48 protein-coding genes (1 of these 48 running past the window's edge) are annotated in these 57,671 nt (G+C 38.9%); 10 read left to right on the plus strand and 38 right to left on the minus strand.

From position 1 onward, the window contains the following. Positions 1–515 (plus strand): hypothetical protein (locus tag KIM67_RS00005; protein ID WP_213829329.1); only part of this gene is annotated, 515 nt, incomplete at its 5' end. Positions 516–785: 270 nt separating this feature from the next. Then, on the plus strand, positions 786–1,580 hold the full coding sequence (locus tag KIM67_RS00010) for a hypothetical protein (protein ID WP_213829330.1): 795 nt from the start codon (positions 786–788) through the stop codon (positions 1,578–1,580). A 41-nt stretch (positions 1,581–1,621) separates the two neighbouring features. Here KIM67_RS00010 and KIM67_RS00015 read toward each other — a convergent pair whose 3' ends face one another. Beyond that, positions 1,622–2,674, minus strand: a complete 1,053-nt coding sequence (locus KIM67_RS00015) for a carboxylesterase (RefSeq protein WP_213829331.1) — start codon at positions 2,672–2,674, stop codon at positions 1,622–1,624. A gap of 92 nt (positions 2,675–2,766) precedes the next feature. Here KIM67_RS00015 and KIM67_RS00020 point away from each other — a divergent pair, with 92 nt between their 5' ends. Continuing rightward, entirely contained in the window at positions 2,767–4,020 is a 1,254-nt protein-coding gene (locus KIM67_RS00020) for an NRAMP family divalent metal transporter (RefSeq protein WP_213829332.1), read from the plus strand. On the opposite strand, the gene KIM67_RS00025 is transcribed toward KIM67_RS00020, so the two are convergent. From KIM67_RS00025 to KIM67_RS00055, 7 genes are all read right to left on the minus strand, one after another. Further along, complete coding sequence (locus KIM67_RS00025) at positions 4,017–5,957, minus strand: OmpA family protein (protein WP_213829333.1); 1,941 nt, start codon at positions 5,955–5,957, stop codon at positions 4,017–4,019. The two genes, KIM67_RS00020 and KIM67_RS00025, sit on opposite strands and share 4 nt — an antisense overlap. A gap of 1 nt (position 5,958) precedes the next feature. Next, a complete protein-coding gene (locus tag KIM67_RS00030; protein WP_213829334.1) occupies positions 5,959–6,948 on the minus strand; it encodes a type IX secretion system membrane protein PorP/SprF in 990 nt (329 codons plus the stop codon). Between the two features lie 8 nt (positions 6,949–6,956). Beyond that, entirely contained in the window at positions 6,957–9,950 is a 2,994-nt protein-coding gene (locus tag KIM67_RS00035; RefSeq protein ID WP_213829335.1) for a gliding motility-associated C-terminal domain-containing protein, read from the minus strand. A gap of 157 nt (positions 9,951–10,107) precedes the next feature. Next, a complete protein-coding gene (gene fabD, locus KIM67_RS00040; RefSeq protein WP_213829336.1) occupies positions 10,108–10,989 on the minus strand; it encodes an ACP S-malonyltransferase in 882 nt (293 codons plus the stop codon). Positions 10,990–11,273: 284 nt separating this feature from the next. Then, positions 11,274–11,786: a gamma carbonic anhydrase family protein gene (locus tag KIM67_RS00045; protein ID WP_213829337.1), complete on the minus strand. Its 513-nt coding sequence runs from the start codon at positions 11,784–11,786 to the stop codon at positions 11,274–11,276. 29 nt (positions 11,787–11,815) lie between these two features. After that, positions 11,816–12,547 (minus strand): LytTR family DNA-binding domain-containing protein, encoded by a 732-nt coding sequence (locus KIM67_RS00050; protein ID WP_213829338.1) that lies wholly within the window; start codon positions 12,545–12,547, stop codon positions 11,816–11,818. Further along, on the minus strand, positions 12,547–14,754 hold the full coding sequence (locus KIM67_RS00055; RefSeq protein ID WP_213829339.1) for a histidine kinase: 2,208 nt from the start codon (positions 14,752–14,754) through the stop codon (positions 12,547–12,549). Before KIM67_RS00055 ends, KIM67_RS00050 begins: the two co-directional genes overlap by 1 nt. 207 nt (positions 14,755–14,961) lie before the next feature. Between KIM67_RS00055 and KIM67_RS00060 the strand changes: the two genes are divergently transcribed. Next, positions 14,962–15,813 carry a DUF4349 domain-containing protein gene (locus KIM67_RS00060; protein WP_213829340.1) on the plus strand — a complete coding sequence of 284 codons (852 nt, stop codon included), beginning with the start codon at positions 14,962–14,964 and terminating at the stop codon, positions 15,811–15,813. 15 nt (positions 15,814–15,828) lie between these two features. Further along, entirely contained in the window at positions 15,829–17,016 is a 1,188-nt protein-coding gene (locus KIM67_RS00065; RefSeq protein ID WP_213829341.1) for a VWA domain-containing protein, read from the plus strand. 151 nt (positions 17,017–17,167) lie between these two features. Here KIM67_RS00065 and KIM67_RS00070 read toward each other — a convergent pair whose 3' ends face one another. Continuing rightward, entirely contained in the window at positions 17,168–18,166 is a 999-nt protein-coding gene (locus KIM67_RS00070) for a type IX secretion system membrane protein PorP/SprF (RefSeq protein WP_213829342.1), read from the minus strand. 124 nt (positions 18,167–18,290) lie between these two features. Between KIM67_RS00070 and KIM67_RS00075 the strand changes: the two genes are divergently transcribed. The 4 genes from KIM67_RS00075 to KIM67_RS00090 all read left to right on the plus strand — a co-directional run bounded on the left by KIM67_RS00075 (position 18,291) and on the right by KIM67_RS00090 (position 22,528). Continuing rightward, positions 18,291–19,187, plus strand: coding sequence for a NifU family protein (locus tag KIM67_RS00075; RefSeq protein WP_213829343.1), 897 nt, complete (start codon positions 18,291–18,293; stop codon positions 19,185–19,187). A gap of 70 nt (positions 19,188–19,257) precedes the next feature. Beyond that, complete coding sequence (locus KIM67_RS00080) at positions 19,258–19,458, plus strand: dodecin family protein (protein ID WP_213829344.1); 201 nt, start codon at positions 19,258–19,260, stop codon at positions 19,456–19,458. A gap of 66 nt (positions 19,459–19,524) precedes the next feature. Further along, positions 19,525–21,633: a thioredoxin domain-containing protein gene (locus tag KIM67_RS00085; protein ID WP_213829345.1), complete on the plus strand. Its 2,109-nt coding sequence runs from the start codon at positions 19,525–19,527 to the stop codon at positions 21,631–21,633. A 73-nt stretch (positions 21,634–21,706) separates the two neighbouring features. Beyond that, positions 21,707–22,528 (plus strand): mechanosensitive ion channel family protein, encoded by an 822-nt coding sequence (locus KIM67_RS00090; RefSeq protein WP_213829346.1) that lies wholly within the window; start codon positions 21,707–21,709, stop codon positions 22,526–22,528. On the opposite strand, the gene tsaB is transcribed toward KIM67_RS00090, so the two are convergent. The 29 genes from tsaB to KIM67_RS00235 form a co-directional block, all read right to left on the minus strand. Beyond that, entirely contained in the window at positions 22,525–23,202 is a 678-nt protein-coding gene (tsaB, locus tag KIM67_RS00095; RefSeq protein ID WP_213829347.1) for a tRNA (adenosine(37)-N6)-threonylcarbamoyltransferase complex dimerization subunit type 1 TsaB, read from the minus strand. The two genes, KIM67_RS00090 and tsaB, sit on opposite strands and share 4 nt — an antisense overlap. Before the next feature lie 16 nt (positions 23,203–23,218). Continuing rightward, entirely contained in the window at positions 23,219–24,556 is a 1,338-nt protein-coding gene (locus KIM67_RS00100) for a TolC family protein (RefSeq protein ID WP_213829348.1), read from the minus strand. Positions 24,557–24,593: 37 nt separating this feature from the next. Next, positions 24,594–25,709 (minus strand): efflux RND transporter periplasmic adaptor subunit, encoded by a 1,116-nt coding sequence (locus tag KIM67_RS00105; protein ID WP_213829349.1) that lies wholly within the window; start codon positions 25,707–25,709, stop codon positions 24,594–24,596. Positions 25,710–25,750: 41 nt separating this feature from the next. Further along, positions 25,751–27,007 carry an ABC transporter permease gene (locus KIM67_RS00110; protein WP_213829350.1) on the minus strand — a complete coding sequence of 419 codons (1,257 nt, stop codon included), beginning with the start codon at positions 27,005–27,007 and terminating at the stop codon, positions 25,751–25,753. A 2-nt stretch (positions 27,008–27,009) separates the two neighbouring features. Further along, entirely contained in the window at positions 27,010–28,239 is a 1,230-nt protein-coding gene (locus KIM67_RS00115) for an ABC transporter permease (protein ID WP_213829351.1), read from the minus strand. Further along, on the minus strand, positions 28,232–28,933 hold the full coding sequence (locus KIM67_RS00120; RefSeq protein ID WP_213829352.1) for an ABC transporter ATP-binding protein: 702 nt from the start codon (positions 28,931–28,933) through the stop codon (positions 28,232–28,234). The genes KIM67_RS00115 and KIM67_RS00120 overlap by 8 nt, the downstream gene beginning before the upstream one ends. 98 nt (positions 28,934–29,031) lie before the next feature. Next, the gene (locus KIM67_RS00125) at positions 29,032–30,144 is read right to left on the minus strand and encodes an efflux RND transporter periplasmic adaptor subunit (RefSeq protein WP_213829353.1); all 1,113 of its coding nucleotides are present in this window, start codon (positions 30,142–30,144) and stop codon (positions 29,032–29,034) included. Positions 30,145–30,180: 36 nt separating this feature from the next. After that, complete coding sequence (locus KIM67_RS00130; RefSeq protein ID WP_213829354.1) at positions 30,181–31,440, minus strand: ABC transporter permease; 1,260 nt, start codon at positions 31,438–31,440, stop codon at positions 30,181–30,183. 23 nt (positions 31,441–31,463) lie between these two features. Then, positions 31,464–32,708 (minus strand): ABC transporter permease, encoded by a 1,245-nt coding sequence (locus KIM67_RS00135; protein ID WP_213829355.1) that lies wholly within the window; start codon positions 32,706–32,708, stop codon positions 31,464–31,466. Positions 32,709–32,819: 111 nt separating this feature from the next. Beyond that, positions 32,820–33,035: a hypothetical protein gene (locus KIM67_RS00140; RefSeq protein ID WP_213829626.1), complete on the minus strand. Its 216-nt coding sequence runs from the start codon at positions 33,033–33,035 to the stop codon at positions 32,820–32,822. Between the two features lie 55 nt (positions 33,036–33,090). Continuing rightward, on the minus strand, positions 33,091–33,627 hold the full coding sequence (locus KIM67_RS00145) for a DUF420 domain-containing protein (RefSeq protein WP_213829356.1): 537 nt from the start codon (positions 33,625–33,627) through the stop codon (positions 33,091–33,093). Then, positions 33,624–34,370: an SCO family protein gene (locus tag KIM67_RS00150; protein ID WP_213829357.1), complete on the minus strand. Its 747-nt coding sequence runs from the start codon at positions 34,368–34,370 to the stop codon at positions 33,624–33,626. The genes KIM67_RS00145 and KIM67_RS00150 overlap by 4 nt, the downstream gene beginning before the upstream one ends. After that, the gene (locus KIM67_RS00155; protein WP_213829358.1) at positions 34,351–34,971 is read right to left on the minus strand and encodes a hypothetical protein; all 621 of its coding nucleotides are present in this window, start codon (positions 34,969–34,971) and stop codon (positions 34,351–34,353) included. Before KIM67_RS00155 ends, KIM67_RS00150 begins: the two co-directional genes overlap by 20 nt. Positions 34,972–35,039: 68 nt before the next feature. Beyond that, the gene (locus KIM67_RS00160; protein ID WP_213829359.1) at positions 35,040–35,423 is read right to left on the minus strand and encodes a cytochrome C oxidase subunit IV family protein; all 384 of its coding nucleotides are present in this window, start codon (positions 35,421–35,423) and stop codon (positions 35,040–35,042) included. 47 nt (positions 35,424–35,470) lie between these two features. After that, complete coding sequence (locus KIM67_RS00165) at positions 35,471–36,445, minus strand: cytochrome c oxidase subunit 3 (RefSeq protein WP_213829360.1); 975 nt, start codon at positions 36,443–36,445, stop codon at positions 35,471–35,473. Between the two features lie 91 nt (positions 36,446–36,536). Further along, the gene (locus KIM67_RS00170) at positions 36,537–37,118 is read right to left on the minus strand and encodes a cytochrome c oxidase subunit 3 (protein ID WP_213829361.1); all 582 of its coding nucleotides are present in this window, start codon (positions 37,116–37,118) and stop codon (positions 36,537–36,539) included. Between the two features lie 104 nt (positions 37,119–37,222). Beyond that, positions 37,223–38,134, minus strand: a complete 912-nt coding sequence (cyoE, locus tag KIM67_RS00175; RefSeq protein WP_213829362.1) for a heme o synthase — start codon at positions 38,132–38,134, stop codon at positions 37,223–37,225. Positions 38,135–38,343: 209 nt separating this feature from the next. Continuing rightward, complete coding sequence (locus KIM67_RS00180; RefSeq protein WP_213829363.1) at positions 38,344–39,048, minus strand: energy transducer TonB; 705 nt, start codon at positions 39,046–39,048, stop codon at positions 38,344–38,346. Between the two features lie 52 nt (positions 39,049–39,100). Next, the gene (locus KIM67_RS00185) at positions 39,101–39,502 is read right to left on the minus strand and encodes a VanZ family protein (protein WP_213829364.1); all 402 of its coding nucleotides are present in this window, start codon (positions 39,500–39,502) and stop codon (positions 39,101–39,103) included. Next, positions 39,495–39,875, minus strand: a complete 381-nt coding sequence (gcvH, locus tag KIM67_RS00190; protein ID WP_213829365.1) for a glycine cleavage system protein GcvH — start codon at positions 39,873–39,875, stop codon at positions 39,495–39,497. The genes KIM67_RS00185 and gcvH overlap by 8 nt, the downstream gene beginning before the upstream one ends. A 106-nt stretch (positions 39,876–39,981) precedes the next feature. After that, complete coding sequence (gene sprA / locus KIM67_RS00195) at positions 39,982–47,130, minus strand: cell surface protein SprA (protein ID WP_213829366.1); 7,149 nt, start codon at positions 47,128–47,130, stop codon at positions 39,982–39,984. A gap of 5 nt (positions 47,131–47,135) precedes the next feature. Continuing rightward, positions 47,136–47,717: a Holliday junction branch migration protein RuvA gene (ruvA, locus tag KIM67_RS00200; RefSeq protein WP_213829367.1), complete on the minus strand. Its 582-nt coding sequence runs from the start codon at positions 47,715–47,717 to the stop codon at positions 47,136–47,138. Positions 47,718–47,867: 150 nt separating this feature from the next. Further along, the gene (locus KIM67_RS00205; protein ID WP_213829368.1) at positions 47,868–50,162 is read right to left on the minus strand and encodes an NADP-dependent malic enzyme; all 2,295 of its coding nucleotides are present in this window, start codon (positions 50,160–50,162) and stop codon (positions 47,868–47,870) included. A gap of 118 nt (positions 50,163–50,280) precedes the next feature. After that, the gene (locus KIM67_RS00210; RefSeq protein WP_213829369.1) at positions 50,281–51,999 is read right to left on the minus strand and encodes a sodium:solute symporter; all 1,719 of its coding nucleotides are present in this window, start codon (positions 51,997–51,999) and stop codon (positions 50,281–50,283) included. Between the two features lie 214 nt (positions 52,000–52,213). Beyond that, positions 52,214–53,134 carry a tRNA epoxyqueuosine(34) reductase QueG gene (queG, locus tag KIM67_RS00215; RefSeq protein WP_213829370.1) on the minus strand — a complete coding sequence of 307 codons (921 nt, stop codon included), beginning with the start codon at positions 53,132–53,134 and terminating at the stop codon, positions 52,214–52,216. Positions 53,135–53,136: 2 nt separating this feature from the next. Further along, the gene (locus KIM67_RS00220; RefSeq protein ID WP_213829371.1) at positions 53,137–54,459 is read right to left on the minus strand and encodes a cytochrome P450; all 1,323 of its coding nucleotides are present in this window, start codon (positions 54,457–54,459) and stop codon (positions 53,137–53,139) included. Continuing rightward, complete coding sequence (gene ruvB / locus KIM67_RS00225) at positions 54,459–55,481, minus strand: Holliday junction branch migration DNA helicase RuvB (RefSeq protein ID WP_163416510.1); 1,023 nt, start codon at positions 55,479–55,481, stop codon at positions 54,459–54,461. The genes KIM67_RS00220 and ruvB overlap by 1 nt, the downstream gene beginning before the upstream one ends. Before the next feature lie 150 nt (positions 55,482–55,631). Continuing rightward, positions 55,632–55,931, minus strand: a complete 300-nt coding sequence (locus KIM67_RS00230; protein WP_213829372.1) for a type II toxin-antitoxin system RelE/ParE family toxin — start codon at positions 55,929–55,931, stop codon at positions 55,632–55,634. Beyond that, a complete protein-coding gene (locus tag KIM67_RS00235; RefSeq protein WP_213829373.1) occupies positions 55,919–56,101 on the minus strand; it encodes a hypothetical protein in 183 nt (60 codons plus the stop codon). The genes KIM67_RS00230 and KIM67_RS00235 overlap by 13 nt, the downstream gene beginning before the upstream one ends. Positions 56,102–56,246: 145 nt before the next feature. Between KIM67_RS00235 and KIM67_RS00240 the strand changes: the two genes are divergently transcribed. Beyond that, positions 56,247–57,671, plus strand: partial view of an acyl-CoA dehydrogenase gene (locus tag KIM67_RS00240; RefSeq protein WP_213829374.1) — the 5' portion only. Its footprint extends 843 nt past the window's final position; only the first 1,425 of its 2,268 coding nucleotides appear in the window; it begins with the start codon at positions 56,247–56,249; the stop codon falls past the right edge of the window.

Genomic DNA, 57,671 nt, shown 5'->3' on the forward strand with positions numbered 1-57,671 from the left:
AGTTGACACAATACGGCAACGTGACCATGGCCCTCAAAGGCACAAGACCGGACGGTGTTCCCTTTGAGGACAGCGCGGACTTTAAGTTTACGCCCGTTACCCTCCAAAATGAAAACGGTTTTTACAATACATTGACGATAACTGAATTCGATAATGACCAAGAGTACAAGTTTAGTTTATTGCGTTTTTTAAGTGCCCCTGATGATGTATATCAAGAAACAGCTTTGGTTTTTTTCATCGTAATCAATAATTTGGGTGATCCTGAGGAAGAGATTGTTCAAGTCAATTTTGGGATAAATAACTATGCCGTGATCGGTGATGATAACAAGTACTTTATTTTGAATGCCTCAAATGCTTCCGCAGCGGAGCTTTCCAACATTGCTTTTGATCCGGTGACCAACAACCTTACCTTTTCATACGATTTTAAGTTTGACGGAGATTTCAATGATACTGGTTTTCCCCTTGAGGTTTCGGGCGAGGCGAATGTTTTTGTAGTAGAGGAGGTCGAGGATTGATGCCATGCCAATTTTTAGCATTCAAAAAGCTTATTTTGTATTAGAGAGGAGAGGGCATCGCAAAAAAGATGTCCTTTTCTCTTTTGGAGAGGTAATCCTAAAGTTTCTTCATCCGTCAATTCATATGCCCTATCCGTCAATTTTACCTCCTTTTAAAAATTGGACTTAACTATATTATGCCGTGAAGTGGCATAGACTTCTTCTAAAAAGAAACTATTTGTTTTTATGAGACCAAGGAACATACTCTTACCCTGCCTTTTAATTTTGACCATGTGTTCAACATCCTGCGATGGCGAGGACGGACTGGACGGTGTTAAAGGGGACCCGGGCACTATTGGGGAGACCGGGGCCACTGGTATCAATTGTTGGGACAGCAATGGCAATGGCACAAATGATGCTGAGGAAGATAGTAACCAAGATGGCGAGTTCAATGCGCTTGACTGCCAGGGAGCGGACGGCACCGACGGCACCAATGGAGAAGATGGGGAAAATGGTACCAATGGAGAAAACGGTACCGATGGTGTTGGTCTTGAAGACATGCTCAAATATGGCTCCATAACGGTAAACCTCCAAGGCACACGGCCAGATGGCATGGCCTTTACGGATGCTGAAGTTTTTAGGTATACGCCAGTTGATGGCGATGATATCGACACCTATAACAGTGTAGTTCCTACCGCAGTTGGCCCCGATGTTGAATATCAATTTGAGATACGCCGTTTTCTAAGTACTCCAGATGAAGTATATCAAGTTGCCTATGTAGACATTTCAATATCCATTACCAATCCTGGAGAGCCTTCCGAAGTCTTTAATCAAGCAACGGTACAGCTGAACAACTATGCGGTCATTGGAAATGATAACAAATATTTTGTCTTGGATGATGATCCTTACGATAATGATGGCCCGGGCATTAGCGGCTTTATGATCATGGATGTTGCATTTGATACAACAACGAACAATCTCGCGTTCAATTATTCCTTTACCGTAGCTGCTGCCAACAACGATTCAGAAAACGACCTTGATGTTTCAGGAAGTGTGGATGTATTTGTTTTGGAGCAGATCAATTAAAGGTTGGTTTTCAGTACTAATAGTTTCATTTTTTGTATTTTTCATTTTTTGGGGCCAAGATTTGAATCTTGGCCTTTTTTTGTTGCAGTCGATACTGGAGCCATATTTAAAACTTCATCAAAAAATAAATGGGTCTCTTTTTGAACAGAACTCAAATCTTTTGAGGTAACAAAAGATGTCATTACATGTTCGCCAACTTCCGGGAACGCAATCTTGCGCTTAAGATCTTCAGGAGTACCAAGTTGGTCGTACATCTGCAACATTGCCGGTACGGAGACCACCTTATCCTGTATGGAATCGTTTTTATAAAAGTATCCTAGAAAAACGGGCTGATCTACCTTTTCAAAAGTTTCTGGTACCATCGTGTTATCCACTAAAGTTTGTAAATGTGTCAAAGCCTCTACCCTATATTTTGGGGTCCAGTATTTCTTTTCCTCCTCGGTGGATTCGGGTTCATGGTAATTGCCCTGTTTTACCAATTTTGCTAATTGCAGTCCCCAAGGACCTCCCAATAGTTTTGCATTTGGGTCATAAATTTCTATGTTGGGCGAATACAGAAGTAGTCCAACAACATCGGCATCACCTCCAGCTAAGTGGAGTGCCAAGGTACCTCCGGTAGATGTGGCCATAATAATCACCTTATCCCCCAATTGTTTTGCAATGGCAATGGCTTCCTTTGCAGAAGCCACCAAAGCATCTGCCGTTAAGTCCAACATCGCCTCTTTTTCAACCAGGCCGTGCCCTGCCAAACGAGGCAAGTATAGGTTGCAGCCATAACGCTTTGCCGTTTCAATATGTAACGGATGCCCTTCCATACGGCTGGCGGACCAACCGTGCAAATACACGATACTGTATTCGGTCTTTTTTGGTATACTATCAAACCAAATAATTTGGGCGTCATTATTTGGTTTTAAGTTTTCTACGGAAGCTTCCCTTTTAGTTATCCATTCCTCCAACTCCACTAAATCTGAAGTCACTTTGGGCAACGTTTTATCCATATCTGGAACAGCTACCTTGGGTCCAAAGAAATAAACCAATCCTAGAATGACAATTAACAACAGTACGCCTTTTACAATTTTAAAGAACAGTTTCATCTTAAATCGTTTTGGTTTATCAGTATACTTATAAAAGCTTTTTACGGAATACTATAAATATACTATTTTAGACCACTGTACATTAACTATTTATGTCAAAACTGAAAACGCTGTTAAAAAACCTGGGGCCGGGATTGCTCTTTGCCAGTATGGCCATTGGAACATCCCACTTGGTACTTTCAACAAAGGCAGGGGCACAGTATGGTTGGGTAATGGTCATCCCCATAGTATTGGCAAACTTATTTAAATATCCATTTTTTGAGTTTGGGATACGCTATACCTCGGTCACGGGAAAAAGTTTGGTAGAAGGTTATCTAAACCTTGGAAAAAAGTATTTATGGGTCTATGCCTTTGTGACCCTTGTATCCACCTTTACAATTTTAGCTGCGCTCTATGTAGTTACGGCAGGGCTCTTTATTAACCTGTTCAATATTGCATCTATTGGTGTTAACAGTATTGCTTTAGCACTGTTTATCTTTATTAGTGCGGTACTGATCATTGGAAAATACCGATTTTTGGAAAATTCCTTAAAAGCCGTTATTTCTATTCTGTTCGTTGCATTGATAATTACTACTGTTTTGGTTTTGCACAAAGGACAGGTGCCCGGTGCAGAAACATACCAAAGACCTGCCATCTTTAATGAAGCCGGTATTCTTTTTTTAATTGGATTGATGGGTTGGATGCCTACCGCCGTGGAAGCTTCTGGCTGGGTAAGCCTTTGGAGCATAGAGAATATAAAGACCATGAAAGAAAAGCCTTCTTTGAAGATGGCACTACAAGAGTTTAATGTGGGTTACTTTTTAACGGCACTCCTAGCTATCTTCTTCTTGGTTATTGGTTGGATGACCCTTTACGGTACAGGAACAGAATTGAGCGGAAGCGCCGTAGTCTTCGCAAACCAAGTAGTGAGCCTTTTTACAGTACATATTGGGAATTGGGCCTACTTTTTAATTGCCATAGCTGCGTTTGCCACCATGTTCAGTACTTGTATGACGGCACATGATGCGGTTTCGCGGGTAAGTATAGATGTTTTACAAAAACTCTTTCCTCAAAAAGACCATTTATTGAAAAAGAATGTTTTCACCATTACGGTACTACTTATGGCATTGATCAATTGGATGGTAATCGTCTTGTTCGGTGGCAATATGGGAAATCTGGTGGCCTTGGCCACTTTTGTATCTTTTATAATGGCGCCCTTGATTGGATGGATGAACCTTAAAACCGTAATTGGAAACGATATTCCAAAGGTAAATAAACCAAAAGCAGGACTTCGGATTTTAACCTATCTGGGCATCTTTTTCCTTTCCTTTTTTGCGCTCTACTATTTTTGGATGGTTATCCGTTAATCGAAAATAAGATTATCGTTCAAGACCACTATCAAAGACCGTTGGTTCTGCTGATGTAGCATTTCCAAACAAAAAACGCCATTGGTGCAGTTGTTCAAGATTTTATTTTCTCCGTACCCTACAGAATATAAAATATTGGACTCGGAAACTCCGTTCTTGAGCAAATAGTTTTTGATGGCATCCGACCTGTTTTGCGTCAACCTAAAGTTGGTGCTACTTCCTCCCCTACTATCTGTATAGGTTTCTACCCTCAACTGTGCACTGGGGAAGCTTTTAATAAACGACACTACTTTATCAAGTTCGGTTTCAATTTCGGCCGTAAGCTGGGTTGAATTTCTACCAAAAAAGAATTTTTTAAGTTTTACTACGGTTTGGTTTTCCTTCTTTTCCACCAAATCGTCATATTCGGCAATTTCAATAGTATGGTTGGAATTTTTCATTGCTTCCAGCACTTCTTCAGAAAATTGCCTGCTGTAAGTAGCGTAACGTTCCTTAGTAGATTCCAGCTTCACCTCTTTCTCCCATGGAATTTCAAGTCTGTAGTTCCCTTCTGTATCAGAAAATGTTTCTGCCAATAATGCACCCTGCAAGTCCAATAGCCTTACTACAGCATTTTCGACCATGACAGCTCTGTTACCGGGTTCCTTCACCACTCCTTTGAATACCAATGTTCTAAGACCAGGTCTTTCGGCCACCTTGAATCCATACAAGTCATCCTTGCCTTTTCCACCAGTTCTATTCGATGAGAAATATCCTAAAAGTCCATCTCCATCGTTCCTCATGATAAAACCAAAATCATCTTCGGCAGAATTGATGCCCTCTCCCAAGTTTACAGGAATACTGAAGCTATCATCTTCCATGTTGGATTTGTACACATCCATCCCGCCCAGGCCATAAAAAACGTCTGAAGAAAAATAAAAGCTATCTTCAAAAACGAATGGGGCAATTTCATTTCCTGGGGAATTGATCCTTGGTCCCAAATTTATAGGTGCAGACATAATCTGCCCTCTATTGGTATACACATAGTAAATATCCGTGCCTCCATAACTGTCCTCAAAATTTGCCGAAAAATAGAGCCGTTCACTAATTTCATCATAAAAAGGATAATAGAAAGAAGTGCTCAAATCTTTCAGCAATAAACGAAAAGTACCGTCTAAAGGTTGCATCCCAATGGCCAATGCATTTTTTCCATTCTTATCAAAAGACAATTTTCCGTTTTCGGTATTGGACAATACATATAGAATGGCATTGAGTCCTTTTGAGTAATACGGTGTGGCCCTGTGATATTTTGATTCTGGAATTTCCGTTAAAGGTTTTGACCAAGCAGAAATTTGACCATCCGGTCTTGCCTCAGCGCTAAAAATATTCAAGTAGCTCTCATAATCGGTTTTTGAATCTTGTGGCCTTCCGCTCGAAAACAATAATTGATCACCATAAAAAGAAGGTGAAAAATCGGAATAGGAACTGTTGGTCTTTAAATTGAATATCTTAAAGTCCAGCGCTATATCCGCCTTGCTATCCTTAGCAAGTATTTGGGTATTAAATTCCAGATTTTCTAAAAACTCAGCATCAAAATTAGGTGAAATCTTTGCGAGAAAATCGTTTGTTTTAGTCTTATCCTCAATTTTGGAAAGACTACGCATCAATTTATTTAGTTGATGGTTTCCAATCAATGTATCTTTCTCATAAAGCTTAAGATAAGCCTCTGAAGCTTTTTCAAAATTGTCTGTTTTAAAATAAGCATCTGCTAGATTCAAGTATTGTTGCTCATCTAGCGTTCCTTTTAATAAATCTTGTTCATAGGCCTGTATAGCTTCCTTATAATTATATTGAAAAAAGTAACCATCTCCCTTGGATTTCGTTGATTGAGCAAAGCCAATGGTCATCCCAAAAATGGAGAACAGTAGTAGAACGAATATTTTTCTTGTTTGTACCATGTTAGAAAAATCTTGGAGAATCTATCTGTTTTGGTTTTCCTTTTAGTTTTTTATCCCTTTTTCCTTTGGAATTTCCACTGCCAAAACCACCCCTGCCAATATAAAATTTTAATATCGCTTCATGGGAACCACCACTAAATTCGCCAAGTGCATTAGTATTGTAATCATAAGAATATCCTATAAACAACCCATTGGATATTTGAAAACCGGCCAACCCACTGACAGCATTGTCAAAACGGTAAGCAGCACCTATAGTGAGCGCGTCAATAAACTGAAAATTTGCCGATATGTTAATATTCAACGGGGAATTTTGCAAGTAATTTAGTAAAAATGCAGGCTTGAACTTTGTTCTATCCGATAGTTGAAAAACATAACCCCCTATCAAATTAAACTGTAGATTATCCTCAACTATGGTCGCTACCTCATCATTATATAGCCCATTGGTTAAAAAATTGGGAACTGAAATCCCTGTATACCAATCCTCTTCGTATAGAAAAAGTCCAGCGCCAACAGTAGGATAAAAATTGCTTACATTTTCATTGCCAAGAATTGGATCTAGTGGGTTGTTTATACTCCCTTCCGAATAATCAAGATTGAGCAAAGAACCTCCTGCAGCCATTCCAAAAGAAAGTTTCGTAATATCGGATATATTGATTTGGTAGGAATAGGACACATCTATAAAGGTTTGATCCGATGGCCCGAGCTGGTCGTTGACCACATTAAAACCCAGTCCCATTTTTTCGTTACCAAAAGGTATGTTAGCTCCAAAGCGCATGGTAGTCGGCGCGCCGGGAATATCTACCCATTGTGCGCGGTACAGACCCGCAATTTCAGGAGATTCCACTGTACCTACATAGGCAGGATTAAAACTACCGATGTTGTACATATACTGAGTATACTGCGGTTCTTTTTGAGCATGACCAACTGTAATGACTCCGAAAACCACCAGCAGAAAATGTATATATACGATAAGACCAATATTCTTTGGCATATTTTAATTTATCTTACAATTTGAATCCAACCTTTTGTTATTTCCGGACTATCACCAAGATTAAGTATATAAAAATAAGTTCCCTTTGGCAGCTCTCCGTTATCTCCTGTTCCGTCCCATGAACTATCGTATCCATTCATCTGAAATACACTATTACCGTAACGGTCAAAGACTTCTAAAAAGCTATTCGGAAAAAGTTCATGATCTACCAATCTCAATGTGTCATTAAAACCATCCCCGTTGGGCGAGAATATGTTACATAGCGTACCCGGTGTTTGGCAGGGGCTGGGAACTACCTCGATTGAAGCGCTTGCTTCGTTATTCGATTCATCAAAATCCAAAGGAAATGTTGATACAATTAATGTTGTATTGGTTAAAACACCCAAAGCATTGAGCGTTACGGTTATTTCTAAAGTGACAATCTCTTCTGAGGTCAACTCATCTATTGACCATTCCCCGGTATTTGGATCATACAATCCCTTGGACTCAGTATGGGATACATATTCGAATCCTTCACCCAGTACATCGTTCACTACAATATCAATGACCCTGTCCATTGTGGTATTTTCGAGCGTAATTGTAAATGTAATGGGGCTTCCCAACAAAATTCTTCCATCGCTCAATCCCCTAGCATTTTCATCTATTTGCTTGGTGATTGCCAAATCAATAGGGTCTGGGTTACAAGCAGGTGTCAAAAAGGGGTCGCAACTATCCAATGGATCAGAAGCCCTTTCAGGAACCAAAGGTGTACTGGGATCGTCTATAACCAAAACCTCTTCACCATCGGTAAGTCCGTCACCATCCGTATCAGGATTGCCCGGGTCTGTGCCCAAATCATTTTCTTCACTATCTGTAAGGCCATCTTTGTCCGTATCAAAGACACAATTGGTCACAAAAATCGTTACTTGAACACTAGTATTTGCACACGGTGCCTGCGCGCCATTGGTAGTATATTCAAAAACATAATCCCCAATGGACAAGTTCTCGAAGTTTACGATGTTTTCGGCACCTATGGACAAACTGCCGGATGGGTCGGTTACAATACTCCATAAACCAGCATCTTCTCCCGTTAGCGTATCGTCCAAATCTATGACAGCGGGGTCGTCATTGCCCAAGGTATTACAGGCAATGGTATTGGTAGGGGTGCCAACAAATGGCAAAGGGTTTACCGTGGCCACTACCTCAACTCTTTCAGAAGAACAGCTATTTGCAGTTGCTTCCACAAAAAACGATGTGGTTTCGGAAATAAACGGTGTCTCGAATGATGTTCCCGTACCAAGTATACTTCCTCCTGTTGAACTACTGTACCAATTTAAAAAGCTACTGGCACTTGCGGAAGCTTGCAAAAGCAATGTTCCAGGTCCACACCTTGTATCTTCTGTTGTACCGGTGACATTGGGTATTGTGTTAAGGCTTAAGGTAACCGTGAGAACGGGGCTTGCACAATTGTTTGCAGCATCATAGAAAAATCCAAAATACGAAGCTGCTCCTGTAACTATACTACTTCTATGTGCAGCTGTAACTAAAGGGTCAGGGTTTGTACTCCAAGTAAGTACGCTTCCCGCTGGTGCGACAGTGCTTGTTACATAATCATTTAAATCAGCATTAATCGTATCACAAAATTCTGTTGATTCAGAAGTATTTAAAACTGGAGCAATCGTACCTACATTACAAGTTACAGTGCAATCAATCACCGTAACGACCAAATCCGTAAACCGATTGCCACAAGGAAATATAGCTCCAGAGGTAGCATATCTAAACCTGTATTCTCCCAATGCCAGTCCACTAAAATTCACAACATTTCCTGCGCCAATAACTGCACCGTCAAGAGAAGTCCAACTACCTGGGTCTGCACCTGTTAATTGATCATCTAAATCTACACTACTTGGACCCCCACCACCGGTACAGGCAGAAATATTGTTGGCAATTCCGGGAGAAGGTGTCGTATTGGCTATGAGCGTAACATTAAACGTGGGACTTGCACAATTGTTCAACTGATCATAGAAAAAACCAAAGTAGGTTCCGGGCGCGGACGCAAAACTAGTTTGGAGATAATCATCCATAACCGTTACATCTGGATTTGTACTCCATCGCAAATCGGAACCCGGTGGAATAGCACTATTGGTATAGTCATCGAGGTTTTGGACAAAGGTGTCACAAAAAATAGTATCCACAGAACCATCCAATACCGGTGCCGTGTTACCTGCAACGCAACTATCATCGTTGATTATGGTAACCGTAGCCGTATCGGATATATCAACTGTCAACACTGTATTCCCCAAATTCTCCATGGAAACAATCAAGGTTTCATCGGGTTCTTCTTTTGTATCAGGAATTGGAGTGACCGTAAAATTCACGGTTTCACCTGCAGTACCGTTAAAATTTAAGGTTCGGCCCGCTATGCCAATATAGTCGTTATCGCCTAGCGTAGCTGTACCATCGGCTGTGGATATCTGCACGGTAAAACCTCCTTCGACGGTATTGTCCAAGCTGGCTGTTAAAGCAATAGGTCCTGCATCCTCTGTACCATTTGCATCTGAAATGGTGAGCGATGCAGTATCATCACTAATTATGGTTATGGTATTGCTGCTAGGAGCCCCAACGGTATAGCCCGTACCTTCGGCCAACGTTATGGAGACCGTTTCGTTCGCTTCGAGCAGGGAATCGTCCACTGGAATTACCTCTATCGTCGCCGTTTGTGCTGTTGCAGGAATATCCACACTTCCGCTAAGTTCCAGAAAATCGGAACCTGAAGTCGCCGTACCACTTACCGTATAATTTACGGTAATTGTAGCACCACTATTGTTTGGCGCGTCTAGACTTACGGTGAAAGATGCCGACGTAGGGCCACTTTCTGTAGCGGTGTCGTCAGTTGCGACGATAATGGCTACTTGACCAAGTCCAATATTGAAACCAAACAGTGTAAAAATAAGTAAAGATAGTATCCCTTTACCATGGGTAGAGATAACAAAAGATGAGGTCTTTTTTAATACGGGCAACATTACCTATTTAATGGTTTTCAGTTTCGTTCTTATCTCATTCTTTGGCAGGCTGTTTGGGAGGTGCCAATATTACTAAAATTCGGAGGAACGCCACAACTTTACAGCTAAAATCTAAGTTTCTTGGGTGAAATGCGCTTAGCCTGTTGAAAATTCAGTTTTATAGCGATGCAGATGTAGTTTCTACTCCAGAATCTATCTTTCTCACCAAACCTTGAAGCACTTTTCCCGGACCGACTTCCGTAAAGGATTTTCCACCATCTTTTACCATTTGCTGCACACTTTGTGTCCATTTTACCGGAGCGGTCAGTTGTGAGATCAAGTTTGTTTTTATTTCGTCTGAATTTGTGACTGCTGTAGTTGTTACATTTTGATAAATGGGACAACTGGGAACATCAAATTTTGTTGCTTCGATAGCGGCTGCCAATTCTTCCCTTGCAGGTTCCATTAACGGTGAGTGAAAAGCCCCACCAACAGGCAACAACAAAGCTCTTCGCGCTCCAGCATCCTTCAACTTTTCACATGCCGCATTGACCGCTTCAATTTCTCCCGAAATCACCAATTGACCAGGACAATTGTAATTTGCAGGAACTACTATTCCAGATGTGTCCTCACATATTTTTTCTACAACCTCATCATCCAAGCCTAAAACTGCTGCCATGGTACTTTGCTGAATCTCACAAGCTTTTTGCATGGCCAAAGCTCGTTTTGAAACTAACGTTAGCCCATCTTCAAAAGTTAGGGTTCCATTGGCTACCAAAGCCGAAAATTCTCCTAAAGAGTGTCCTGCGACCATATCTGGCTTAAAGCTATCACCTAGTACTTTGCTCAAAATCACTGAATGCAAAAAAATAGCAGGCTGGGTAACCTTTGTTTGCTTTAGGTCTTCCGGAGTGCCTTCGAACATAATGTCCGTAATTGAAAAATCTAAAATGGCGTTCGCTTGTTCAAAAAGTTCTTGTGCTTGATTATGATTTTCATAAAGGTCCAATCCCATCCCTACGAATTGGGCCCCTTGTCCTGGAAAAATATATGCGTTCATTAGTTGAGTTTTTAAGCGATGCTAAAATAGGGATATTTTGGACATTTGATTGTCGGACATATGGATTATTGGATGTTTCGATTCTTGGTATGTTGGATGGCTGGATTATTGGCATATTCGATAGTTTGATGATCGGTTTTTCAACTAGATATATTTAAATACTGAAGCTTTGGAAATCAGAACTCTGAACTCTGAACTCTGAACTCTGAACTCTGAACTCTGAACTCATAAAAGATAAACCTACAATTCAATACTTTAAACCAAAATCATACAAACAAAAACCCTTACTTCTTAAACCAACCCGAATAGGTTACATAATTATTAGCTATACGGTCAATTTCACCAGAACTTAGCTCTGGACTTATATCCTTTATTTTCTTAGCGGGCATTCCTGCGTAAATACTCCCTGCTTCAACATGGGTCCCTTTGGTAAGTACTGCACCTGCAGCAATTATAGAGTTGCTTTCCACAACGCAATCATCCATGATAATACTTCCCATCCCAATCAAGACATTATCTTTCACGGTACAACCGTGTACCAATGCATTGTGCCCTATGGAAACATTATTGCCAATGGTAGTCGGGGATTTTTGATAGGTACAATGTATCACGGCACCATCCTGAACGTTTACCTTATTGCCCATTTTGATGAAATGGACATCGCCCCTAATAACAGCATTGAACCAAACACTGCATTGCTCTCCCATTGAAACTTCACCGACAATGGTCGCATTTTCTGCAATAAAACAATCCTTACCAATCTCTGGGGATTTGCCCCTAACGCTCTTGATTAACATATTTTATGATATTTCTTTATTTCTATTGTTCACTGAAAATAAGATAACAATGTTGCCTTTTTTGATGCGGAAACCGAAAGTTCTTTTCCATTGGACAAAACTACGCTTCCCCCTTTTCCCCTTTTATATTTTACCACTTCACCCACGTTTACTAAATAGGATTTATGAATACGGGCAAAAGCATATTCGGTCAGGGCATCTTCAAAATATTTGAGTGTTTTGCTGACCACGATTTTCTTATGCTCCAAATAAATTTCGGTATAATTATCATCTGCTTTGCAAAAGTAAATATCTCCAACATCCAAAACCTGAAATCCATCTTGTTGCGGCAATGTTATTTTCCCTTCTGTTTTTATCGACTTGGCTTTTAACACCTGTCCTTCCAGCGCATTTTCTTTCTCTTTGATTTCCTTGACATAATCAACAGCTTTTATCAATTCATCAATATTTATGGGCTTCATGAGATAGTAGGCCGCATGGTTGTTCAAGGCATCCATGGCATACTGGTTATAGGCGGTAACAAAAACTGTTTCAAAAGTTCTATCGGGTACTTTATCCAATAGGTCAAAGGCATTTCCAAAAGGCATTTCGACATCCAAAAACACTAAATCCAGTTCGTGTTTTCGTATCAGTTCCAATCCTTCCGTAATGTTCGAAGCTTCCCCCAATAGTTGAACTCCATCGCAATACTTGGCAATATAGTTCCGAAGTATCTCCCTACTGTTCGCCTCATCCTCTACTATGATCGTCTTCAATTTCATTAATCCTTTTTAAGCTTTAGCGATACTTTTGTTCCCGTTCCATCTTCCAATAAATCTGAAATGGAGACATCAACTTTGTTTTTGTACATATCATTTAGTATCTGAATCCGTTTTTTAATGTTCCCCATTCCTTTTGATTTTTGCTTCTTCTGATTCGACGTCTTTAAGGCTGCGGATTTTTTTCTTCCAATACCATTATCAGTTATCCTAATCTCTAAAATCTCGTTGGTGATTTGGTCAACTTCAATTTTTAGAAAGCCTTTCTCCTCTTTGTAACGCAGACCATGCCAAATTGCATTTTCAATGTAAGGCTGAAGCAACATCGGTGGAATTTCAAAGGCGTCTATATCTATCTTTTTATCGATATTGATTTCGAAGTCAAACTTATCCGAAAAACGGGAATGTTCCAGTTTAACATACAACTCCAATAGATTCAGCTCCTTTGAGAGCGGAATAAAATCCTCTTCAGAGTTTTCCAGAACGCTACGCATTAAAACCGAAAAATCGCTTAGGAATCTATTTGCACTTCGCTCATCGCTCTTGGCAATGTAATTGTTTACCGAATTGAGCGCATTGAAAATAAAATGTGGGTTCATTTGGGTGCGAAGCGATTTTAATGCCAAAAGATTATTCGCCAACTTTTGTTGTTTGTTGCTCCTATAAAAGAGAAATGCAGTGAGCGCCATCAATACCATTCCAAAAATCAAAGAATAAATGAGCCATTTTTGTCTTTTGCTCATCTCTTGAAAGAGTTGCTGTTCCGTTACCGCTAAACTATACTTGCTTTGGGAAAGTTCACGCTCCTGTTCCAGACTGGAAATACGGTTTTGTTTTGTGGCTATTTCCCTATTGAATCTTGCTGCCCTAGAAATCTCTTGCTCCTTTCGTATGTAAAGACTGTCCACTACGGCAACATAGTCTTGGTACGATTCCAATGCTTTTGAAAAATCCCCTTTATAACGGTATACCTCTGACAGTTTTCTGGTGGCATCTTTCTGCACCACCAGGTCATCTTCGCTATCGGCTTCTACAATACTGCGTTCCAGATAGGGAATGGCTTCATCCAGTTTGTCCTGTGCAATGTATGCGTTGGCAATTTTATAATTTATTTGCTGTGAGGTTATGGAATCTGAATTCTCCAGTCCCTTATTTTCCTTAGCTACGGTCTGCGTTGGCAATTGCAGCAACTGGCTCAAACTCTTTTTACGCAATTGTATTTCATCATCAAAACGGCTCTCTACGTTATAAAAGTCCGCTACTTTTTCATTTTCCTCAATCAACCTTTCGGGAGCAACTTTTTTGGATAGGTTTAGGGAATTGTTGTAAAATCCTTCTGCTTCGACGAATTTGTCATCACTTGCATAAGCATCTGCAATCTTGGAGTTTAAATCGATTATTTTAGGAGAAACCTGATTCTTTTGTGCTATCCGAAGACCTTCTTGGTAAAAATCGACAGCTTTCTTTACTTGCGACAGCCCTTTATTGGCATCACCCAATCCTTCGTAAAGCTCAATGCGTTGATAAGGAATCATGTTTTTCAATTCGGACAAAGGGGAAAGCGTAGATTCCGCTTTTGTAAATTCCCCATTTAAAATATATGCTCTTCCGAGCAACAATGCAGCTTTTATTGTTTTTTTCGCAGCCAGAGCGTCCTTAAAATTTGTAATGGCAAGGTCGTATTGTTTGTGGTACAGATAGATCTCGCCAAGCGTGATAAACGACTGGGACAGTTCACTTTTATTGCCTCTTCGCTCCAATTGCGCTATGGATTGTGCAATAAAATCTATGCTCTTTTCTAAATCCTTGTTCTTATAAAAATTAGCGGAATCCAAAGAGCGTTGGTGGTTGAGTGCACTACTTGAACCCACTCTGCTCTTGCTCTTTGGTTTATTTGAGACAGTATACCCTTCAACCAGTACATCAACATCCTCATCTGACCTTATCCGATGTTGAACAGTTTCAAATTCAAAACTTTCAAAAATCAGTATATCGCCAATAGCGGCCCTAATGGTAAACTCCCCAAAATTATTTGTCGTAGTAAAACTGCCTGCGTTCGTGGACACCTGTACATCTGGAATTGGAACAAAATTCTCTTTTCCTTTTACGGAACCTTTAATCTGCAAAAGCGAACGTTCATTGCTTACCTGCGCAAAACCTGAATAAAAAATAATCAGGAATAGAAAAAGTATGTGTTTTGTTTTAGTCATCTGTTCCTTAATACCAAGGTAAACTTAGTGCATCTAAAGCGTATTAAAAAATTAGCTTTTCATGAAAAACCACTGAAAACTCCCTTATTTAACCACTTTACAAAGTCATTTGTTGTGCACACTCATTATAAGCCACAGTTCCCTCATTCCCGATTTTTATTGAAAAAAGTCAGCAATACTTTTAAACCATCAAAATTCATAAAACACATGAAAAAAGTTAAACGAAATAGGTTTTGGAAATTCACAATTGGTTTGACCATAGGTTTTTTGATCCTTCTCATTTTCAGGATAATCTATGGATATACGAATGATGGAACGCCACAAGAAGTTCACCATCCTATTATTCTCGCGGATAAGTCGTTTGAGTTTGATGGAAGGAAAAACTATGCCTCAATAAAGTATACAGCATCCAACCAGTCACCATCTTCAAATTTGGACCAGAAGTATGAAAAAATTGCTACTGCAAGGGCCATTTCACATGAGTTTGACCAAGAGGAGAATCAAATCCGAAAACAAATCAAAAAACTTAATGGCTTAATTCAATTTGAGAACAAGAGCGGGAATGAGGGCTTTAGACGATTGGACCTATCCATAGGTGTTCCACCTGAAAACTTTGACCAGCTATTTCAAAATCTTATTAAGATTGGAAAAATACAGGCAAAAGAAATCACTAAAAAAGACAAGACAAACGAATATAGGGAACTCAACGCCAGAAAATCATCGCTAGAGAAAATAAGGGCATCGTTGGTAGAACTAAAATCTAAAGGTGGAAAAATAAATGAATACATGCTTTTGGAAAACAGAATTCTGGAAATTGAACAACAGCTCCAAGAACTTGGGGTAAGCCTTGGGAATTTTGACGATGAGAATGAATTCTGCACTATCAAATTTACCTTAAGTGAAAGCCCTGTAATAAAAATTGGGTTCCTAAAACATATTACCAATGCGCTAAAATGGACAATAGAGACCTATTTAATGACAATGGCAGCTTTCGCCTTTATGTCCCTGTTCGCCTACTTGGCATTATTGATCATAGAAAAATTGAAAATCAAAGAATAATTAAAACGCTGAATTATGAAACATTTTAAACACCTAATGGGAATAACACTATTTACGATTGCAGTAGGAACTGCGTATAGTTGTAATCTAAAATCAAAAGAGAATATAGACAATAGCAATAAGGGAGAAACCGCACTACTTACTACAACGGTCTCTGAAAAACCGTCAAAACAATTTGTAAAAGTTGCTTTGTTATTGGATACCAGCAATAGTATGGACGGTCTTATCAATCAAGCCAAAGCACAACTTTGGGATATCGTAAATGAATTCACTTATGCCAAATGTGGAAATGAGACAAGACCATCGCTAGAGATAGCGCTGTATGAATACGGCAACGATAATCTGGCTTCCAACGAAGGGTATATTAGGCAGGTTATTGGTTTTAGCAGTGATTTGGATGAAATCTCCGAAAAATTATTTTCGCTTACTACCAACGGTGGCGAGGAATTCTGTGGACAGGTCATTCATACTTCCTTGAAACAGTTGGACTGGGGAAAAAATGCAGATGATCTGAAAATGATTTTTATTGCCGGTAACGAGCCGTTTACGCAAGGTAAGTTGAACTACAAGGATGCTACATCACAAGCAAAGGAAAAAGATGTCATCGTCAACACTATTTTCTGTGGCAACTATGAACAAGGCATCTCTACAAAATGGAAAAATGGTGCCACGCTTACTGGTGGCGAGTACATGGCCATTGACCATAACAAACAAGTGGTGCACATAGATACGCCCTATGACGATGTTATCATAAAACTGAATTCAAAATTGAATACAACCTACATTTCGTACGGTGCTTTGGGCAGTGCCAAAAAAGAACAGCAATCTATGCAAGATTCCAACGCCGCCGAAATGGAGGAAGCAGTGGTTGTAAAACGTGCCGTAAGCAAAAGCTCCAGACTTTACAAAAATTCCTCTTGGGATTTGGTAGATGCCATTGAAGATGAAGAATTTGAACTAGCAGAATTAAATGATAAGGATTTACCAGAAGAATTAAAAGGAAAGTCCGAAAAGGAAATAACCTCATATTTGGAAGGCAAAAAAGCAGAGCGCACAAAAATCCAGAGGCAGATTCAGGATTTGAACAGAAAACGTGATGCGTATATTATCGAAAACCAGAAAGAAGAAGCTGGAGAACTGGAAAATGCACTCTTGTCAGCAATTAAAAACCAAGCTGCAAAGAAAAACTACAAGTGGGATTAATGCCTCTCCCAAAACTGTCTCCTTGAACGGTTCTGACCTTTTCAGAAGAGCGGCAAATAAGGTGGCGATAATATATTAACCACGATAAAAAACACGTTGTTTTAAGTATTGGTGTTGGGTTGAAGTGGGCCATTAGAAATAATGGTCCATTTTAATTATTTGCCGCAGGGCAGTAGCAATCATAACGTTTACCTTGGTCACTTTGGCCAAAGTCGTATCCCAGCGTTATTTGATGAAACCCGCCATTATCAAAACGAATATCTCCAGATTGATAGGAATAGTTGTAAGAGAACATAAATTTATTAAGGTTAACACCTACTATTGGCGTAAACAATTGTAACCGTTGCTCTCCAAAACCCCCGTCCGTTTGAAATTGTGCACCATCAAAACTTCTGCGGTAGGACAAGCCTGCCCAGACCGTTCCAAAACTAACATCCCTATACACTTTTGCATTAATATCCACAGTTGTTTCTTTGGTGAAATCCGTCATTTGCAACAAAACTGAGGGTTCTATCCTAGTTTTATTTCCAAAAACATATCCCACGGAAAATAGATATCTCCTTAAATTATCGAATTCTGCCAAGGTATATAAATCGCGACCACTTCCAAGAATATTCAAGATGGCGGCATGCGCATAAAACTCAAAAATATTGTAGGAAACCCCTAAATCAACATTAAAATAGCTCACGGTATTTTTTACACCACTAACTGCTGGGTCTGGTATTACCGATACAAATTCGGTTTCATCCAAACTGCTCAATATTATTCCTGTACTAAGACCAAAAGAGAGTTGATTCAATGTTCTAAAATCACCTGCAAGCTGCAAATGGTGTGCATAGGTTGCTTTAAAACCTGTTTGGGAGTGATACCCGTTGGAATCGTTAAATAGAATACCTCCAATACCACTGCGTTCTCCAACCCTAAAATTAGCATTCAATGTCTGTAAACTTGGTGCTTCATCAACATTAAACCATTGCTTTCTTGCAGTTAAACGAACTTTTCCCCCTTCACTTATTCCTGCCATGGATGGGTAGACCAGATAGTAATTGTCCGCTAAATAGTCAAAGTAAACCGGTATTCCTTCTTGTGCCTTGGTTGTTAGCCCAAAAAATAATAGGATGATAATCAGTGGGGTTAGATAGCTTCTCATGAAATGATCAGGGCTAAAGTTGGGGTTTATTTAGGTAATCAACATTTTAATAACGGTTGAAGCGATACATTATTATATATTCCACCTCTCCTATTTACTTTGTATTTTTGTACAAACTTCAGCTATGAACGATTATAACATCACCGTTGTTGCCACCAACAACCCCAAAATACTAAAATTTGAGGCAAATCATTTTCTTGCAAAGAACAATCATGAGTTCAAAAATATAGATGATGCCAAAAACTCACCGTTAGCGCAACAACTGTTCTACCTGCCCTTTGTAAAGACGGTTTATATCTCAAGTAACTTTATCGCACTTGAACGTTTTGATATTGTTGAGTGGGATGATGTTAAGGATGAAGTTGCACAGCAGCTTGTTGATTATTTAAATGCGGGAGAGCCTATTTTAACTGAGGAAGAAACCCAAAAAAAGGAAGCGGTCACCGTTTATGCAGAGGTAACTCCGAATCCTGCGGTAATGAAATTTGTATCTAACAAAAAGATTGTTCCAACTGCGTACGAGTTCAAGAATATTGATGATGCCAAAGATTCTCAATTAGCCAAAGAACTCTTCCATTTTCCATTCGTAAAAGAGGTGTTTTTTGATGAAAACTACGTATCGGTCTCAAAATACGAAGTAGCAGATTGGAACGAAATTACCATGGAACTAAGGGAATTCATTAGAAACTTTTTAATGGATGGTAAAGAAGTCGTATCCAAAGAAGCTATTCAAGAGTCCAAAAAAGTGGCTGAAGAAAGTCTTTCCCCAACAAAATATGACGACACTTCCCAACAAATTATTGACATCCTTGAAGAATACGTAAAACCTGCTGTAGCCAGTGATGGTGGAAACATTCTGTTTCAATCCTATGAGGAAAACAGTAAAACCGTGAATGTGATTCTACAGGGAGCGTGCAGCGGCTGTCCATCTTCAACATTTACGTTAAAGAACGGCATCGAAACCATGCTGAAGAACATGATGGGTGATAAAGTGAACGAAGTAGTTGCACTAAACGGCTAGTTTTCTGGACCTAACAGTTTCTATTCTGGTCAATTTTTGCTAACTTGAAATAATTTAAAAAACAGTAACCATGGCAGTTTTAAAAGTTATTGAAGTATTGGCAAACTCGGACAAGAGCTGGGAACAAGCGGCAAAAAATGCAATAGAACACGCATCTAAGTCCGTAAAGAATATTCGCTCCGTTTATATCAATGAACAGAGTGCTTCCGTAAATGACGGAAAAATAGATGAATACAGAGTTAATGTAAAAATCACTTTTGAGGTCAAATGATCAATAAGTGGCAAAAAATAAAAATTGCGCCTGAATAGGCGCTTTTTTTATGCTTAAATCAGTACAATGCTTAAAAAAGTTACAGTTTTATCGGTTTTGCTCGTCTTAACGTACGGCTGTACCCAAAAATCAAACAAAGTGACCCATAAACACACCAACGCGCTGATTGATGAAACTAGCCCCTACCTTTTACAACATGCCCATAATCCGGTAAACTGGGAAGCATGGAAACCAGAGGTCTTGGCACGTGCCAAAAAAGAGGACAAACCCTTGCTTATAAGTATTGGGTATGCTGCCTGCCATTGGTGCCATGTTATGGAAGAAGAATGTTTTGAAGATGAGGAAGTGGCACAGATGATGAACGAAAACTTCATCAATATTAAAATTGATAGGGAAGAACGGCCAGATGTGGACCAAATCTATATGGATGCCATTCAGATGATGTCTGGAAATGGAGGTTGGCCCCTCAATATTGTAGCCTTACCAGATGGAAGGCCATTTTGGGGAGCAACTTATGTACCCAAGGAAAATTGGATAAAATCCTTAAAGCAGCTTACGGATTTGTACAAGGACGATAAATCCAAAGTTGTACAATATGCAAGTGATTTGGCGAATGGCATAAATGCTATAAATCTGGTAGAAAACAAAAGCAACTCAGATATCTATTCCCTTGACCAATTGAATGCAGCAGTTACCAATTGGTCCAAACATTTTGACACCTATATAGGCGGTTACAAACGTGCCCCTAAATTTATGATGCCCAACAATTGGGATTTTCTTTTGCATTACGCTACGGCCAATTCCAAACCTGAAATCATGGAATATGTTGATACCACATTGACCCGTATGGCGTACGGAGGAATTTATGACCATGTTGGTGGCGGGTTTTCGAGATATGCGGTTGATACCAAATGGCATGTTCCACATTTTGAGAAAATGTTGTACGACAATGGTCAACTCACAAGCTTATATGCTAAAGCCTACGCCGTTACAAAAAACGATTTATACAAAAATGTGGTAGAAGAGACCATAAACTTTGTAAAAGAAGAATTGACGGATGAAAATGGAGGTTTTTATTCTTCCTTGGATGCCGATAGTCTTGATGAAAATGGGGAACTGGAAGAAGGTGCATACTACGTATGGAAAGAAGAAGAACTCACAGAAATCTTAGGTCCTGGTTTTAAAGTTTTCAAGGAGTATTACAATATCAATTCCTATGGTTTTTGGGAAAAAGGAAACTATGTATTGATACGAGATAAATCCGAAGAAGAAATTGCCAAGAAACATGGTATTGCCGTTTCAGATTTAAAGCAGAAAATGGGTACGGCACTGTACGTTCTAAAAGAAAAAAGGGAGGAACGATCCAAGCCAAGATTGGACGATAAGATTCTTACTTCATGGAACGGTCTTATGCTCAAAGGATTGGTAGATGCTTATCGCTACTTGGGAGAGAAGGAATATCTTGATCTTGCTATAAAAAATGCACTGTTCATTGAAAAAGAGATGCTTAAAAACGACCATTCCCTTTTCCGAAATCATAAAGAAGGGGAAAGTAGTATCAATGCTTTTCTAGAAGATTATGCCACCGTTATTGAAGCGTATCTAGCACTATATGAAGTTACTTTTAATGAGAAATGGCTAGACCATTCCAAAAGGCTTTTAGATTATACCCAACTACATTTTAGTGATAAGGAATCAGGAATGTTCTATTTCACTTCGGATGAAGATGAATCCCTTATCAGGAGAAGTATTGAGACCAATGACAATGTCATCTCTGCATCAAACTCCATTATGGCAAAGAATTTATTGAAGTTTCACAAACTTTTCCCTAATGAAGGTTATGGCGAAACAACGAAACAGATGTTGAAAAACATACAAGAGAATTTTGATAAAAGTGCACAAGGATTTGCCAATTGGTTACATGTAGTGCTTTATGAGAACAAGAACTTTTATGAGATAGCTGTCGTTGGAGCTGATTACAAGGAGCTGGGCAAAAAAATCCACAGTAACTATTTACCGAACAGCATTTTGGTAGGTTCCGAAAGAGATGGAAGTTTGGATTTACTGAAAAACAGGTTCAATGAAGGAGAAACTTTGGTTTACGTTTGTATTGAAGGTGCATGCAAGATTCCTGTTAATTCCGCCGAGGAAGTATTGAAACAGTTAAAAAAATAATCGAATTTGATAATCATAGTTTTGCAAAAAAAGACGACTTAACTTTATTTTGCGTACAACAAAAACCAATCCAATGGAAGATTTAAAAAATTACCAGCAACATATCGATAAGGCCATAGATTGGATATGGAACCTCTTACCCAACTTGATACTAGCCATTATCCTATTGATTGTAGGGCTATGGGTAGTGAAGTTCCTGAACAGGATGGTCCGAAAATTTTTCGAAAAGAAAGATTATGACCAAACGCTGGAAACTTTTTTGCAAAGTTTTATCTCTATAACCTTAAAAATCATCCTATTTGTATTAGTAGTGACACAATTAGGGGTAAAAACTTCTTCGTTGGTAGCTATATTAGGTGCCGCTGGATTAGCCATCGGACTGGCTTTACAAGGGTCCTTGGCAAATTTTGCTGGTGGAGTTCTTATTCTTCTCTTTAAGCCTTTTAAAGTTGGTGACTTTATCTCGGCCCAAGGAGTGGACGGGTCTGTAAAGGAAATCTCTATTTTTAATACAAAACTGAACACTTTTGGCAATCAAGTTGCCATTATTCCCAATGGACAGCTTTCTAACGGCAACATTATCAATTATAACTCAGAGGATAAAAGAAGGGACAATTACACTATTGGTATAGGTTACAGCTCCAGTATTAAAGAAGCAAAAGATATTCTTTTACAGATTTGCGCCGACAACGAAAATATTTTGAAAGACCCCATACCAGAAGTTTATGTTGGTTCATTAGGGGATAGTTCTGTAAACCTTTCGTTACGATATTGGGCAAAAAACGAAGTGTTTTGGCCTGCCAAATTCTATGTACATGAAGAATCGAAATTGCGATTTGACGATGCTGGAATAGAAATTCCATTCCCGCAACGGGTGGTGCATGATGTTGATTAATTGTTTTTTTTTCCTTGGAGGATAAAATCCTTTAAATAATAGGGCTCAAAATAGGCAACGTCCTCAAAAAGTCTATCTTGGTATTTTTGATGGGAAATTACCGCCATCTCTTTTGCCGAGGGTACTACCGAAGTATCAAAAATAAAATTGGGATGTTTTAACAGTTCTTGACATTTTTCCGCGCCGCTACCTATAACATGCACCTTATTTGAAGCGACATATTCAGCGAAGGCGTTCTCGTCAATAATGTCTGCTTTGACCTCTCTAACTTCAGTATAATCCTTGTTGTATACACCTGAATATACTTCCATCCTTCTTGCATCCAATACAGGAATAATCAGTTCTCCCTCTTGCGCATTGACCTGCCTTGCCATACTTTCTAATGTGGGTACTGAAATCAATGGTAAATCCAAAGAAAAACACAGTCCTTTTGCTGCCGAGACACCTATGCGAAGACCTGTATAGGAGCCTGGACCTTTACTAACAGCAACTGCATCCAACTCTGAAAAAGACAAAGAAGCCTTTTCCAAGGCTTCTTTTATAAATATATGCAATTGTTCAGCATGCGAATAATTTATCGCATTATTCTCTTTCAAGGTAATGGTAGCATCACCTTCGGATACACTTACGGAACAATTGGTAGTTGCAGTTTCTAGATTGAGTATTTTGGCCATAGCGGCCACAAAGATACTAGTTTAACGAAATTGGAATACCAAAATAGAATTCCAATATCTTTAATCTGAAAATATAATCATACTTGGTTCTGATGACCTCAGCCTCAGCATTATCGACCCTAGCCTGAGATTGGCTAAAATCAAATGCATTCATCAACCCAACATTAAAGCGCTCTTTGGCATAATCATACGCTAGCTTCCTGGCTTCCAGTGTTTTAATTGCTGCTTCATGTGCCTTACTAAAAGTTGTTACATCTACGTGTGCTTGTTGGATGTTAGTTTCAAGTTCTAGTTTGTTTTGTTCCAATTGTAACTTAGTTCGTTCTAACTCAATTTTCGACCTTTTCACACTATTACGGGTGTTCCAACCATTGAAAAATGGCACATTTAATTGAAAACCGTAGGTCGTTCCATCAAACCTCCAAAGTTGCTCCGTAAAAGGTCTGATAGTTAAGTCTATTGGATTAAGGTTTTGATCAGAATACCTTGTATTGTAATTTATAAAAGCGGTCAAGGTTGGATAATAGGCGCCTTTTGCTATTTTGATATCTTCTTTTGCCAAATCCACATTGGTCTCAGCAAGCTTTATATCATTTCTGAAGGTAAGCGCTTTATCAAAAATAACTTTTGGTGAATTCTTCAAAATATCCGATGGTGGGATTTCAAAGGATTGATCAGCAATGTCAAAATTCTCGTAATCCGTAATCTGTAATAGTTGTGCCAAATTTACTCGCGAAATTAAGACTTGTGCTTCTCCATTTACTATTTGCTGCTCTTGAGAAGCAGCGGTAGCTTCGATTTCTAACAAATCCCCTCTGGGAACAACACCTGACTCCACCAATTCCTTAGTTCTTTTACGGTCCTGCTCAGTGACAGCATATTGAGCTTCAAAAACTTTGAGCGATTCTTTGTTCGACAATACCTGTAAATAGGCATTGGCAACGTTCAATCGAATATCATCTTTTAAATCATCCAAGCGATATTGACTGGCAATGGCATTCATCTTAGCCCTGTTTAGATTTCTAAAATTTCTAAGTCCGTCAAAAAGTGTCCATCTAGAATTTAGGTTTCCCACATAATCAAGCTGTTTGCTAACCGGTTGCTGTGAAGTAGGATTAAACGAAAGACCAAGATTTTCACTTATTCTGGCATCACCGTTAAGATCGGGAAGCAGACCGCCAAAAGCATCTTTTTGTTCGATTTTCACCGTTTCTAAATCAAGCTCTGACTGCTCAATGGTAAGGTTATTCTCCACAGCGTAGACGACACATTCTTCTAAAGTCCATTTTCTCATTTGCGCGTTGGTGATGAACATCGCACAAAACAATAGGAGTAAAGTGATTTTAAGTTTCATTCGGTTTTCGATTTTTTGATTGATACAATTTGTTGGTCTATTCATCCTCGGCATCTTCTTTCCGTTCTAGCTTGTTCCATACTTTTATTTTGGCATCTTCTTCAAGTCCAGAGACTATTTCTACATCAATTCCATCACTTACTCCCAGTTCAAGCTCTTTGCGCTCAAATTCATTCTCTCCTGTTTCAACTTCAACATAGGGTTGCTCTGTATCTTTATCAAACTGCAACAATGCCTCTTTAAGTGTTAGCACATCTTTCTTCTCCTCTAGAACGATTGATGCATTTGCACTATACCCAGCTCTAACATAAGTACTGTCGCTAACGACCAAATCACCTTCAATTTTAAATTGGACAGCACCTTCTGTTTCAACTCCTTTTGGAGCTATAAACTTAAGTTTTGCGTTGAATTTATCCTTTTCAAGGGCACCTAGATTAATTTCCAAAGGCATCCCTAAGTGGAGTTTACCTACCTCGGCTTCGTCCACTTCTCCTTCAAAAATCATTTTGGTCATATCTGCTATCGTTGCAATCGTGGTTCCATCATTAAAATTGTTACTTTGTATGACCTGATCTCCTTCTTTTACCGGAATCTCCAAAATAGTACCGGATACTGTAGCACGGATATTCGTATTAGCCGCAGTTGAGCCTCCAATAGAACCTCTTCGGATAATCTGATAATCACCCCTTGCATTTTTCAATTCCTGTTGGGCCTGTTCATAGGTCAATTTCTGATTGGTGTAATCTTGATTGGACACCACGCCTTTATCGTACAACGTTTTGTTTCTATCATATTCCATTTTGGCATTGTTCAAGGCCAATTCAGCGTTGCGAACACGGCCTTGCGCTTGGTAAAGGGATTGCTCATTGGGCACAACCTTGATGACCGCAATTAAATCGCCTGCATTGACCTTAGCACCTTCTTCCAGATGGATTTTATCTATAATTCCAGAAATCTGTGGTTTTATATTGATTTCATCTTCAGGAATTACTTTCCCTGTTACAATTACTTTATTTACGATATCCTTTTTTTCTAGGGATTCGGTTTTATACAATTGGGTCGGAGTGCTGTTCTGTTTTAGAAAATAGACAATAGCGTATAGGATTCCAATACATAAAATCCCTATTAATCCATATTTTAAATACTTGTTCATTTATAAATTATTTGATTATTATCTGAATTATTTAGTTTTGGTCATTCTTCTCTTAATGCTTCTATTGGCCTTACTTTAACCGCTTTATTTGCTGGGATCAATCCTATCAACACGCTTAGTCCCACCATCAATAAAAAAGAAATAAGAAATTGTGGAATACTTACCATAGGATTCACGAACGGAAAATCGTCACCACTTCCAAACATAGAATTAAGCAGTCCTAGAATACCTACGGATATCGCAAATCCTATAAGTCCAGCAAAAGCAGTTAAAACAATGGCTTCTACCACAATCTGCCTTTTTACGGTTCTTGGAGTGGCTCCTAACGCTCTCCGTACACCAATTTCTTTGGTACGCTCCTTAACGGTAATCAACAGAATATTACTGATAGCTATTACCCCTGCCAACAAAGTAAAAATGCCAACAAAGAAGGAGAAACCTTTAAGTACATCTGTAAAACCGGTGATGTTATTGAATATTTCGGACATATCGAAACTACCAATGGCTCTTTCATCATCTGGGTGGATATCATACTTGGTCTTAAGTATGGTCTTGATTTGATTTTCCACAACGGGAACTTTGGTATTTGGTTCTACGGCAATGGCCATCCATCCCATACGGTCGCCCGTATTAAATGCTTTTTGAAAAGTGGTAAAAGGTATGAATACCGCATTTTCACCATCAATATTTATATTGTTGTTAGGTTTGTAAATACCTACAACAGTGAAGAATACCCCATTGATACGAATATCTTGACCAATGGCATTCTCACCTTTATCGAACAATAGTTTATAGGTTTCTTCACCTATAACACATATTTTTTTAGAGTTTTCAATATCAGTTTTGTTCAAAAACCTCCCTTCGACCAACTTCTTTTTGGTGATATTATCAATTTCTGGATAATCCCCATAAACGGAAGAACCACTTTTTCTTCCGTCCCTATATACGGTGACAACATCCCTATGACTTCCCAATTCTATCCTTGGTGCCAAAACCTCTATTTCCGGGATTTGTTTTCTTAAAATATCAGCATCTTCAATCTTATATCGTATTCTTCTGCCCCGCTCAAAGCCTTTGTAAGGTTCGGATGTTGATTGCCCCCAAATAAAAAGACTATTGGAAGCGGTACCTGCAAAAACTTTATTAAAACCATTGCTCATACCGTTTGCGGAGCCTAAAAGCAATATCAGGATAATCATAGCGAAAATGACACCTAACATAGTTAAGAACGTACGGAACATGTTCTTCCCAAGGGTATGAAAAATCTCTATCCACAAGTCTTTATCGAACAACCACATAACTATTTATCGCTTAATGCTACAATCGGTTTTACATTTGCCGCTTTTATCGCTGGGATAAGACCTGCCAGAACTCCGGCAACAATCAATATAATTGTAGCCGTAACTACCGTCGACAAACTAACGGAAGGGTTACTAAATGCAGGAGTGTCTATCGCGGGTCCTAAAAGTGACAGAATAATCCAAGCGAATATCAAACCTATAAAACCTGATAGTGCCGTTATAAAAGTCGATTCCAAAAGAACTAAATTGATAATTTGCTTTGGCATGGCGCCCAATGCTTTTCTAACCCCTATTTCCTTAGTTCGCTCTTTGATAGTAAATACCATGATATTACCGATGCCTACTATCCCTGCAACTAAAATTAAAAATCCAACACCGATACTTATGGCATTCAGTACCGCAGAAAAACTACTGATGTCATCAAATGCTTCAGCATAGTTCCATACGTTTATTCCTGCTTGATCCGATGGCGATACCTTATGCCTTCTCTTCATTAAATCTTCCAATCTACCCGAAAATTCCAGCGCCTTGGGAAGATCAAAAGATGGATTATAAGTCAGCAAAATCTGATTTATGGTATTGGTATTCCCATAAATTCTTTGGTATGTGCTTACTGGCGCATATATCCTACGTTCTGCGTTATCGTCACCATCATCTGTAAAAACCCCAACAACCCTGAAGGGCAAACTATTGAACTCAGCAAACTTTCCTATAGGGTCTTCCTGTCCAAATAAATCCTCACTGACCTTTCTTCCGATAACAGCGACTTTGGCTTTATTGACAATATCCGCATTGTTGATATACCTTCCTTTAGTTACAATGGTTTTCTCAATAGCTTGATGGTCCGGGTGAACCCCTTGCACCGAATAGGAGCCTGTTTCACTTTTGTAACGTGCAGTGGTATTGCTAAAATATCTTGCGCTTATATATTCAACATCATCTGGAAAGCTATTCTTTATATAATCAAGATCGTCATTTTTGAACTGGATTCTTCTCCCCGCTTCAAAACCTGCGTAGGCTTTTGCAGTAGTACCAGGTCTAACAAAAATAGAGTTTGTGGCATCGTCATTGAACTGGTTGGTAAAACCGTTTTGCATTCCGTTAACAGAAGCAAGCAGCATCACCAGAATAAAAATTGCCCACCCTACGGAAAACCCAGTCAAAAAAGTCCTAAGCTTGTTGTTTCTTAAGGTATGGAATATTTCTTGCCAAATGTCACGATCAAACATACTGTTCCGCTCTAACTTGTTCTATCTTTTTGTCTTCTACAATCACTCCATCTTTTAAGTGTACGATACGTTTGCACATATGGGCGATATCTTCTTCGTGGGTCACTACTAAAATGGTATTTCCTTCGTCATTGATTTTTTGAATCAAATCCATTACTTCATATGAAGTCTTACTGTCCAACGCACCAGTTGGCTCATCTGCCAAAAGTACCTTAGGCTCTGCAGCCATTGCTCTTGCAATCGCAACACGTTGTTTTTGACCACCCGATAATTCACTGGGCAAATGTGTGGCCCACTCTTTTAATCCTACTCTTTCCAAATAGTTCAATGCTTTTACCTGACGTTCTTTTCTTCCTACCTTTTGATAATATAAAGGAAGAGCTACATTCTCAAGAGCCGATTTGTAATTAATAAGGTTGAACGATTGAAAGATGAAACCTAAAAACTTATTTCGATATTGGGCGGCCTTTGTTTCTGTTAAATCCTTAATCGGTACGCCATCTAAAATATACTCACCATTATCAGCGCCATCCAACATTCCCAAAATATTTAGCAATGTGGATTTTCCCGAACCTGAAGATCCCATTATGGCAACAAGCTCTCCTGATTGAGCGGTAAAATTTATTCCTTTTAAAACGTGAAGTGAATTGCTTCCCATTTTATAGGATTTGTGAAGATCTTTGATTTCTATCATGAGTTGGTACTGTTAGCTGTTTGGAACCTGTAGCTCCTTCAATAGGACTTACAAGTTGTTAAATTGTTACAAGATTAATTGATTTTTTTTGTTAAATATTAATTGGAATCTTCTTCCTCTTCTATGGCATTCCAAACTTTGATGTTATCTTCCTGATTTAGACCAGATTTCACCTCAACAAAAATGCCATCACTGATTCCAAGTTCAATATCCTTACGTTCAAATTGCTGTTCCGAAGTTTCAATTTCGACGTATGGTTTTTTAGTTTCATCATCAAATTGAACCAGTGCCTCCTTTAACGCCAAAACGCCATCTGCCCTAGCTAAAATTATGGATGCATTTGCACTTAGACCTGCACGGATAAAAACAGTATCTTGTTTTTTCAATGTTCCCTTTATCTCAAACTGAATGGCACCGTTCTCCTCTACTCCTTTTGGTGCTATATAGTCTAATACCGCATCAAAAACCTTATCTTCAATAGCGCCTACGGTAATTTCCAAAGGCAGGTTTTCTTTTATTTTTCCAACTTCAGATTCGTCTACCTTACCTTCAAAAATCATCTTTTCCACATCGGCAATAGCTGCTATCGTTGTTCCTTCATTGAAATTGTTACTCTCTATAATCTGGTTTCCTTTTTCAACCGGCACATCGAGCACCATACCACTTACTGTAGATCGTATCAAGGTATTAGCTGCGTTTCTAAAACCACTTGTTGTACCCGTTTTCACAATGTCATACCTTTTATTAGCAGCACGATATGATTGTTTTGCTTGATCAAATGTGACCTCGGCGCGCTCCAAATCTGCTTTGGGAATAACCCCTTTTTCAAAAAGCGATAGTTGTCGGTCATAATTTCTTTTTTGGTCATCTAAATTGATTCTAACCTCATCAATGGCGTTTCTTGCATCGATAAGGGCATTTAAGTTAGGGACTACTTTTATTTTTGCCAATAGGTCTCCTGATTTCACATAATCTCCGCCCTCCACATATATTTCTTCTATTACTCCAGAAATATTAGGTTTGATGAGCACCTCTTCCAAAGGAAGAATACTCCCAGTTGCAACAGCTTTTTTTACGATATTTTGTTTGGAAAGTTTTTCCGTTTCATAAACTACGGGGTTCTCGGCGTTTTTTTGATAGAGGTAATACATTGAACCACCAAATACAATTACTATGAGTAATAAGATGATAATGGTAACTGACTTTTTCATTTTCGTTTTATGATTTAGTTTGATTGATTTTCAATTTTATTCCGTCCTCAATGCTTCAATGGGTCGAACACGGATAGCACTTTGCGCTGGTATAAATCCAGCCAATAGTCCTGAAACCATTAATATGGTAAGGGCACCACTTACGACACCAACACTAACACTTGGGTTAACGAACATATCCACGGGGCCAACACTGTCCAATAAAGAATTGATTCCATAGATGACCAGGGAACCAAAGATGATGCCTATCATTCCAGAAATAATGGTCAAGAAAATTGACTCCATCAATATTTGTTTCTTAATGGATATAGGTTCTTCACCCAAAGCCCTGCGTATTCCTATTTCCTTGGTCCGCTCTTTTACAACGATCAGCATAATATTGCTCACCCCAATGATACCGGAAAGCAACACCATGATACCAACGAGATATGCGATGGCCTTTAATCCAAAGAACAAACTCTCTACCCGGTTAAATTGTTCATACAAGTCAAAATATCCAATGGCTCTTTTGTCTTCTGGATGTACTTTATGTCTTTCGCGCATCACATTGACAATACCCTCCTTAAGCTGGGAAATAGAACTTCCATCATGTGCAGTTATGGCCATCCATCCAACATCTTCCCCCCTATTAAAGGCTTGTGAAAACGAAGTGAACGGTACAAAGATTTCCTTTTGTGCTTCTTCACCATCCCCATCATTACTGTTCTTTTTGTAAGTTCCTATGACCATGAAATTGACGCCTTGAATCTTGATATATGTTCCCAAAACCTCTTCTCCTTTTTCGTAAAGCTCCGATTTAACGCCTTGGCCAATAATCGCCACTTTTCTTTTTTCTTGGATATCATTGTGGTTTAAAAAACGACCAGAAGTAACGGTCATAGGATCTTGATTAATGATTTCTGGGTAATCACCATAAACATTGTAAGCTCCGACCCGTATTCCCCGAATCACGTTTCCACCGCCCCTAAAGCCACCTAATTGGTTTCTTGGGGAAATAAATCTAAGATTGGGCACATTGTCCTTAATGGCCTGAACATCGTCTACCTTAAACTCAAAACTTCTCCCTTTTGGCAATCCTTCATATGCTTTTGTGGTACTTCTGGTCCACATAAACATCGTATTTGTAGCAATATCTCCAAAGTCTTGTCGTATCCCATTTTCAAAACCTTTCCCCGCCGCTAACAATACGATGAGAATAAAAATTCCCCAACAAACACCAAAAGCTGTTAGTATGGTCCTACCAACATTGCTGGTTAGGACTTCCAAAATTTCCCTCCATCTATCTCTATTGAACATTACCTTTACTTAGAGTGAACATTTTACTCATCTTTTAAAGATTCTATCACTTGTACCTTTGCAGCTCTCCAAGCTGGAACAAATCCTGCAACTGTCCCTGCAAAAATCAATACCATTACCGTCGAAAATGCCACATTAAAATTCACCGACGGATTAACGATATAATCTATTTCAACATGCGGCCCTACAACCTCCAACAGGGTCATACTAAAAATAAGGCCAGCAAATCCAGAAATGGCAGTTACAAAAATAGATTCGTGTAAAATCATCCCAACAATGGACCAAGGTTTGGCCCCAAGAGCCTTTCTTATACCAATTTCACGAGTACGTTCTTTAACAACTATGAGCATAATGTTGCTTACTCCCACTACTCCGGCAATAATGGTACAGACACCCACAAACCAGAAGAAAAGCTTCATATTTCCCGTAATCCCGTAATAACGCTTGGCTTCTTCCATAGCACTCCAGACCCTTACACCCGATTCATCTTCGGGTGCCACCATATGCTCTTCCTTCAGGTATTTTCTTAAGTTATCTTTAAAGCTTATGGCACTGGCCACAGCTTCTTCAAAATTTTCTGCGGGCGGCAGCGTATAAGACAATGTATTTAAGGTATCATCTCCATTAAAAACACGTTGGGCCGTTGTTAACGGAATATAGATTCGTTCTTCTTCCCGCTCGTTCTGTTCATTGAAAACCCCTATAATCGTAAATCTAATTCCAGAAATATCTATTGACTCACCAATTGGAGTATCCATCTTATTGAATACGTCTTCTTTGATTTTCTTACCAATGACGGCTACTTTACCTAGTGAAATCTCATCTTTGTAGTTTATAAAACGACCTTCCGAAGTACCAAAACCCTCTATAAACTGAAACTCGGAAGACACTCCCTGTATACCGTACACCAAGGCTTCATTCCCGTAGACTATATCTACACCTCGAACAAAGACCCGGGGAGATTCGTACTCAATTTCTTCTTTGAACAAACGCCCGGCCATTTCATAATCCCTATTCTTAAATCGAACAACTCTTCCTGGGTTGAGTCCTTTATAAGCTCTTGATGTTGTTTCCGGCCATGCCCATATACTTGTTGTAGCGTCTTGCTTGAACTCTTTTTCAATACCATTTTGCATACCTTGCCCAAAGCCTAATAAAATCACGAGAATAAATATCCCAGAAGCAACGGATAGCCCTGTGAGAAATGTGCGAAGTTTGTTCTTACGGATGGTGTCAAATATCTCTTGCCACCTTTCTATATCGAACATATGGTTGTTAGTTTGATGATTGATGAATACGCATACGTACTCTTATATGACGTGCCCCAAAAGAATTTGTTACACTTTACACACAAAAAATACTAAAAAAATACGAATCGCCTAACCCTTCATCTTTTTGTAAATGAAAAAGAACAGTCCTGCCACCAAAATATAAGGAATTGCCATAAGATAAACTATACCGTTATTGATTCCCTCAGCGGTTTTACCATCTGTTTCGCTTTCTACGACCGCTCTGCACATGGCGCATTGTGCATTCGAAACCTCTGGAAAAATAAAAAAAATCAACAGCAGAAAAAACAAACTCTTTCTTCCCAACGATATATTGAGAGAACCGCTACGGGAAACAGAAGAAGGAATTAAGTTTGTTTTTTTAGTGGACATAATACGGTGAAATCATTAAGTAGACGACAACTCCGGTTATTGCAACGTATAACCAAATGGGAAATGTGTATTTTGCCCATTTTCTATGCGAGGCAAAATCATTCAAATACGCTTTGGCATAGGTACGCAGAACCAAGGGGATTACTGCTATGGAAAGCACAATATGGGAAATAAGAATAACGTAGTAGATGTACTTAATGGCGCCTTCACCACCAAATTTTGTACTCTCTGATGTCATATGATATGCAACGTACATAACAAGGAATAGCAATGAAAGACCAATACAAGTAATCATCAACTTTTGATGTACGTCCTTTTTCCCATTCTTAATTGCGAAAACAGCAGCAATTAGCAATATAGCCGTTAAGCCATTGATGGAAGCATAGATAGGGGGCAAAAAGGATAACGGTTCTGCATTTGGAATTTTATAGCCAAACAATAATGCCACTACTACTGGTATTGCAATCGATATGATCGTAATCCATTTATTGAAACGTCTTTCTCGTATTGAAACTTCACTTGTCATTCTTCTAGCAATAACTTTTTTATGTCCTCTTTTAACATCGTTATCTGTTGTGGCTCGCCTTCGTCACTCACTCCTTCTTTTTCTGTTATGGTTCCCCTGTAGTAAATCAAGGGATTACCGTTCACATCTGTTCTGGAGCGTATAAATCCTTCTTTGTCGACCAAAGCAAACATACCAGAGTGTTCAAAGCCACCTGGAGCACTTTCATCTTCATTAGCTATAATATAAAAACCTTCTTGAGCAAGTTTATATATATCTTCTTGATCTCCAGTCATTAAATGCCAGTCCTTATCTGTTATCCCGTAGCGTTTAGTATATTTTTTCAATATAGAAGGCGTATCATATCTTGGATTTATTGTAAATGAAGCCACTCCAAAATTATCATATTCTTCAAACGTATCTTGAAGTTCAACCAAATTTTTGGTCATTATAGGACAAATAGTAGGACAGGTGGTAAAGAAAAATTCTACCACATATACTTTTCCTAGAAAATCTTCATTTGAGATAAGCAGACTATCCTGATTGTGAAAGGAAAATTCTGGAACACGTCTTTTTTGTCCATTGGTCAATATAAATGCAAGATCAGTTTGCAAAGAACCAATGCTCATTCTATCATTTTCGACAATTGTTCCTTCTTTGAGTCTTTTTGTTATTTCATAAACGGCAAAAATCCCGAACACCAAAATAATGGTCGACACCCAAACGTAGGTATATTTCTTTTTGTTATTTGCTCCTGTCGGCATTATTTTTCTTTAGAGCAAGACGATATTCAGCAAGAATAATCTTAACATCATCTTCCATTTTGTTATTTAATTCTGCAACAGAGGTAGTATTGAAGCCGTATTTGACGCCCTCATCTTCATCGTCTTCCCTTCCGCGTAGGTTTCGATCTTTATCAATGATAAAAACGTATGGTGTGCCCAAATTTTCATCTAAATTTACATTGACATTTAAACTCTGGAAAAAAGTTTCTATTTCTGAATCGGTTTCAAAGACAAAATTCCACTTGTCCACATCGGATAATTCTCCCAATTCTTCTTTAAGGGATTCTACTCCATCCTCATTTCCTTGGGGTACGACCATAGCCATTTGGAAATCAACAAATCCACTAAACCGTTTGTAAATTTTCTGATTGAGATTAAAGGCGTTCCCTTTTACATCATCTATATCATTGCCCAAGAATCCCAAAATGGTAATTTTTCCATCCATGTTCAAACCTTTCAAATCGGGAATATTTTCTGTGAGAACAGGCAATTTTCCAAAGTTATTTACCCCAGAGGCAAAGAAAAGGTAAGCCACTAATGGAAATATAAATAATATAACTAAAACAAAAGTCTTTTTCATTTTAACCCACTTATACAAAAATAAAAAAGACGGTTAGTAAACCGTCTTTTTTCTATGTTAATACTTTCTTAGAAGTCCCAAGCCAAAAAGCCGTCTTTGAACACATTGTAGATATAATCGGCTTCAAATAGCAGGATGAATATCAAATAGGAAACCAGAAATATTGGGGTCCATACTATAGCTCTCCTCAAGGAACTTTTTTCATCACGCAGGTGCATAAAATCCCAAGCAATATAATATGCTTTGACAAGGGTCAATATGATGAAGATCCAATTAAGGAGTTTCATGCCCAAAAAATAATTCTTGGTCAAAAGTTCTGGTTTAATAATACCCAAGGCAACCTCTATTGCAGTTACAATAGATAGGAATACAAGTACTCCCCATATTTTTTGAATATTGGACTTAAACTTTAAAAGTCCCCTGAAAATTTCCAGTTTATGCTCGTGCGCCATTTTATTATATTTTTTTTGAATTTCTGAATTCCAGAAATTAGATCAAGTTATACCAAATAGAAGAATGTAAATACAAAAACCCATACTAAATCCACAAAGTGCCAGTAGAGCCCTACTTTTTCAACCATCTCATAATGCCCTCTTCGCTCGTATGTTCCTAAAATGACATTGAAAAAGATAATTACATTGATGACTACGCCAGAGAATACGTGAAATCCGTGAAATCCTGTAATGAAGAAGAAAAAATCTGCAAACAGTCGGCTACCGTACTCATTACGGACAAGATTAGCTCCTTCAACCACCAAACTTGCATCCTTAAGTTTTGCAAGTGATTCTTGGCGATTTAATATCGTCTTCTCTCCTTCATCATTTATCGTTTCTGTACGAATTAATATATTAGGACTTGCCTTGAACCCTTCCAAAACTTCATTTACAGAGTAACTGGGTAAAGGTTTCCCTTCATAATACCATACTCCGTTCTTGCTTTCATGCTCAACTCGCTCGCTTGATATAGTTGTGGAAAAATCACTTAAGGCGGCGCGTTTTCCTGTTTCTGCGTCTACGAACTGGAGAATTCTTCCTCCTTTAGTCTCTATAGCTCCATAATCACCTTTTATGAATGTTGCCCATTCCCATGCTTGTGAACCCACAAAAATAGCACCTCCGATTACGGTGAGGAACATATAAAAAATGACTTTCTTCTGCATCATTTTATGGCCTGCATCCACAGCAAGCACCATAGTTACAGAGGACATGATCAAAATAAAAGTCATGAAAGCCACATAATACATTGGATAGTTTCCATGGAAAAAGGGAACGTGGGTAAATACTTCATCAGCAATGGGCCAAGTCTCTATAAACTTAAATCTAGAGAAGCCATAGGAGACCAAAAAACCAGAAAAGGTCAAAGCATCAGAGACAATAAAAAACCACATCATTAATTTTCCATAGCTCGCTCCCAGCGGACGATTTCCGCCTCCCCAAACATTATCTTCAGTACCGGTAGTTACCGTTGTATCCATAAAAAAGTCGATTTAATAAAACATTCACAAATTTACATCTTTTGATGTATTCGAAAAGATAAAGTTCAATGAAAACTTTTTCTCTTAAAATTTATTTTACAAAAAGCATAAATAGTATCAAATACACCCAAAGAAAATCTAAAAAATGCCAAAAAGTGGCACCCAATTCCAGCCCCAACATAGTATCTGGCATATATTTTCCCCTAATTTGCTGTACCAAAACCACCAATAGCGAAATTAGACCAGCGACCACGTGGGCTATGTGTACAGCAGCAATCAAAAATACATACGACATTTTAATACTGCTCGTTGGACCCGTAAAATAATATCCGTTTTCCAGCATTTGCGAGAATCCCATAAATTGTAATATGATAAAGGAAATCCCAAAAACCAATGTGGTTACCAGAAAAATAGTTCCCAACTTCTGATTATTTTTCTTGACTGCCTGCTTTGCGAGTACATAAGTAATACTACTTAATATTATTATAGCGGTACTTATAAAAAAAGCTTGTGGCAATTCTAAATCACTGATCCAATCATCTCGTTTACTACTTACGATATAGGCACTCGTCCAACCAGCAAACCCCATAATCAAGCTTACAATACCAAACCAAAGCATCATTTTCTTGGCCCGGCTGTTCTTTTGCTGCATTGTTCCTTCGGTCAAATCCATTTAAATCTAAAATTTAATTCCTGCTATAATAAAATATATTTTAAAACCTTATTCTTCATATTTCGTTTTTAAGCTCAATCAATTCAAATCGCTATTTAGAACTCTTAAAATAGTGTTTTACTGAATTTATCTATAACGAATATTAGTTGTATCAATGAAATATAGGTCACACTTGCCAGCATTAACCTTCTTGCGGAAGGATTATCGCGTTTTTCATACAGTTTAAATGCAAAACCAAGCATTGCCAAACCTGCCAATAGCACGATAATAGCTGCAGGTACGGACAACTGTAATCGACCTGTAAAACCAAATGCAGGCATTACTGAAATAACGATCATCCAAATGGTGTATAATATAATTTGTAGTGCTGTGCCAGTATCTTTTTTGCCTGTAGGCAACATTTTAAAGCCTCCTTTTTTGTAGTCTTCATCCAACATCCAACCCAATGCCCAAAAATGGGGGAACTGCCAAAAGAACTGAATCATAAAGAGGGTTCCTGATTCTATACCAAAATCATTTGTTGCTGCCACCCACCCCAACATAAAGGGTATGGCGCCCGGGAAAGCACCAACGAATACAGAAAGTGGGGTCTTAGTTTTTAAAGGTGTATATACACTCGTGTATAGAAAGATTGAAATTGCACCGAACATTGCCGTTTTTGGGCTGAGGACATATAAAGACAACACTCCCAACAATGTTAGCGCAATGGCTATTGCCATAGCAGTATTTACCGACATACGCCCAGAAGGAACTGGACGGTTTCTGGTACGTTTCATCAAAGCGTCCAAATCTTTTTCAATGACTTGGTTGTAGGCATTGGAAGCACCTACCATACAATACCCGCCAAAGGCAAGCAAAAGCACTGATACAAAATCGATTTGATAAGCACCCAGAAAATATCCTGCAATGGAAGAGAAAACCACACTTACTGCCAAGCGGGCCTTAGTGATTTCCTTAAAATCGGCATAAATTAAAGACCAAGATGTACTTTTTACAGAACTTACTGCAGATTTCATCCACTAGTTATATTGGCTGGCAAAGATAATGTCAGAGCAACTCTTTTCCAACCAATTGCCAGTCTTTATATTGTTTCTAAGGAAATATCCACTCTCAATTATATAACATTGCCACAGTATTTATGACAGTTCTCATAAAAACAAAAAAAAGCCCTAGCGAGAACACTAGGGCTTTTTCAATTCTTGCCTCGGCAAGAATTACATATATCTTATTGTAACTTAAAGGTAATTGGGATACTGAAAGGTACCTTAACCGCTCTTCCCCGTTGCTTACCTGGAGTCATCTTTGGGAGCTTATTGATAATTCGCAATGCTTCTTTTTCCAAGTTTTTATCCGGTCCACGCATTCTAATATTACCGATGCTACCATCTTTTTGAATTACGAAAATGACATTCACCCTTCCTTGTACACCCATTTCTTGGGCAATTTCTGGATAGCGGAAATTTTTACGAATGTGTTTTTGCATCATCTCTTGAAAACACTTCTTCTTATTGCTGGCGCCTTCGCAACCAGGGAAAACAGGAACGTCTTCAATAACCGCAAATGGTACAGAAATATCTTCTTCAACTTCCTCGACTTCAACCTCTTCTATTTCCATCACCTCTTCATCCTGACTGGTCTCAGTTGATTCGATTACGGTTTCTTCAACTTCTTCTTCATCTTCTACAACTTCGATAACTTCTGGAGCAGCTGGTGGCGGTGGCGGTGGCGGAGTCTTTATCTGTTCCGTCATTGGTACTTCTTCGTCCAACTGATCTTCAATATTCATAGAGATATCATAATCGTTATCAGGGTCGTACTTTTTCCATTCCATGGCTCCGTAAACCAATCCCAAAACGGCCGCTAATCCTATTACAAAATAGAGCGTACTGTTTTTTCCTACATCTGCCTTTGGATTCTTTTTTAGTTCCATTGTTTTGATTTTAATGTTCGCTAATTTAATTATTAATTAGTTAAATAAGCAATTAAATTTTCCATTTTAACGGCCTTTCTTTAGAAAAAAACCATTTAATAACACTAACTCCTACAATTGCGCCAAGCGTATTTGCAATAATATCTCCAAATTCGGCCATGCGATTTGCAGTAACTGTGTATTGTAACACCTCAATAAATATGCCATATGCTATAGCTGTAAACAAGATTGACAATACTGCTCTTCCTATGGTTATATCTCCCTGTGTACGTTCCCTTAAAAAGAAGCAACCCAGTATTGCAAAAATCAGGTAAAATGAAAAATGGACAATCTTGTCCGCATAAGGAATAGCAACTCCACTAGTATCAACCCCTGAAAAAGAAAATAAGCTAAGTATTGTAATAAAAAATACCCAGCTTACAAATAATATTGCAAAAACGTGCTTTTTAAGCACCAATCAATGCTTTATAGTCCTCATCACTCATTAGACCATCTACTTCCGAAGGATCGCTTATTTTTATTTTGATCATCCAACCTTCACCGTAAGGGTCGGAATTCACCTTTTCGGGCTCATCTTCCAAGACCTCATTGAATTCCACGATTTCACCACTTAGCGGTAAAAATAAATCAGAAACAGTTTTTACAGCTTCCACCGTACCGAACACTTCTTCTTTGTCAAGTGTCTCATCCAAAGTCTCTACTTCGACATAGACGATATCCCCCAACTCCCCTTGTGCAAAGTCAGTAATTCCCACAGTTGCCGTATCACCTTCAATCTTGATCCATTCGTGATCTTTCGTATATTTTAATTCTGCTGGTACGTTCATTGTTTTAATTTCTTTTAGTCCAGTGACAAATGTAACGGATCAGTAATAGCTTTTCAAGTAAAATTTATATCAAAAAAACAGGAGGGAGTTTGCGTCGTGGGGATTTTTAATTCCCAAAATTATACCGCAAAGTAAAGCCCGCATTGATAGTAGTCTGCGGGAAAGCAGTTGACACTGCGAATTCTGAAAACGTATGGTCATAGAAGAATAGGGCATTTAAGCTTTTGCTCAAGGCATAATCAGCTGTAAACTTAATGGCCATTAGATTTTGGCCCGATGTAATCTGGTTACTATCAATATCAAGGTTGCGAATTATGGTGATATTATCTCTTAAGGACAAGTCTGCTTTAAGGTTTAAATCACCTTTTAAACGTGTTTTTTCTCCACCAATATTGGTTACGAACTTCACATCTTTAAAGCGATAGCCCAATCCCAAGGTGTATTCCCTACCATTGATTTCCGTGAGCAGGTTGTTGTCAAAACTTAAAGATAATGTTCTATCCGTTCTTACTTCTGCAAGGAAACTAAACGAGTTTTTCATTTCAAAATCCATTCGGATCAATGGATTGAACTGATCATTAAGCACTACATTATTGATGATGTTTTCTGGAAGGAAATCTTCGGTATCAGGGTCTATTGTCGTATTCTCTCTCTCCAAATTGGTTTGAAAGGAATTGATGCTGTAGGCAGCACGGTAACCATGGCTCAAAGAAAAACGCTTGAACTTCTTCTTAAACCATCTATTTTTCATTAAGCCCGTATACTTGATATTCCAATTGGGAATGGGAATTTCCCGAAAAGCATCCAAATTGACTCTATTTACATCTCGCCCTGTGTAGGCGGCAAAAAAGGCAGGCAATAAAACTTCTTGTTGTGTTTTTCCATAACGTTGTGGGAATCCGTCGTCATCCAAAGGACCTGTTGTTTGTCCCCGATCCGAAACCAATCGATTTGCAATGGTAATCCTGTTTTGTTTGAATTTTTCAAAGGTTTCGGAATCAAACTCATCACTTTTACTAAAGGCAGTACTTATCATCATTGCGGAAATACTGAAATTTCCAAAATTGTTCCCCAAGAGTTCTTCATATTGGAATTCTCCACCACCAAGATCATTTACCTGAAAATTCTCCTGATAGCTATTGGATATTTGCCTATCCATTGTTAAGTCTATCGTAATATCTTGGGTAGGTTGCGCAGTTGCGGTGATGTTCAATTGTTTATTGGAATTTTCCAAATATTGGGAGTTGAACTCCGAAAACGTGGTCAACCACCCTCTTCTGGCCGCTTCAAAACGTACATCCGACTGACTCCCGAACACAAAGCCCAATGAAGGCCTAGCCGTACCTATAAATCCAATAGATTGTGTGTACCCGGGAAGCACCTTACCATTATTTTCACTGTAGTTTACGTTTATTCGCTTTACCATAGTAACAAAATCGACTATGGTGTTGAACGTCTTGCTCGTCTTTTTTGGTGGTTTTTCGTCTTCTTCCGATGCTAGATTTCCTGCTTTGTCCCTTCTTCTAGCTGATTGATTGGCCGTAACCTTACCGTCTCGTTTCTTTAATCCCAAGAAATCGTAAAAACGCTGCATACTCAAATTACCGGTTAAATTATGCGTATTGGCGTTTTGTATCGTATTGATCTGCTCTCCGGGATTTTCAAGCTGTACCACCTCATTCAAAGCATCGCCGCCACGTTGCCAATCAAAATTACTGGTATAGGAGTACTGTGCATTGATAAAGTTTAGGAAAGGGAATTTATCAAATGGAAGTTCATAATTCAACTGCATTTGTTGCGAATGCCTATTGGATTCCCCAACATCAAAAAAGCCGTCCCATAAATCCAAATCTTGATTAATTCCAGAACTTTCATCATCGTCGACATTAAAGTAGTTACGAACAATATTGTTGTTAGACCCTGTTAGATTTAATCGCAATGATTTGGTAATACTATAGTTTAACGCGTATTGCCAATTGAACAAATAGTTACGTTGTTGCAAAAGCGGGAGATCTAGAGCGTCTACACCGGGCTCCAAAACATCTCTAAACCGTTGCTGGTTAAAGGAACGGTTATAATTGGCATTCACAGAAATACTGGTAGGTAGCACATTAAAGTTAAGCTCCTTAAGCCATTTCCAATATTCACTCATAAACAAAGAGTCTTTTTTTGCGAAAGGAGCAATCGGGGCCGGTTTAAAATTATGGTTGTATACAAAACCCGTGGTTACGTTTTGGTCTCGCAATTCTTCCACTTCAAAATCCCGATGATCCGTTTCGTTATAGGAGTAATTGAACGTAAAGTTTTCTACATCGAAAAAGTTCTCTTTTGCTTCCTCTCCCCTATTTTTCCGTACTCCAATTAGATTGATACTGGTCCTCTTGGTATAATCTTCCGCTTGTCTTTGAATAGTTTCAGCATCTTCTTGGGTTTCAGCTGCGGCAATACGGTCGTCCAATTTTAAATCGTCATAAACAGGGTCGAATTCCGGGGTTATCAAACTTTCCGATATGCCGTAATTAAACGGCAACTGAATTCCCCATTTTTTTGGAAACAATTGACCTACATTCACATTGGTCACCACATCGTAGGATATGGCATCCTCTCGTGAACGCTCATTGGGCATTTGATCAATGGAACCAAAACCAGACGTACTTCTGCTTCCCGTAGCAGTGACATTTGCAAAATCTGCCATATTTGCGTCCAAAGCAGCAATTGCCGCCCATCCACCGTTATTATCCAAGCCCGCCAAACGAAGTTCGTTAAACCAAACCTCACCACGAGCGGGTAAATCGTCAATATTCTTGATTCCCACCATCATACCACGAATACTTCCCAAAGATGGATTTCCTCGTATGCCAATACGCAATCTACCCAAGGTCCTTGGCGCAAATTCATCTACTAAAACAGCTTCACCGTCAATGATTTCATAGTAGTTTACCTCATTGAGTGTTTGTTCTGCAATTCCTCTTGATTTCACCTTACTCAAATCGCTCAGGTCAATATCAAGCTGATTTACATCTGGCCAAATTTGATCTGGCGACGTCACGTTAAAGGGAGTAAATTGAAGCGGTAATTCTATTTGATAAAAGTTTTCAGAAAAGTCAGTTCCAATTCTTAGAAAACCGACCAATGGGGTATCGCTATCGGAATAGTCACCGTTCAATATTTTTTCCGCATGCATGAACATTTTTATTCGTTCGTACTGCCTAACGTCAATATTCACATTTTTAAATACCCCACGAGAATCCTGAGACTCCAAATTTTCAACAACGAAGGAGAGGGATTGTTCATTCTGACGTATGATGGTATTATTGTTATTCAATTGTTCACGAACCACACCTGGAGGCAAAACGTAGGGAATAGGCTGTCTTGCAAAGTTTTCTTCTATATTGACCGTATTTACATCAAGTACCGTTCCATCATCAGAAGGATCACTATCAATTTCATCTGGTTGAAGTGAGTTTGTATAGGTTCTCCAGTCTCCACGTACCAAATCCAAAGTAGCAAAACGCAGTATGACATCACTTGTAAAGCCTGTCATATACATTCTCATAAAGCTAATGGAACGGAAATCCGTTATTCCACCAACGGCTTCTGTAAAATCACTTAATGGAATCTTGTACTGAATCCATCGATAATTGACCTCAGTTCCGTTTGGGACTCTATTGCCACTTGCAGTACCTTCCCGAATATCGGTCACATACTGGTCATCCACTGTAGTATTTGGTTTAATTTGAATACGATATTCGTAATAGCTATTGACGGTGTTCATGGTCAAATCCCTATCAATATCTTCTACATCGGGCAATGTAGTTGATCCCCTATTGGTGTTGGTTACTTCAACCGGAGAATTACCTTGTGGATTATTAAAATCCAAATAACGCTCTAGAATGCCTCCCTCTCTATTCAAATAATACTGGTAATTATCAAATGCAGGGTCTTCTGCAGGTCCGTTGTAAATAGCTTGTTCCTCAGCATCATCCAACCCATCAAAACCCAAATCTTGCAATGACCTATTTGTTTCGTCAGCATCAAAAGCGTAGACCAGCGATTGTGTTGAAGGAACTTGACCCCATATTGTAGATCTAGGAGTTTCTACATTGGTAGTACCGGGCAATCCATTTTCATATTGCTTTCTTCCGTCCTTGAGGATATCTTCTGAGATATTTCCCAAGTTAAGTACCAGTTCCCCAACATTTGAATCGTTGGTATCACCATCAATATAAGGATCCAATACCCAAAACTGAACAAATTCCACATTGGACTGTTCAAAATTGGTACTGCTCAACGGACGCATAATACCTGCCCACTTATTAGTATCAGGCTCAGTTTCAAAACTGGGATTAGCATTATAGGGTCCTTTTTGATCTGGATAATATACTACATCCAAAGTTCCTTGTACTTGGGTTTGCCCTTGCGCAATGTCGGTTTCTGTAAATACCTCGTCAATAAATACTCTACGGGTTGCATTCAGCGAAATATCATTATCTGACAATCCCGAAGGCCTTTGGTTGGTATAGAAAATTGGATCAACGGTGTACCAGGACATTTTTGACCTCTCAAAACCTACGTCCAAGCCAGTTCTATCTTGTGCAAATTCAACAGGCGGACTAGCCAGGGTCCATCCCAAAGACGAACGAATATCAATTAAAGCCTGTGCGCCTTCAAAATCATCTATGTACGTAGTGGTCTCCCCTTCAAAATCAGCGTTTTTAGGAGAGTTTGGCTTCAAAAAAGCAACCTCGCCACGTATGGAAAGATTGGAAGGAACATCGGTGTCTATGTTTGGAAGCTTATTCGCCAATCGTGTTAGAAACGGAATCTCGGTGCTAAAATTCCCGTTTAAACCAAAAATAGTATTGTTCACAGGCTCAATACCAAAATTTGATTTTTGGGTAAGGGGTCGCTCATTGAGGTTCAACAGCGTACCGCCCAAGACAAAATTCTCATTGAATTTATGTTCTACGTTTATCCCTGTAAATCTTCTGGTCTGCTGTCCAAAGACTGCATTATTTTCTACTGAAATATTTATTGGGGTATTGGAGGCTTCTAAACTAGGGTCTAAAATCTGTACTGTCCCTGCTTGATAGTTTACGGTATAATCTATACCTTCTTGCAATTGACGACCACCTGCAGTTACTCGTACCGAACCTCTTGGCACATTGAACGCACCAATGGGTATCCCATTATTTCCTTCAGACTTGTAGCGCCCCTTTAACTGGAAACGATTCTTCTCGGCATCTTGCAACGAAGCAGCTTTGGTCTTCGCGTACATATTCCTAAATACGTATTTCTGCTGGTTAACATTGTATCCTTGATCATTTTCAACATCATACGTTCCACCACCCAACTCATCAAATAGAAACTCTCCAAAAGGCTCCACTTTGGTGAAGATGATTCTACCGGATTGTGTGTCTACCGTAATTCCAGGAACGTAATCAAAGAATCCATCACCACCGGGCTGAACATCATTGTAGATATTTAAGCGATCCAGATTGAACACATTGATAAGAATACGTTCTTCAAGTCCAGTGGGCCAACCTGCATTTGGGTCTACGGGAGTAATATAGTTTCTAGGTGTAGGATCTGAATAAAGGATATTCAGTTTAAAATCTTCTTGGCTTAGTTGAAACGCTCCAGTGGAATAGATGTTTTTCATCATCAAATCCCAGATTGGATCGTCGACATTCGTAATATTACTTTTTAGTAGTTTTAATATGAGCGTATTATTTTCGATGATGGGATTAACGCCACCGGATACGGTCGTAGCATCTACACCGCCATTTGCAAATTCCCCAACCTGAAAAACCTCTCCATTGAACGTGTATTGGAACGCCACACCCAAAACCTCGTCATTGCTTAAACGTTGGTTTAAAGAAATGTAACCCAATTGTGTATCAAATTGATAGTCTCTTCCCACTTCCAATTTTCGGGCATTTTCCAGTATGGCGTAATCGAACCCTTGATTTGCTTCAACATTAAAACCATTATCAACTGTTGCAATGTCCCTAACACCCGTATTCATAGCTCCGCCACTTCCTATTAGTGCAGGATCAAAGTCATTGGCGCCATTTTGTGGCAAAGCTCCCGGTTGTAAAACATTAAAGAATCCTGCCGGAGCATTGCCTTCTTTCCCAATTCTGGTAATTTCCCTACCATCGCTTCCCAATTCAACTTCTCCCAAATCTTGAACTGCAACAACATTTCTTACGTTCAGGGTCTGCTGATTTCGGTTGGTCACCCACACCTCAAGGCGAGTAATTTGTATTTGACTACGTATGAAGGGATAGTTAGCGAGTGCTTGGTCATAATTATCCCTAAAGTATTGTGCCAAGAAAAAATGTTTGTCCTCATCATAGTCCAAGGCGGTCAATGCAAACTCATTGACTGTACCTCCTCCTTGTGCAACCACTGTATTATTTTGTGACCGTTGTTCCGAAAAAACCGCTGTTACCGTAGTTTTACCAAATTGCAATTGTGTTTTTACTCCAAAAAGGCTCTGCGCACCAGTAATCAAAGAACTGTTCAAAGGCATATTTACGTTACCTATCTCTATCTTTTGAAGAATATCATCCTCGGTAGGCGTATAATCGATTTTAACCAAATTCTGGAAATCAAACGTTGCTTCGGTATCATAGTTCGCCGTTACCTGAAGACGTTCCCCTACTTTACCCAACAAGCTCAGGCTTATCCTTTGGTCAAAATCAAAGGAAAGGTTGGTCCTGTTTCTGGGAGATAATGCAGGGTTGTCATTTTTCTGCCAAAGTATCCCCAAGTCCATAGCAACAGAACCTTGCGGAATTACTTCAATGGTGTTCCCTCCAAAAATGGATTCAAAGAAGCTACTGTTCACATAAAAATTTGGAAGTAAATTCTTTCTAGCTTCTTCACTACCCTCTTTTTTTCCTGTAAATGCATCGATTTTATCCTTGAAGTAGGATTTCATCTTTTCTTTTTGAACAAGGTCAAAATACTGTTCTGGTGTAAGAATGACAGGATAATTGATATCAAATTCGCCAACACGTTCCGTGTAGATATACATATCCAGTTTTGGATCGTACGTGTACTTGGCTATGATACTATTGGGGTTTTCCAATATTAGCTGACCAAGCTCAAAACCAGTTTTCACTGAATCCTGAACTTGTTCATTGGTTTCCTGGCCTGTTAGGTTGGCGGTTATCAGAAAACATGTAAAAAAGAAAAAGTACCTAAATCCTATCGATTTAAGTATTGGTTGTGCCCCTCTTTTCAAACTAATTACAAATTTTTCAGCGCGAATTTAATAGTGTCCTCAACGCTTAGTGAAGGATCTTCGGATAGCACCTTGTCAACAACCTTTTCAGACTGCCTCCGTACGAAACCAAGAACCTCTAAAGCAGATAACGCTTCTTCTTTACTTGTATTGTTCGATTGGTGGGAAACTTCTCCCATATCGTAGACTTTTAAAATCTTGTCCTTTAAATCAAGAATAACACGTTGTGCGGTCTTGGCACCAATTCCTTTTATTGACTGAATGGCAGGAACATCTCCATTGGCAATAGCATCCCTAATTTGGACAGGTGACAAGGAGGATAACATTGTTCTTGCAGTGCTAGATCCAATACCAGAAACAGAAATCAATAACCTGAATATTTCACGTTCTGACTGCTCCAAAAAACCAAAAAGTGTGTGCGAGTCTTCCTTCACTTGCAAATGTGTGTAAAGACGTATATTTTCTTGATCTTTAAGCTGAGAAAAAGTATGCAGTGAAATATTCACAAAATAGCCTATGCCACCACATTCAACAACAATATAAGTGGGGTTCTTCTCAACTAATTTTCCGTTTAAGTGGGTAATCATATTATGGTTGTTTTTGTCGATTGTTCGTTGTTTGCTTCGGCTACGCTCAGCACCCCGGTTGTTTATTTAAATCTAAATTTTAGTTTGAACTTATGCTTAAACTTGAGTTTTGAGTTTGAACTTGCATTTGTATTTAAGTCTTAAGCCTCTCTACTCCCCCATTTTTGCCCTTCGCCGTTTTTCACGCTCTTGAGCATCTATTACAGCTACTGCGGCCATGTTCACCATTTCATCTACACTTGCTCCTAACTGTAAAATATGTGCAGATCTTCGAAGACCCACCATAATTGGGCCTATGGATTCGGCATTGTTCAGGCCTTTCAATAATTTATACGTAATATTTGCAGAATCCAAATTTGGGAATACCAATGTATTTACTTTTTTTCCTGCCAATTTTGAAAATGGAAAATTATTGTGACACAGTTCTTGACTTAATGCAAAATCCGTTTGAATCTCACCATCAACTACCAACTCGGGATTCCTTTCGTGCAATATTTTGACAGCTTCCCTAACTTTTTGGGCATTTGGATGGTTAGAAGAACCGTAATTTGCATAGGACAACATCGCCATTACAGGATTAAAGCCAAACGTGCTGGCGACATTTGCGGTCATTTGTGCTATTTCTGCCAAGGCCTCTGCACTAGGATCTACATTTATGGAAGTATCCGCTAAAAATAGTGGTCCCCTATCGGTTATCATTATGTTTACTGTGGAGGCATTTTTGACTCCTTTTGCACGTCCCAAAACTTCAAATACAGGCTTTAATACCAATGGATATGCTCTGGAATAGCCAGAGATCATTCCGTCTGCATCACCTTCCAAAAGCATCATAGCGCCAAAATAATTACGCTTGCCCATATTGACATTTGCGCTGTATTTGGTTTCTCCTTTTCTTTTTCTGGATTCCCACAACTTCATCGCATATCTAGTCCGCATTTCCTTTGATTCGTCCGAGCGTGGATCTATAATAGGCACTTCGGCATCAAATTCCAATTCCTTTTTTAACTTCTCAATAGTTTCCCTATATCCTAGCAAAATTGGTATGGCTATACCTTCATCATGGACTATTTGTGCTGCTTTCATTACATCGAGCAATTCTGCTTCTGCAAAAACAATGCGTTTGGGGTTAACCCGCGCCCGGTTGTGCAAAAGGCGAACTACTTTGTTATCATTTCCAGATCTCTGGTATAGTTCTTCTTCATACTTTTTCCAATCCTCAATCGGTACTTTTGCCACTCCACTGTCCATAGCGGCTTTTGCCACCGCTGGTGGAATTTTAGTTATCAATCTTGGATCAAAAGGTTTGGGAATGATATATTTCTTGCTAAAAAACAATCTCTTAGTATCGTAAGCGATATTTACCTGTTCCGGAACAGGTTCTCTGGTTAAATCCGCTAAAGCCCTAACCGCAGCCATCTTCATCTCTTCATTGATTTTAGTCGCCCTAACATCCAATGCTCCCCTGAAGATAAATGGAAATCCAAGAACATTGTTCACTTGATTGGGATGATCTGAACGACCTGTTGCCATAATGATATCATCTCTTGTTTTACAAGCTAAGTTGTATTCAATCTCAGGGTCTGGGTTTGCCATTGCAAAAACAATAGGGTTTTTAGCCATGGACTTAAGCATTAGGGGTGTTAGGATATTGGCAATGGACAATCCAATAAAGACATCCGAATCTTTCATGGCCTCCTCCAAAGTATCTATCTTTCTATCCGAGGCAAACTCCTTTTTTTCTTTGGAAAGATTTTCACGATCACTTCGGATGACACCTTTGCTATCCAACATTACAATATTTTCAGGCTTTGCACCGAATGCAATATAAAGCCTGGTGCAAGAAACAGCAGCTGCACCGGCGCCACTGACCACAATTTTTATCTCTTCAATTTTTTTATGGGCAAGTTCCACCGCATTCAGTAAAGCAGCTGCCGAAATAATGGCAGTACCATGCTGGTCATCGTGCATGACCGGAATATCCAATTCTTCTTTTAGACGTCTTTCAATTTCAAAAGCTTCCGGCGCTTTAATATCCTCAAGGTTGATTCCCCCAAAAGTTGGTGCTATAATCTTTACGGTTTCAATGAATTTATCAACATCTGTAGTATCCAGTTCAACATCCATTCCATCGATATCAGCAAAAATCTTGAACAACAAGCTTTTCCCTTCCATCACAGGTTTTGATGCCTCTGGGCCAATATTTCCCAATCCTAAAACGGCCGTTCCGTTAGAAATTACTGCAACAATATTTCCTTTGGCGGTGTACTTGTAAACATCATCCTTGTTTTTTTCAATCTCCAAACAGGGTGCAGCAACCCCAGGAGAATAGGCAAGAGCTAGATCGCGCTGGGTAGCATAAGGCTTTGTAGGCACTATTTTTATTTTACCTGGCTGAGGCTTCGCGTGGTACAATAAAGCTTCTTGACGTTGTTTTTCTTTGCTCATCTTTCTTTTTTGAGGCTATAAATGTATAGGTTATTCTTTTTAATTGGACGCACATCAAAATAAAATAAAAAAGACGCCAAAACATAGTGGCGTCTTTTCATATTCTTTTAATGTTCAATTACCAAAAATACCCAACTATAATTGTTGTCACCACTAATAATATAATGGCTAAATAGCGATAGTTTTTATACCATGGCAAATCTTTGAGTTCTTCCGTCTCTTCCGCGAACATTTCTTTCTTATAGGTATATTCCGCTACTTTTTGTGCATCTGGCTCTCCAGTTGTCAAACTGACTATAATATGGGTGAGCAGACTTATTACAAACAAAAGATTGGCTTTGGCGAGAAAGTGGAATTCATTTAGGTAAGGCGCAATGTCATAACTGGCCGACAATATCATAAAAATGGCTACTGCTCCTCCAACCAAGAGACTTATAAAAGCTCCTGTGGCATTTGCTCTTTTCCAAAACAATCCTAAAATAAAGGCTGAAACTACTGGCGGGCTTGTAAAAGCAATTACCAACTGAAGATAGCCCCATAGCGAATCGCTCACCTTTTCTATGAAAGGAACCCAAAGTGATGCAAGAACCACCAATATCAATGTAGCTATCTGTCCTGCCCTTACCAATTGTTTACTGGTCATTTCTGGACGAAGTTGTTTTACAAAATCCATAGTGATCAATGTTGAAGCCGAATTGAACGTTGCTGAAACTGATGACATCATAGCTGCCAATAGTCCCGCAACTACAAGACCCAAAATACCGGTGGGCAAAAGCTGAAACAATAGTACAGGATAGGTTAGATTAGGACAATCTGAAAGATTCTCGCACATACCTCCAGTAGCTAGTGGATAGTTAAGGTTTGAAATATCTAAAGTATTAAACAATAGAAGTGCCAATACCCCGGGCACTACCATGATAAAAATTACAGGAAGTTTTAACAAACCTGCAAATAATGCACCCCAGCGACCGTGATTTAAATCTTTGGCTCCCAATACACGTTGCACCATAAACTGGTTATTTGCCCAAAAATAGAATCCTAGCAGTGGTACGCCCGTTAATAATCCCCACCAGGGCATAAATTCATCATTATTGGGGCGAACTAGGCTGAACACCTCCCCCGAGTTGGACGGTATAAATTTTCCTTCGGTAGCTCTGTCTCCAAAATTGACATCTCCAGATGCCAATGCCGCATCCAATTTGGACATCATACCACTCCATCCACCACCCAACTCTTCAAAAGCAAAATAGGTGAGCAAACAGGAACCTATAATCAATAAAACCGCCTGAATAACTTCGGTTTGTATAACAGAGTTAAGTCCACCCGGAATTGTATATGCTGCGGCCGCAACAGCCAAACCTATGATGATGTAGGTGGAATCCACATCTGGGAACAAAAGTTTTAAAACAATACTACCAACGTAAAGTCCCGCAGCCGTGTCCACGAGTACATTTCCAACAATCGTTATCAAAGAAAAGTAATATCTCGATCTTTTGTCATAGCGTTTCTGCATGAATTCCGGCATGGTATATACTCCAGATTTTAAATAAAACGGCAAGAAAAATATGGAGAAGAAAATAAGGATGACAACGGCATACCATTCGTAGTTGTACACGTTGACATTGGTCTGAAAACCATCCGAAGCCAAACCAACCAGTGTAGAACTTGAAATATTTGCAGAAAAAAGTGCAATCCCAACAATAGGCCATGTCATGGTCCTACCTCCTAAAAAATAGTCTTCCGAACTGCTTCTTTTTGATTTTGATATACCGTAGATTATAATTCCTACGAGATATACCAGAATCACAATAATATCCAAGGTCTGTAATCCACTCATGGTCTTTCTTGATTTAGTTAGTTTGTCTTCCGTTTGTGCACATTATGATTTTTAGACGTAACCCAATTTCTTTCGATTATGGTAAATTTACTGGCCTATTTTTAAGAAAATCATAGTTTGCTTACAAGGCAATATAGTCTTTTTAATTTTTTCTTAAAAAAAACTTAACATCTAATATCATCATGGGGTAACCTCAATCGTTGTAGTAGGTTTACTAACTTTTTAAAAATTTTAGGTTTCGTTGCAAACCTGAAAACTTGGTTCGCTTTACAGGGGATTTTTTGAAGATTTTTTTGAAAACATCTTCCGTGATTTCCTCCCAATCTTTTTTGGTCATGGAAAGTAATTCGGGATTTGGATTGAAAAGTGGTTCGCTGTGCGCTTTTGAGAAACGGTTCCAAGGACAGACGTCTTGGCAAACATCACAACCGAACATCCAGTCATCAAATTTACCGTGAAATTCTGTTGGAATCTCGTTTTTTAATTCGATGGTAAAATAAGAAATACATTTGCTCCCATCCACTACATATGGTTCCACAATGGCATCTGTGGGGCAAGCATCAATACAAGCGGTACAAGTTCCGCAATGGTCGGTTACCGGGCTGTCATATTCCAAATCCAGGTCTATGATCAATTCGGCAATAAAATAAAACGACCCTACTTGTTGGGTCAATAAATTGCTATGCTTTCCAATCCATCCCAAACCACTTTTGGCTGCCCACACTTTATCGAGCACAGGTGCGGAATCCACAAATGCCCTACCATGTACCTCACCGATTTCTTCCTGTATAAAATGCAGTAATGATTTCAATTTATCCTTTATCACAAAGTGATAGTCTGTACCGTAAGCATATTTTGAAATCTTGTATGCATCCTTATTTTGATGTTCGGATGGGTAGTAATTCAGCAATAATGAGATAACAGATTTAGAACCTTCCACCAATTTGGTCGGGTCCAAGCGTTTGTCGAAATGGTTTTCCATATACTGCATTTCGCCATGCATATTTTGGTTGAGCCATTTTTCCAATCGAGGGGCTTCATCTTCCAGAAATTCAGCCTTGGAAATTCCACAAGATAAAAAACCGAGGCGTTTAGCTTCATTTTTTATTAGTGTGGTATTAGACTGTTTACCCATAATTATCGTAGAACAAAATTCAATTTAACCTCTTTTGGTTTTAGAGAAATCATAGGATTGATTTCTACTCGGGACATTTTGGTACTAATATGATACTTTTTAATAATCTCGACCATGACCATGACCATTTCATAATTTGCAAAGGCATTGCCCACGCACATACGCGGCCCAGCTCCAAAAGGATAATAATAATTTGAAGCTTCTTTCATATTCATAGCTACAAAACGGTCTGGAATATATTCCGTTGGGTTTTCCCAGAAATCTTTATGCCGGTGCAACTCAAAAATGGAAAGCAACACCAATGTACCTTTCTTCATATGTAAGCCATCAATCTCGTTATCCTCGATAGCAACTCGGTCTATAAAATAAGCTGGCGGATATAAACGCATCGCTTCTTTTATGCAAGATGTAGTTAAAGATAGTTTGCTCAAATCTTCCCATGTGTAGTTATCCTTTTCCAGACTACTGATTTCTTCAAAGAGCTTTCTTTGTAATTCTTCATCCTTGCTCATAAAGTAAAGTGTAAATGCCAAGGCGTTTGCAGTTGTCTCATGCCCTGCAGTAAATAGGATCAAAACTTCATCTATAAGCTGTCTTCGGGGCATTTTTGCACCATCTTCATAAGTTGCATTCAACAACATGTCCAGTAAGTCGTGTTCTTCTTTTCCGCTGGATAAACGTTCTTCTATGAGGTCATTAAGAATATCTCTTCCTGTTTCTGCCATATCCATATGTTCCCCAATTTCTCCAGAAGCTTTGTACCACCATTTAAAATAGGGCTGTCGCATCTCGCGAATCAACATTTTCTGGTTTTCTTCGGTGATATGCTGAAGGCGGGACATGGGTTCCCGAATATCATTACTGCTAAAGAGTGATTTTGCGACAACTTGAAATGCCAAATCGCCCATTAAGGCAAATACATCTTGCTCCGTACTGGGAACAATACGCTCCAATTCGGCAACAATGGCATTGCGCATTATAGAAAAGAGGCCTTTCAATTTTTTTACATGAAATGCAGGCTGAATCATTCTTCTGTGCGCCCGCCAATGCTCTCCTTCCGATGTTAGCAATCCATAGCCTATATATTTTGCCAAATCCTTGGTCTGTAATTTAGATTTGGAATAATAGCGATGCTTTTTTTGAAGCACTTGCTTGACCAAATCTGCATCTCTAGAGAACAACACCTTTCCCTCGCCTAAAATAGAAATGCGAAAAGTATCACCAAGCTTTTCAAAATTTTCATGGTGGAAGGGCAAAGGATTTTTTAGAATACGTTTGCTGTTGAGCAATACTTTGAGTGCAGAAACATGGGGTAACTTTTTCATTAAAACAAGCCTCCTTGCGTTGCTCCTTTTATTCGCCCAAGATGTTTATAAGCGAGCTCCGTAACCTCACGACCTCTGGGGGTACGCATAATAAATCCTTGCTGGATCAAGAAAGGTTCATATACTTCTTCAATGGTTTCTGCACTTTCTGATACTGCGGTGGCCAATGTAGTGATTCCAACAGGACCCCCTTTGAATTTATCAATAATTGTGCTCAGAATTTTATTGTCCATTTCATCTAATCCATGAGCATCAACATTCAAGGCCTTCAAACTAAATTTTGAAATATCCATATCTATGCTTCCATTTCCCTTTATCTGGGCAAAGTCCCTAACTCTTCGCAGCAACGCATTGCAGATACGGGGCGTTCCCCTGCTCCTGCCAGCAATCTCTATGGCGGCTTCGTTGGTAATGGGAACTTTCAATATTTCAGCACTACGTTCTACGATGGTGGATAACAGTTCGGTATTGTAGTATTGCAACCTACTCTGAATTCCAAATCTTGCCCGCATTGGCGCTGTCAACAATCCTGAACGTGTGGTTGCCCCCACAAGTGTAAATGGACTTAGATTGATTTGAACCGTTCTTGCGTTTGGTCCAGTTTCAATCATGATATCAATTTTATAGTCTTCCATTGCGGAATATAAATACTCTTCAACAATGGGACTCAACCGATGGATTTCATCAATGAACAACACATCCCGTTCTTCTAAATTGGTCAAAAGGCCTGCCAAATCTCCCGGTTTATCCAAAACGGGTCCCGAAGTAATTTTTATTCCCACCCCCAACTCGTTGGCCAAAATATGTGCGAGAGTAGTTTTTCCCAATCCCGGAGGTCCATGAAACAAGGTATGGTCTAAAGCTTCACCTCGTAAATTTGCAGCTTGCACAAAAATTTTCAAGTTCTCCAATACTTGTTCTTGACCCGTAAAATCATCAAAAGTGATGGGTCTTAGCGCTCTTTCAATATCGAGCTCTTCTTGAGAAAAATGTTCAGGATTTGGGTCTAAGTTTTCATTCATGTCCTAACAAATATAGTCGAAAACGAAGTCTACCTAAAACCATTTTATTTAAACTTGAATATGAGTTGAGTTTTGACCAGTAGGCTATTTTAAGAACTTTTCAAGGTAATCTTCATTTTTTGATAATAACAATTTGTAATACCTCGAAATTTATTTGATATTCCTTCTTGTTAAGTCTCTAGCAGAATGATTGATGGTTAGGATATCCACTCGGTTTTTAGTAACTACCTTATAGATAATCCTATAATTTCCTTCGATTAATTGCCTTACATCATCCCTTTCAAATTCTGGCACCAAACTTCCCAAGTAAACCTGTCTTTTTAGAATTTCCGCTCTACTTTTAATTCGGATAATTTGAAGCTTGGCGTAATATTTTGAGTCTTTTTTGATGTAGTCCGCAATATCCTTCAAATCTGAAATAGCTTGCGGAGTCCAGTTTACTTGAACCATTTTTCAATTTCCTTATCCAATTGCGCATGTTCAGTTACATCGTTTTCCAAGGATTGTTTTTCGCCACGTTCAATCTTTTCTATAAATATCAGTCGCTCGACCAACTCATCAAGAGAAAATTCATCTGGAAAAAACTCAATATGTTCTTTTAGTTTTTGTTTTGTGAGCATTTTGATTTATTTGAATAAAGTTAGAAAAAATATGGAAAACGAGGATTTTGAAAAATTAAAGGTAACAAACCTCTTTCTTGTCTTTTTAAAAATCTAAGCCTTAAATTAGATACTTCAAATAAAATTGCTTCAACTGTAACGCTTTATGGTAACTACTGAGTATTCTATCGGGATTATACAATACATTCCCTTTTTCTACATTATTTGGTCGGACGACTTGCTTTCAGCTTCTGAAATATCTGTTGTAACCAAAACCATTGAAGAGGATGCTTCGCTCGAACAACATGAAAAAGAGCAGCTTTTACTCTGGTTGAACAGGGATGCTCCACCTGCCAATGAAGAAATCAAAAATTGGCAACATACAATTTCCAATTCCGATATAAAACTTGTTGAAAGCGATACCTATCCTTTAACTTCTTTGAGTCAAAGATTGGCAAGCGTTCACTGTGATCATTGCGACTTTAATGACCATCTGAAACATATAGAGATTCATTTGGGGATACAGCCCAACCACTACAACCATTTGTTCGATGTTGAAATAATTCATGAAAAGACTTCGCACCAATATTCAGCAACTATTTTGGATGGTATTCTTAAAGAACCCCATACAGCAATTATTGATGATTTTCGCGACTTTCTTCATAAACCCATTTTTGATTGGAGCATCGAGCGAAATAAGGAAACGTTTAGGGCTCGAACCTTGGAACAGGTAAAACTTTTGGGCGAGAACGGTTATGGTGCAATGGCCTATGATGAAGAATATGGTGGTTTGGGGAACATGCCCGCCTATGCCGCCATTTTTGAACATTTAATGTTCGTTGATGGGAGTTTGGCTATAAAGTTTGGAGTACAGTTTGGTCTATTTGGTGGTAGCATTCAAAAACTGGGAACCAAAAAGCATCATGACGACTATTTGGCCAATACGGGAACAACAAAACTGCTTGGTTGTTTTGCCATGACAGAGACCGGACATGGTTCCAATGTAAGAGGAATCAAAACTACGGCTACTTACGATAGGGCTACGGATACTATTGTACTCCATACACCTGGAAAAAATGACAATAAAGAGTATATAGGGAATGCGTTGCATGCTAGAATGGCATCTGTTTTTGCACAGTTGATCGTCGATGGAAAAAATGAGGGAGTACACGCCATTTTAGTACCACTACGAGATGAAAGCCATCAGGTATTTGAAGGAATCACTATTGAAGACAACGGCTATAAATTAGGGCTTAACGGTGTCGATAATGGTAAGATCTGGTTCAATCAGGTACGAGTACCCCGTAAAAATCTATTGGATAAATATGGGGAAATCAAAGATGATGGCTCGTATTTTTCAGCTATAAAAAATCCAAACAAACGATTCTTCACTATGCTTGGCACATTGGTGGGCGGTCGTATTTGTGTGGCCAAAGGTGCTTTGGGAGGCGCTAAAATGGCATTAACGATTGCCGTGAAGCATGCCTTAAACCGAAGACAATTCAATGATAGCGTAAAGATTCAGGAAGATTTGATAATGGATTATCCAACGCACCAACTTCGATTGACACCTGCTATCGCCAGTGCTTAT

The organism is Flagellimonas sp. 389, from assembly GCF_018449435.1.
Lineage (GTDB): Bacteria > Bacteroidota > Bacteroidia > Flavobacteriales > Flavobacteriaceae > Flagellimonas.

What these genes read in the sequence shown, in the direction of transcription:
- KIM67_RS00025 (WP_213829333.1), bottom strand. Translation starts at nt 5,957, where the DNA reads ATGGTACAAACAAGAAAAATATTCGTTCTACTACTGTTCTCCATTTTT.
- KIM67_RS00085 (WP_213829345.1), top strand. Translation starts at nt 19,525, where the DNA reads ATGCTTAAAAAAGTTACAGTTTTATCGGTTTTGCTCGTCTTAACGTAC.
- KIM67_RS00210 (WP_213829369.1), bottom strand. Translation starts at nt 51,999, where the DNA reads ATGAGTGGATTACAGACCTTGGATATTATTGTGATTCTGGTATATCTC.
- tsaB (WP_213829347.1), bottom strand. Translation starts at nt 23,202, where the DNA reads ATGGCCAAAATACTCAATCTAGAAACTGCAACTACCAATTGTTCCGTA.
- KIM67_RS00030 (WP_213829334.1), bottom strand. Translation starts at nt 6,948, where the DNA reads ATGCCAAAGAATATTGGTCTTATCGTATATATACATTTTCTGCTGGTG.
- KIM67_RS00020 (WP_213829332.1), top strand. Translation starts at nt 2,767, where the DNA reads ATGTCAAAACTGAAAACGCTGTTAAAAAACCTGGGGCCGGGATTGCTC.
- queG (WP_213829370.1), bottom strand. Translation starts at nt 53,134, where the DNA reads ATGGGTAAACAGTCTAATACCACACTAATAAAAAATGAAGCTAAACGC.
- KIM67_RS00220 (WP_213829371.1), bottom strand. Translation starts at nt 54,459, where the DNA reads ATGAAAAAGTTACCCCATGTTTCTGCACTCAAAGTATTGCTCAACAGC.
- cyoE (WP_213829362.1), bottom strand. Translation starts at nt 38,134, where the DNA reads ATGAAATCTGCAGTAAGTTCTGTAAAAAGTACATCTTGGTCTTTAATT.
- KIM67_RS00045 (WP_213829337.1), bottom strand. Translation starts at nt 11,786, where the DNA reads ATGTTAATCAAGAGCGTTAGGGGCAAATCCCCAGAGATTGGTAAGGAT.
- ruvB (WP_163416510.1), bottom strand. Translation starts at nt 55,481, where the DNA reads ATGAATGAAAACTTAGACCCAAATCCTGAACATTTTTCTCAAGAAGAG.
- KIM67_RS00125 (WP_213829353.1), bottom strand. Translation starts at nt 30,144, where the DNA reads ATGAAAAAGTCAGTTACCATTATCATCTTATTACTCATAGTAATTGTA.
- KIM67_RS00130 (WP_213829354.1), bottom strand. Translation starts at nt 31,440, where the DNA reads ATGTTCAATAGAGATAGATGGAGGGAAATTTTGGAAGTCCTAACCAGC.
- KIM67_RS00065 (WP_213829341.1), top strand. Translation starts at nt 15,829, where the DNA reads ATGAAACATTTTAAACACCTAATGGGAATAACACTATTTACGATTGCA.
- KIM67_RS00235 (WP_213829373.1), bottom strand. Translation starts at nt 56,101, where the DNA reads ATGCTCACAAAACAAAAACTAAAAGAACATATTGAGTTTTTTCCAGAT.
- KIM67_RS00170 (WP_213829361.1), bottom strand. Translation starts at nt 37,118, where the DNA reads ATGGATTTGACCGAAGGAACAATGCAGCAAAAGAACAGCCGGGCCAAG.
- KIM67_RS00150 (WP_213829357.1), bottom strand. Translation starts at nt 34,370, where the DNA reads ATGCCGACAGGAGCAAATAACAAAAAGAAATATACCTACGTTTGGGTG.
- KIM67_RS00135 (WP_213829355.1), bottom strand. Translation starts at nt 32,708, where the DNA reads ATGTTCGATATAGAAAGGTGGCAAGAGATATTTGACACCATCCGTAAG.
- KIM67_RS00165 (WP_213829360.1), bottom strand. Translation starts at nt 36,445, where the DNA reads ATGGATACAACGGTAACTACCGGTACTGAAGATAATGTTTGGGGAGGC.
- KIM67_RS00080 (WP_213829344.1), top strand. Translation starts at nt 19,258, where the DNA reads ATGGCAGTTTTAAAAGTTATTGAAGTATTGGCAAACTCGGACAAGAGC.
- gcvH (WP_213829365.1), bottom strand. Translation starts at nt 39,875, where the DNA reads ATGAACGTACCAGCAGAATTAAAATATACGAAAGATCACGAATGGATC.
- KIM67_RS00090 (WP_213829346.1), top strand. Translation starts at nt 21,707, where the DNA reads ATGGAAGATTTAAAAAATTACCAGCAACATATCGATAAGGCCATAGAT.
- KIM67_RS00060 (WP_213829340.1), top strand. Translation starts at nt 14,962, where the DNA reads ATGAAAAAAGTTAAACGAAATAGGTTTTGGAAATTCACAATTGGTTTG.
- KIM67_RS00230 (WP_213829372.1), bottom strand. Translation starts at nt 55,931, where the DNA reads ATGGTTCAAGTAAACTGGACTCCGCAAGCTATTTCAGATTTGAAGGAT.
- KIM67_RS00015 (WP_213829331.1), bottom strand. Translation starts at nt 2,674, where the DNA reads ATGAAACTGTTCTTTAAAATTGTAAAAGGCGTACTGTTGTTAATTGTC.
- KIM67_RS00155 (WP_213829358.1), bottom strand. Translation starts at nt 34,971, where the DNA reads ATGAAAAAGACTTTTGTTTTAGTTATATTATTTATATTTCCATTAGTG.
- KIM67_RS00070 (WP_213829342.1), bottom strand. Translation starts at nt 18,166, where the DNA reads ATGAGAAGCTATCTAACCCCACTGATTATCATCCTATTATTTTTTGGG.
- KIM67_RS00145 (WP_213829356.1), bottom strand. Translation starts at nt 33,627, where the DNA reads ATGACAAGTGAAGTTTCAATACGAGAAAGACGTTTCAATAAATGGATT.
- KIM67_RS00010 (WP_213829330.1), top strand. Translation starts at nt 786, where the DNA reads ATGTGTTCAACATCCTGCGATGGCGAGGACGGACTGGACGGTGTTAAA.
- KIM67_RS00035 (WP_213829335.1), bottom strand. Translation starts at nt 9,950, where the DNA reads ATGTTGCCCGTATTAAAAAAGACCTCATCTTTTGTTATCTCTACCCAT.
- KIM67_RS00075 (WP_213829343.1), top strand. Translation starts at nt 18,291, where the DNA reads ATGAACGATTATAACATCACCGTTGTTGCCACCAACAACCCCAAAATA.
- KIM67_RS00105 (WP_213829349.1), bottom strand. Translation starts at nt 25,709, where the DNA reads ATGAACAAGTATTTAAAATATGGATTAATAGGGATTTTATGTATTGGA.
- KIM67_RS00160 (WP_213829359.1), bottom strand. Translation starts at nt 35,423, where the DNA reads ATGGCGCACGAGCATAAACTGGAAATTTTCAGGGGACTTTTAAAGTTT.
- KIM67_RS00120 (WP_213829352.1), bottom strand. Translation starts at nt 28,933, where the DNA reads ATGATAGAAATCAAAGATCTTCACAAATCCTATAAAATGGGAAGCAAT.
- ruvA (WP_213829367.1), bottom strand. Translation starts at nt 47,717, where the DNA reads ATGATTACCCACTTAAACGGAAAATTAGTTGAGAAGAACCCCACTTAT.
- KIM67_RS00100 (WP_213829348.1), bottom strand. Translation starts at nt 24,556, where the DNA reads ATGAAACTTAAAATCACTTTACTCCTATTGTTTTGTGCGATGTTCATC.
- KIM67_RS00050 (WP_213829338.1), bottom strand. Translation starts at nt 12,547, where the DNA reads ATGAAATTGAAGACGATCATAGTAGAGGATGAGGCGAACAGTAGGGAG.
- KIM67_RS00055 (WP_213829339.1), bottom strand. Translation starts at nt 14,754, where the DNA reads ATGACTAAAACAAAACACATACTTTTTCTATTCCTGATTATTTTTTAT.
- KIM67_RS00180 (WP_213829363.1), bottom strand. Translation starts at nt 39,048, where the DNA reads ATGGAACTAAAAAAGAATCCAAAGGCAGATGTAGGAAAAAACAGTACG.
- KIM67_RS00205 (WP_213829368.1), bottom strand. Translation starts at nt 50,162, where the DNA reads ATGAGCAAAGAAAAACAACGTCAAGAAGCTTTATTGTACCACGCGAAG.
- KIM67_RS00115 (WP_213829351.1), bottom strand. Translation starts at nt 28,239, where the DNA reads ATGTTTGATCGTGACATTTGGCAAGAAATATTCCATACCTTAAGAAAC.
- fabD (WP_213829336.1), bottom strand. Translation starts at nt 10,989, where the DNA reads ATGAACGCATATATTTTTCCAGGACAAGGGGCCCAATTCGTAGGGATG.
- KIM67_RS00110 (WP_213829350.1), bottom strand. Translation starts at nt 27,007, where the DNA reads ATGTGGTTGTTCGATAAAGACTTGTGGATAGAGATTTTTCATACCCTT.